The organism is Amycolatopsis sp. NPDC043889, assembly GCF_056435645.1.
On record NZ_JBWKEC010000025.1, the window covers coordinates 1 to 57,671 of the forward strand.

At 72.5% G+C, this 57,671-nt stretch carries 13 protein-coding genes (1 of these 13 running past the window's edge); 12 read left to right on the forward strand and 1 reads right to left on the reverse strand.

Annotated features, from left to right (window positions below):
- Positions 1 to 616 precede the first annotated feature (616 nt).
- From AC0685_RS32600 to gntA, 12 genes are all read left to right on the forward strand, one after another.
- Entirely contained in the window at positions 617 to 4,951 is a 4,335-nt protein-coding gene (locus AC0685_RS32600) for a type I polyketide synthase (RefSeq protein ID WP_478229011.1), read from the forward strand.
- A gap of 39 nt (positions 4,952 to 4,990) precedes the next feature.
- Positions 4,991 to 26,716, forward strand: a complete 21,726-nt coding sequence (locus tag AC0685_RS32605; RefSeq protein ID WP_478229012.1) for an SDR family NAD(P)-dependent oxidoreductase — start codon at positions 4,991 to 4,993, stop codon at positions 26,714 to 26,716.
- A gap of 33 nt (positions 26,717 to 26,749) precedes the next feature.
- Positions 26,750 to 37,771, forward strand: a complete 11,022-nt coding sequence (locus AC0685_RS32610; protein WP_478229013.1) for an SDR family NAD(P)-dependent oxidoreductase — start codon at positions 26,750 to 26,752, stop codon at positions 37,769 to 37,771.
- Between the two features lie 186 nt (positions 37,772 to 37,957).
- On the forward strand, positions 37,958 to 46,696 hold the full coding sequence (locus tag AC0685_RS32615) for a type I polyketide synthase (protein ID WP_478229014.1): 8,739 nt from the start codon (positions 37,958 to 37,960) through the stop codon (positions 46,694 to 46,696).
- A gap of 8 nt (positions 46,697 to 46,704) precedes the next feature.
- On the forward strand, positions 46,705 to 49,644 hold the full coding sequence (locus AC0685_RS32620) for a type I polyketide synthase (protein ID WP_478229015.1): 2,940 nt from the start codon (positions 46,705 to 46,707) through the stop codon (positions 49,642 to 49,644).
- Entirely contained in the window at positions 49,641 to 50,486 is an 846-nt protein-coding gene (locus AC0685_RS32625; protein ID WP_478229016.1) for a 3-hydroxyacyl-CoA dehydrogenase family protein, read from the forward strand. Before AC0685_RS32620 ends, AC0685_RS32625 begins: the two co-directional genes overlap by 4 nt.
- Before the next feature lie 129 nt (positions 50,487 to 50,615).
- Positions 50,616 to 50,867: an acyl carrier protein gene (locus tag AC0685_RS32630; RefSeq protein ID WP_007029786.1), complete on the forward strand. Its 252-nt coding sequence runs from the start codon at positions 50,616 to 50,618 to the stop codon at positions 50,865 to 50,867.
- A 13-nt stretch (positions 50,868 to 50,880) separates the two neighbouring features.
- Entirely contained in the window at positions 50,881 to 52,020 is a 1,140-nt protein-coding gene (locus AC0685_RS32635; RefSeq protein WP_478229017.1) for an acyl-CoA dehydrogenase family protein, read from the forward strand.
- Entirely contained in the window at positions 52,017 to 53,075 is a 1,059-nt protein-coding gene (locus AC0685_RS32640; protein WP_478229018.1) for an HAD-IIIC family phosphatase, read from the forward strand. The genes AC0685_RS32635 and AC0685_RS32640 overlap by 4 nt, the downstream gene beginning before the upstream one ends.
- On the forward strand, positions 53,072 to 53,818 hold the full coding sequence (locus tag AC0685_RS32645) for a thioesterase II family protein (RefSeq protein ID WP_478229019.1): 747 nt from the start codon (positions 53,072 to 53,074) through the stop codon (positions 53,816 to 53,818). Before AC0685_RS32640 ends, AC0685_RS32645 begins: the two co-directional genes overlap by 4 nt.
- Entirely contained in the window at positions 53,815 to 54,573 is a 759-nt protein-coding gene (locus AC0685_RS32650; protein ID WP_478229020.1) for a 4'-phosphopantetheinyl transferase family protein, read from the forward strand. Before AC0685_RS32645 ends, AC0685_RS32650 begins: the two co-directional genes overlap by 4 nt.
- The gene (gntA, locus tag AC0685_RS32655) at positions 54,570 to 55,274 is read left to right on the forward strand and encodes a guanitoxin biosynthesis heme-dependent pre-guanitoxin N-hydroxylase GntA (RefSeq protein WP_478229021.1); all 705 of its coding nucleotides are present in this window, start codon (positions 54,570 to 54,572) and stop codon (positions 55,272 to 55,274) included. The genes AC0685_RS32650 and gntA overlap by 4 nt, the downstream gene beginning before the upstream one ends.
- A gap of 75 nt (positions 55,275 to 55,349) precedes the next feature.
- Here gntA and AC0685_RS32660 read toward each other — a convergent pair whose 3' ends face one another.
- Positions 55,350 to 57,671 carry the 3' portion of a BTAD domain-containing putative transcriptional regulator gene (locus tag AC0685_RS32660; protein ID WP_478229022.1) on the reverse strand. The gene runs 51 nt beyond the window's last position, so only the last 2,322 of its 2,373 coding nucleotides appear in the window; its start codon lies beyond the right edge, outside the window; its stop codon occupies positions 55,350 to 55,352.

Here is a 57,671-nt window from a genome sequence, read left to right on the forward strand (position 1 = left end):
AACGCACCGGAAGCCGGGGGGGTGGGAAGCGAAGAGGGATGTCAGCGGGACGCCTCTTTCATTGGGAGGGGGGGGGGGGACGGGCGGGGGGGGTGGGGGGGGGGGGTTGGGGTGAAACCCCGACTCCCCACCCACGACCACCGCAGCTATCCGACTTTGCCGGGACCCTGACTTCGAGGTGGGAAGGAGGCCCTCACGGACCGCTGTCATGGTCGCGACGGGGGGCGAAGGGCGAGTTTCCTTTGCTGAGCCGAGGGAAGGGCGCCTTCACGCGCTCATTGTGACAGCTAAGGCTGCTGTGGCGATTGTGGTGATCGCAAGTCCGTGAAGGCCTCATTGAGGGACCCAGAGTCCCTCAATGAGGCCTTCACGGACTTTTGCGGTCAGGTACCAGGGACCACAGCGGTGATCGCTGAGGCTGACGCGGACGGGGTCACTGTGGCTTTCGCGAACCCGCCCCGCCCGTCAGGCCACCCGAGTACGAGCGCCGGCAGTGGGCCTCCGGTTACCGGGCAATGGGGCCGGGGTGGCGAACAGCGCCCGGGACGAGCGGCGCCCGCGCACAGGATGAGGCCATGCCCGAGCTGCGTCCGTCTCGTCCGGTCCGGAGAATCTGATGGCGACACCCGAAGAACTGGTGACCGCGCTGCGGGAGTCGGTCAAGGAGAACAGCAGGCTGGCCGCGCGCAACCGTGAACTCGCCGACGCGGCGAGGGAACCGGTCGCGATCATCGGCATGGGATGCCGCTACCCGGGCGGGGTCGATTCGCCCGAGGCGTTGTGGGATCTGGTGGCCGCCGGCCGCGACGCGGTTTCGGGGTTCCCCGCCGACCGCGGCTGGAATCTCGCCGAGCTGTTCCACCCCGACCCCGACCACCCCGGCACGTCGTACGCGCGTGAAGGCGGATTCCTCCACGAGGCCGCCGAATTCGACCCCGAGTTCTTCGGTATCTCGCCGCGCGAAGCGCTCGCGATGGATCCGCAGCAGCGGCTCCTGCTGCAGATCAGCTGGGAGGCGATCGAACGCGCCGGGCTCGACGCGTCGGCGTTGAAGGGCAGCGCGACCGGCGTGTTCGCCGGGATCATGTACCACGACTACGGAGCCGGCGTTTCCGAGCTGCCCGAAGGAGTCGAAGGCTTCCTCGGCACCGGCACCGCCGGCAGCGTGCTTTCCGGCCGCGTCGCCTACACGTTCGGCTTCGAGGGGCCGGCCGTGTCGGTCGACACGGCTTGCTCGTCGTCGCTCGTGGCCGTGCACCTGGCCGCGCAGGCGCTGCGGGCGGGGGAGTGTTCGCTCGCGCTGGCGGGCGGGGCGACGGTGATGGCGGTCCCGGACACGTTCGTCGAGTTCTCCCGCCAGCGCGGGCTGGCCCCGGACGGGCGCTGCAAGTCGTTCGGTGCGGGCGCCGACGGCACCGGGTGGGGCGAGGGCGCCGGAGTCCTGCTGCTGGAGAAGCTGTGCGACGCCGTCCGCAACGGACATCGGGTGCTGGCCGTCGTGCAGGGTTCCGCGGTCAACTCCGACGGCGCGTCGAACGGGCTCACCGCGCCCAACGGACCGTCGCAGCAACGCGTGATCCGCGCCGCGCTGGCGAGCGCGCGGCTGTCCACTTCGGACATCGACGTCATCGAGGCGCACGGCACGGGCACGAGGCTCGGCGATCCGATCGAGGCGGACACCCTGCTCGCCACGTACGGCCAGGACCGGGAAAACCCGCTGTGGCTCGGGTCGGTCAAGTCGAACATCGGGCACACGCAGGCCGCCGCCGGGGTCGCCGGGATCATCAAGATGGTCGAGGCGCTCCGCCGCGGCGAGCTGCCGCGCACCCTGCACGCCGACGAGCCGTCCCCGCACGTGGCCTGGGATTCCGGCGCGGTCGAGCTGCTCACCGAGCACCGGCCCTGGCCCGAGACCGGCCGCCCGCGCGCGGCGGCGGTGTCGTCGTTCGGGATCAGCGGCACCAACTCGCACGTCATCCTCCGCCAGGCGCCGGAGCCTGCCCCCGCCGAAACCGCGGCGGGGCGAGCCCGGGTCCCGTGGGTGCTGTCCGCGCGTACCGAAGCCGCGCTGCCCGAACTGGCGGACCGGTTGCTCCAGACCGGCGGAGACCCCGCGGACATCGCCTGGTCACTGGCCACCGGCCGGACGCCGCTGCCGTATCGCGCGGTCGTCACCGGCGCCGACGAAGACGAACTCCGTGCCGGCCTCGGCGCCCTGGCCCGCGGTGAGTCCGCGCCCGGCGTCGTCACCGGCCGAGCGGGCAGCGGCAAACTGGCCTTCCTCTGCACCGGGCAGGGCTCGCAGCGGCTCGCGATGGGCGCCGGGCTCGCCGCGGCCTTCCCCGTGTTCGCCGAGACCTTCGAACGCGTCGCGGACCGGCTCGACGCGCACACCGGCTTCAAGCTCGCCGAAGTCCTCGCCAGCGAAGACCAGACCAGGATCGACCGGACCGACGTCGCGCAGCCCGCGTTGTTCGCTTTCGAGGTCGCGATGGCCGAGCTCGTGCGGTCCTGGGGGGTGGAACCGGACTTCCTGCTCGGGCACTCGATCGGCGAGCTCGCCGCGGCGTACCTCGCCGGGGTGTGGTCGCTCGAGGACGCCGCCCGGCTGGTCGCCGCTCGCGGCAGGCTGATGCAGGCGCAGCCCGAGGGCGGCGCGATGGTCGCGTTGCAGGCCACCGAAGCGGAACTCGACCTGCCCGACGGCGTGAGCATCGCCGCGATCAACGGTCCTTCGTCCCTGGTTCTCTCCGGTGAGGAGAAGGCGGTCACCGCGGTGGTCGAGGCTTTCCCCGACCGCCGCTCCAAACGGCTCTCGGTGAGCCACGCCTTCCACTCCGCGATGATGGACGGGATGCTCGACGACTTCCGCGAGGTCGCCGAGAGCGTGACGTACGCCGAGCCGCGGATCCCGATCGTCTCCGGTGACGTCCGCGACCCGGAGTACTGGGTGCGGCAGGTGCGCGAACCCGTCCGGTTCGCCGACGGCGTCGCGAGCCTGCATGCACGCGGTGTCCGGCGCTTCGTCGAGATCGGGCCGGACGCCTCCCTGACCGCGCTCGGCGCCGACTGCGTCAGCGACGGTGTCTTCATCGCCACGCAACGGAAAGATCGTGACGAAGCCGCCGCCGCGGACCTGGCGCGAGGAAAGCTCTTCACCGCCGGGGTGCGGCTCGACTGGGCCCGGATCTTCGACGGTACCGGTGCCACCCGTGTCGACTTGCCGACGTATCCCTTCCGGCGGGACCACTTCTGGCTCGCCGCCGAGCGGACCGCACCTCCGGCCCGGCGGTACGAAGTCGTCTGGCGCCCGATGGAGCCGGTGACGACGCGGGAAGCCTGGACCGTTTACGCCCCCGAACGCACCGCATGGGCGGAAGCCGCGGCGCAGGCGCTCGATGCGCCGCTGGTGACTGAAGTCCCGGAGACCGGCCCGGTCCTCGCGTTCCCGGCGGACGGTGCCGCACTCGCCGCTCTCCTGCGGGAAACCCCGGCGAAAGTGTGGTGTGCCACCAGCGATCCCGGCGTCGCCGCGGTCGCGCGGGTCGCGGCGATCGAGCAGCCCCGCCGCTGGGGTGGTTGCGTGAACTTGCCCGAGCAGACGGACGAGGCCGCCCGGCTGCGCGACGTGCTCGGTGGCCCCGAGGACGAGGTCGCGATCCGCGCCGACGGGATCTTCGCCCGCCGGTTCGTCCCCGCCGCCCCCGCGTCCGGTGCGCCGTGGACCACCTCCGGAACCGCGCTGATCACCGGTGGCACCGGGGCCTTGGGCGCGCTCGTGGCCGAACGCCTGATCCGCGCCGGGACGGAACACGTCGTGCTTCTCTCACGTCGTGGCGAGGACGCGCCGGGTGCGGCGGGACTGCGCGAACGGCTGGAAGGTCTCGGCGCCCGCGTCGGCATCCACGCCTGCGACGCCGCCGACCGGGACGCACTGTCCACAGTGGTCACGAGCCTGACCGATCTCCGCGTGGTCGTGCACACGGCCGGAGTCCTCGACGACGCCCTGCTGGACGACGCCACCGCGGAGCGGTTCGAGGCCGTCGCCCGGCCGAAGGTGACCGCCGCGCGGCATCTGCGGGAGCTGACGAAGGACCTCGACGCGCTGGTCCTGTTCTCGTCCGTCGCCGGGGTGCTCGGCAACGGCGGCCAGGCCGCCTACGCCGCCGCGAACGCGGAACTCGACGCGCTCGCGACGCGATGGCGGGCCGAGGGCGTCAAGGCGGTGTCGATCGCCTGGGGCCCGTGGGCCGAGGGTGGTATGGCCGAGGCGGTCGACGACGCCGTCCGCCGCAAGGGGTTGCGCCCGATGACCCCCGAGTCCGCGGCGGAGGAGTTCGTCCGGGCGATCGCCGCCGGCGACACCTGTGTCACCGTCGCCGACTTCGACTGGCCGTCGTTCTTCGAGGACTTCCGCGCCGCGCCGATGCTCGCCGAGCTGCCGCGACCGGAAACCGCGGCCGCGGAAGCGCCGGTGGCGGATCTGCGGTCGCGGCTGAGCGGCCTGATCGAACCCGAACAGCGACGGCTGTTGCTGAAGGTCGCCCGCGAGACCGTGGCCAAGGTGCTCGGCCATCCGGACACGTCGGCGATCGGCCCGGACCGCGCGTTCACCGAACTCGGTTTCGACTCGCTCACCGCGGTCGAACTGCGCAACCGGCTCGACGCCGCGACCGGCCTCGCCGTGCCCGCGACGCTCGTCTTCGACCATCCGACCCCGCAGGCCCTCGCCGCCTACCTCTGGCAGGAGCTCGCCGGGACGGACGACGACGTGGAGGGCCTGCTCGACGGACTGGAAGCCGCGTTGAGCCGCCTCGACCCGGGCGGCGACGAGCACGCGAAAGCAGGCGCCCGCCTGCGGAAACTCGCCGAGAGCCTCGACGGCCCCGGCTTCACGCCGTCTTCGGACGACGAACTCTTCGCCTTCATTGACCGGCAACTCGGCGCTTGAGCCGGGTGCACGCGACCTCGACCGATGAGTGGGGACACCGTGGGTGAGAACGACATGCTTCGCGACTACCTGACGCGAGTCACCGGCGAACTGCAGCGCACGCGCGGCAGGCTGGCCGCGCTGGAGGACCGCGCCGCCGAACCGATCGCGATCGTCGGCATGGGCTGCCGGTTCCCCGGCGGCGTCCGCACGCCGGAGCGGTTCTGGGAACTGCTGACCGCCGGGGAGCACGGGATCACCGGGTTCCCCGAAGACCGCGGCTGGGACGTCGGCGCGCTCGTCGACCCGGACCCGGACCACCTGGGCACCAGCTACGTCGACCGAGGCGGATTCGTCGAGGGCGCCGGGGAATTCGATCCCGAGTTCTTCGGGATCTCGCCGCGTGAGGCCGTCTCGATGGATCCGCAGCAGCGGCTCCTGCTGGAGACGTCGTGGGAGGCGCTGGAACGCGGCGGGATCGACCCCACCTCGTTGTCCGGCAGCCGCGCGGGCGTCTTCGTCGGCACCAACGGCCAGGACTACGGCCGTGATCTGCCCAAGGGCGTCGAAGGCGTCGAGGGCTACCTCGGCACCGGTATCTCCGGCAGCGTCCTTTCCGGACGGATCTCCTACGTGCTCGGGCTCGAAGGCCCGTCGGTCACCGTCGACACGGCGTGCTCGGCGTCGCTGGTCACGCTGCACCTCGCCGTCCGGGCGCTGCGCGCGGGGGAGTGCGACCTCGCGCTGTCCGGCGGTGCCACCGTGATGGCGAGCCCGGACGCGTTCATCGAGTTCTCCCGTCAGCGCGGTCTCGCCCGCGATGGCCTGGTCAAGGCGTTCGCCGCCGGGGCCGACGGCACCGCGTGGGGTGAGGGTGCCGGCATGATCGTGCTGGAGAGACTTTCCGACGCCCGGCGCAACGGCCACCCGGTCCTGGCCGTCGTGCGCGGTTCGGCGGTCAACCAGGACGGGGCGTCCAACGGTCTCACCGCGCCGAACGGGCCGTCACAGCAGCGTGTCATCCGTCAGGCGCTGGCCGACGCTCGACTGTCCACAAAGGACGTGGACGTCGTCGAGGCGCATGGCACCGGTACGACGCTGGGCGACCCGATCGAGGTCCAGGCCCTGCAAGCCACCTACGGCCGCGACCGCGGTGAACGTGGTCCGCTGCTGCTCGGTTCGGTGAAGACGAACATCGGGCACACCCAGGCCGCGGCGGGGGTCGCCGGGATCATCAAGATGGTCCTGGCCCTGCGCAACGGAATCCTCCCCGCGAGCCTTCACGTCGACGCGCCGAGCCCGCAGGTCGACTGGTCGCCGGGAACGATCGAGCTGCTGACCTCCGCCCGGCCCTGGCCGGCGGGGGAGACCCGCCGGGCGGGTGTCTCGTCGTTCGGGATCAGCGGCACCAACTCCCACGTCCTGCTGGAGCAGGCACCCGAGGCCGAAGAGTCCACAGTGGACTCTGTCGTCCCGCCGGTGGTGCCGTGGGTGCTGTCCGGCCGGACTCCGGCGGCGCTGCGCGCCCAGGCCCGCGCGCTGCTGGACGTCGAGGGCGACCCGGCGGACATCGGCTGGTCGCTGGCCGCGACCCGGCCTACCTTCGAACACCGCGCCGTCGTCACCGGCCGGGACGAGGAGACGTTGCGCGCCGGTCTGACGGCGATCGCCGAAGGAGAGCCGGGCGCCGGTGAAGCGACCGACGGCGGTCTCGCGGTCTGCTTCACCGGGCAGGGTTCGCAGCGGCTCGGCATGGGCCGCGAGCTGTACGAGGCGTACCCGGTGTTCGCCGCCGCGTTCGACCAGGTCTGCGAGCTGCTGCCGGGCGTGCGCGAGATCGTCTTCGGTGACGACGCCGACGCCCTGAACGACACCGCGAACGCCCAGCCCGCGCTGTTCGCGCTGGAGGTCGCGCTCTACCGGCTGGTCGAATCCTGGGGAGTGGTCCCGGACTTCCTGATCGGGCATTCCGTCGGCGACTTCGCCGCCGCGCACGTCGCGGGTGTCTGGTCGCTGGAGGACGCGGCCGCGCTGATCGCCGCGCGTGGCCGCTTGATGGGCGCCTTGCCGCGTGGCGGCGCGATGTGCGCGATCGAGGCGACCGAGGACGAGGTCCGTGCCGCACTGGTCGCGGGAGCGGATGTCGCGGCCGTCAACGGACCGCGCGCGATCGTCGTCTCCGGTACCGAGGACGCCGTGCGGACCGTCGCGGCGGTGTTCGCCGGGCAGGGCCGCCGGACCAAGCAGCTCGCGGTGTCCCACGCGTTCCACTCGGCGCAGATGGACGGCATGCTCGACGACTTCGCCGCCGTCGCCCGCCGAGTCACCTACAAGACACCGAAGATCGCGCTGATCGCGGGTGTCACCGGCCGCATCGCCGACACCGCGGAAATCCTCGACCCGGCCTACTGGGTGCGGCACGTGCGCGAAGCCGTCCGATTCGCGGACGGGATCGGCGCGCTGGCCGACGCGGGCGTCACCCGCTTCCTCGAACTGGGTCCGGACGGCATCCTTTCGGCCGCGGGTCAGGAAAGCGCCGAGGGCCTGTTCGTGCCTGTGCTGCGCCGCGATCGGCCCGAACCCGAGACCTTCGTCGCCGCGCTGGCCGCCGTGCACGTCCATGGCGGAAAGGTCCGCTGGGCCGCCGCTTTCGACGGCGCGCGCCCGGTCGAACTCCCCACCTACCCGTTCCAGCGCGAGTTCTACTGGCTTCCCGCGACGCATACCGCCGGTGACGCGGCCGGTCTCGGCCTCGGCTCGCTCGACCACCCGCTGCTCGGCGCGGCCGTTTCCGTCGCCGACGCGGGCGGGTTCCTGTTCACCGGCAGCCTGTCGCTGCGGACGCATCCGTGGCTGGCCGACCACGTGGTGCACGGCCAGGTCGTCGTGCCGGGCACCGCGCTGGTCGAGCTCGCCGTACGCGCCGCCGACGAAACCGGCTTGGTGGTACTGGAAGAACTGACCCTGCAAACCCCGTTGGTGCTCCCGGAAAGCGGCGCGGTCCAGGTGCAGCTGTGGGCGGGGACGCCGGAGGAGTCCGGGCACCGCCCGCTCACCGTGCATTCGCGCCCGCACGGCGCGGGGGAGTGGACCCTGCACGCGACGGGCGCGCTCGCCCCGGCCGCTTCCACGCCGGACTGGGAGCTGACCGAGTGGCCGCCGCCCGGTGCCGAAGCCGTGTCCCTCGAAGGCCGCTACGCCGAACTGGCCGCGGCCGGCCTGGAGTACGGCGAGATCTTCCGGGGATTGCGTTCCTTGTGGCGCGACGGCGAGCACACCTACGCCGAGGTCTCGCTTCCCGAGGCCGCCCGGGACCAGGCGGGCCGGTTCGGTCTGCACCCGGCGCTGCTGGACGCGGCGCTGCACGCTCTCGCCGAGGGTGACGGCCCCGCTCGCCTGCCGTTCGCGTGGAGCGACGTCGTCCTGCACGCCTCCGGCGCGGCGGAACTGCGTGTCCGGCTCACCCCTTCCGGCGCCGACGCGGTCAGCCTGCGCGTGGCCGACGGGACCGGTGCGCCGGTCGCCACCGTCGGTTCGCTGGTCGTCCGCCCGGTTTCGGCGGGACAGCTGCGCCCGGCGACCACTCGCGACGGTCTGTACGAGCTGGCCTGGCGCCCGATCGCCACACCGGAAACCGAAGCGCCGAGCTGGGCGCACTTCGCCGACGTCGGTGGCGAGGCTCCTGAGGTCGTCGTGTATCGCGCCGAGGGTGACGACGTGCACGCCGTCACCGGTGCCACGCTGGACGTGCTCCGGACCTTCCTCGCCGAAGACCGCTTCGCCGCCTCGAAACTCCTTGTCCACACTGGACGGTCCGATGTGGACCCGGTGGCCGCCGCGGTATGGGGTCTGGTGCGTAGCGCGCAGTCCGAGCATCCGGACCGGTTCCTGCTCGCTGACGCCGGCGAGCTGACCGACGCCGTACTGTCCTCCGGTGAGCCGCAGATCGCCGTCCGCGACGGCGAACTCCGCGTGCCGCGTCTCGTCACGCCCGAGTCGACCGGCCGTCTGCTCCCACCGCCTGGAAACTGGCGGCTCGGCCTGTCCGGCAAGGGCACCTTCGACCACCTCACCCTGGAGCCGCTGCCCGACGAACCGCTCGGCCCGCAGGGGGTCCGGGTCTCCGTCCGCGCCGCCGGGCTCAACTTCCGCGACGTGCTCAACGCGCTCGGCATGTATCCCGGCGAGGCCGGACTGCTCGGCAGCGAATTCGCCGGGACCGTCATCGAGGTCGGCGCCGACGTCACCGACCTTGGCCCCGGCGACGAGGTGATGGGCCTCGTCTCCGGCGGCGCCGGCCCGGTCGCGGTCGCCGAACGGCCGATGATCACCCGCAAACCCGCGGACTGGACCTACGAGCAGGCCGCTTCGACACCGCTGGTGTTCCTCACCGCTTATTACGCGTTGGTCGACCTGGCCGATCTGCGGCCGGGCGAGTCGATCCTGATCCACGCCGCCGCCGGCGGTGTCGGAATGGCGGCGACCCAGCTCGCGCGCCACCTGGGCGCGGAGGTCTACGGCACCGCCAGCGAGAGCAAGCAGTACGTGCTGCGCGACGCCGGACTCGACGACGCGCACATCGCTTCGAGTCGCACGCTCGACTTCGAGCAGCGGTTCAGCGGCATCGACGTGGTGCTGAACGCGCTCGCGGGGGACTTCGTCGACGCCTCGATCCGCACGATGGCGCCGGGCGGCCGGTTCCTGGAGATGGGCAAGACCGACATCCGCGAGCCGGAAGGTGTTCACTACCAGGCTTTCGACCTGATCGACGCCGGACCGGAGCGGACCGCGCGGATGTGGGACGCGCTGACCGCCCTGTTCGACTCGGGCGCGCTCGTCCCGCTGCCGACCCGGACGTGGGACGTCCGCGAGGCCAGGGAAGCGTTCCGGTTCCTCAGCCAGGCCAAGCACATCGGCAAGGTCGCGCTCACCATGCCGCGGGCGCTCGACCCGGGCCGGACGGTGCTGATCACCGGCGGCACGGGCGGTCTCGGCGCCCTGATCGCCCGCCATCTCGTGACCGCGCACGGCGTCCGGAAGCTTCTGCTCACCAGCCGGCGCGGCCTGGACGCGCCGGGCGCGCGGGAACTGGTCGGCGAACTCCGCGAACTCGACGCCGAAGTCGACGTCGTCGCTTGTGACGTCTCCGATCGCGAGGCCGTGGTGGCGCTGCTGGACGGCGTCGACCTGACCGGTGTCGTCCACGCCGCCGGTGTCCTGGACGACGGCACCATCGACGCGCTCACCCGGGAGCGGCTCGACTTCGTGCTCGGACCGAAGGCCGACGCGGCCCGGCATCTGCACGAACTCTCCGGCGATCCGGAGCTGTTCGTCACCTTCTCTTCGGCGGCCGGTGTGCTCGGCGCGCCGGGACAGGGCAACTACGCGGCGGCCAACGGCTACCTCGACGGCCTCGCCGCGCACCGCCGTTCGCTCGGTCTCGCCGGGCAGTCACTGGCCTGGGGACCGTGGGCCGCGGGCATGGCGGAGACCCTCGGCGAGGCCCATCTGGCGCGACTGCGTGCCGGGGGAACTCCCGCGCTCGCCGTCGAGGACGGCCTCGCGCTGTTCGACGCCGCCATCGCCGCCGGGGCGCCGCTGGCGATCCCGGTCCAACTGGACCTGCCGGTGCTCGCCGCGTCCGGACCGCTCCCGCCGCTGCTCGGCGCGCTGGTCAAACCCGGCCGCCGGACCGCGAAATCGGGCGGTGGACAGGATTCCTCGCTGGCCAGGCGGCTCGCCGGGCTGACCGAGGCCGACCAGGACCGCGAACTGCTGGACCTCGTCCGCACTCAGGTCGCACTGGTGCTCGGGCACGTCACCGCCGCCACCGTCGAACCCGGCCGCGGCTTCATGGACCTCGGTTTCGACTCGCTGACCGCGGTCGAGCTGCGCAACCGGCTCGGCTCCGTGACCGGGCTGCGGCTGCCGTCGACGGTGATCTTCGACCACCCGACCCCGGTCGCGCTCGCCGGTTACGTGCGTTCCGAACTGCTCGGCGACCTCGCCGCCGGACCGCGCACCCGTGCCCGTGTCACCGACGACGGCGAACCGATCGCGATCGTCGCGACCAGCTGCCGGTTCCCCGGTGGCGTGAACACGCCGGAAGACCTGTGGCGTCTCGTGGCCGAGGGCCGCGAAGGGCTCACGGAGTTCCCCACCGACCGCGGCTGGGACCTGGCGGCGCTGTTCGACACGACGCCGGGCAAGCAGGGCGTGTCGAACACCCGCACGGGTGGATTCCTGCCCGACGCGGGCGACTTCGACCCGGAGTTCTTCGGCATCTCGCCCCGCGAAGCCCTCGCCATGGACCCGCAGCAGCGGCTGCTGCTGGAGATCGCGTGGGAGGCCTTCGAACGCGCGGGCATCCCGCCGGGCACCCTGCGCGGCAGCGACACCGGCGTCTTCACCGGCGCGATCTACCACGAATACGCCTCCCGGCTGACGAAGATCCCGGAGGAGGTCGAAGGCTTCCTCGGCACCGGGACGTCCGGCGCGATGATGTCCGGCCGCGTCTCCTACACCTTCGGGTTCGAGGGGCCCGCCGTGTCGGTGGACACGGCGTGCTCGTCGTCGCTGGTCGCGATGCATCTGGCGAGCCAGGCACTGCGGTCGGGGGAGTGCTCGCTCGCGCTGGCGGGCGGGGTCACGGTGATGGCCAACCCCGACCCGTTCGTCGACTTCAGCAAGCAGAACGCGATGGCGGTCGACGGCCGCTGCAAGGCCTTCGCCAACGGTGCCGACGGCGTCAGCTGGGGTGAGGGTGCCGGATTCGTCCTGCTGGAGAAGCTGTCCGACGCGCGCCGCAACGGCCACCCGGTTCTCGCGCTGCTCAAGGGCTCCGCGGTCAACCAGGACGGCGCGTCCAGCGGTCTCACCGCACCGAACGGGCCTTCGCAGCAACGCGTGATCCGCCAGGCGCTCGCCAACGCTGGACTGTCCACTTCGGACGTCGACGTCGTCGAGGCGCACGGCACCGGGACCAGGCTGGGTGACCCGATCGAAGCCCAGGCGCTGCTCGCCACCTACGGCCAGGATCGCGAAGAGCCGTTGCTGCTCGGCTCGGTGAAGTCGAACTTCGGGCACACGCAGGCCGCGGCAGGCGTGGCCGGGGTGATCAAGATGGTCGAGGCGATGCGGCACGGCGTCGTCCCCGCGACACTGCACGTCGACGCGCCCTCGGCCCAGGTCGACTGGGACACCGGCGCGATCCGTGTGGCGACCGAGTCCGCGGGCTGGCCGGAGACCGGCCGTCCGCGCCGGGCGGGGGTGTCCTCGTTCGGGTTCAGCGGGACCAACGCGCACGTCGTGCTCGAACACGTTCCCGCGCCGGAGACCGACGAGCCGGCCGTCCGGCCCGCGATGCTGCCCTGGGTCCTTTCCGGGCGTTCCGAGGAAGCCCTGCGGGCGCAGGCCGCGCGGCTCGCGGATCTGACCGCCGACCCGCTCGACGTCGCCTGGACGCTCGCCACCGCCCGCACCGCGCACGAACGTCGCGCGGTCGTCGTCGGGGCAGACCCGTCGGTGCTGCGCGCCGGGCTGGCCGCGTTCGCCGACACTGGCCGGGCCGCCAACGTCGTTTCCGGTCGTGCGGTCACCGGCAGGCTCGCCGTCCTGTTCACCGGCCAGGGTTCCCAGCGCATCGGTATGGGCCAAGGCCTTTACGAGACCTTCCCCGCGTTCGCGGCGGCCTACGACGAGGTCGCCGCGCTGCTCCCGCTCGACGGCGACATCGACCGCACCGGAACCGCGCAGCCCGCGATCTTCGCGCTCGAAGTGGCGCTGTTCCGGCTCTTCGAGTCCTGGGGCGTCACCCCGGACTTGCTGGCCGGGCATTCGATCGGCGAGATCGCGGCGGCGCACGTCGCCGGGGTGTTCTCGCTGGAGGACGCGGCGAAGCTCGTCGAAGCGCGGGGCCGGTTGATGGAGGCGCTGCCCGAGGGGGGCGCGATGGTCGCGGTGCAGGCGTCCGAGGACGAGGTGCGCGAGTACCTGACCGACGAGGTCTGTCTGGCGGCGGTGAACGGGCCGCAGGCGATCGTACTGTCCGGTGTGGACGGTCTGGTCCGCGAGGTCGCCGCCCGGTTCGCGAAGGAAGGCCGCCGTACCAAGCATCTCGTGGTGTCGCACGCGTTCCATTCGGCGCTCATGGAGCCGATGCTGGCGGAGTTCGCCGAAGTCGCCGAGTCCCTGGAGTACCACGAGCCGCGGATCCCGATCGTGTCCACGGTGACCGCATCGGCGGAGCTGACCGACCCAGGCTACTGGGTCCGGCATGTGCGAGAGACCGTGCGGTTCGCCGACGCTCTCGCGGCGTTGACCGCCGAGGGCGCCACGACGTTCCTCGAACTCGGCCCCGACGCCGTGCTCAGCGCGCTGGTCGACGGCGGGGTGCCCGCCCTGCGCAAGGACTCCGACGAGGCCCGGACCGCGATGACCGCGCTGGGCGCCGTGCACGCCGCGGGTGCTCCCGTCGACTGGGACCGCTTCTTCGACGGCAGCGGCGCGCGGCCGTCGAACCTGCCCACGTATCCGTTCCAGCGCCGCCGCTTCTGGCTGCTGGCCCCGCCGGGCTCCGGCGACGCCACCGCGCTCGGCCTCGGCGCGCTCGACCATCCGCTGCTCGGCGCCGCCGTCGCGCTGCCCGAACGCGGCGGGCTCGTGCTCACCGGACGGCTGTCGCTCGACGAACAGCCGTGGCTGGCCGGGCACCGCGTCCGCGACGCCGTTCTGTTGCCCGGTACCGCGTTCGCCGAGTTGGCCGTGCGGGCGGGGGACGAGGTCGGCTGCGGCACCGTCGAAGAACTGACGCTGCAGGCACCGCTCGTGCTCACCTCGGCCCCGGTGCAGCTGCGAGTGTCCCTTTCGGACGGTGAGGACCGCCGGACACTGGCGGTGCACTCCCGCATCGAGGACGGCGAATGGACGTTGCACGCCACCGGCTCGCTGATCACGGCCGCCGACGAACCCGCCGGGACGACGGAATGGCCACCGTCCGGCGCGGAACCCGTTGACCTGGAAGGCTTCTATTCCACGCTCGCCGAGGCCGGGCTCACCTACGGGGACCCGTTCCGCGGGCTGCGCGCCGCCTGGCGCCAGGGCGACGAGGTCTTCGCCGAGGTCGCGCTGCCCGAGGGCACCGACGTCCGCGGGTTCGGGCTGCATCCGGCCCTGCTCGACGCCGTCCTGCACGCCGTCGGCCTGACCGGCGGCCCGGCACGGCTGCCGTTCTCCTGGGCCGGTCTGGCGTTGCACGCCACCGGCGCCGGCACCCTGCGGGCCCGGCTCGCCCCGGCCGGTCAGGACGCGGTCTCCTTGCGGGTCACCGATGGCACGGGTGCTCCGGTGCTCTCGGTCGCGTCACTGAGCCTGCGCCCGGTCGGCGACGGGCCGCTGCCCAGTGCCGCCTCCGACGCGCTGTTCGGTATCGACTGGATTCCCGTCGCACTGCCTTCGCAGGCAGAAGACGTCGCCGTGTACGAAGCCGAATCGGTCGAGGCCGCTCTCGAGGCGTTGCAGACCGCTGAAGGCCGGCTCGTCGTGCACCTCACCGGTGACAGCCCGGAGCACGCCGCCGTCGCCGGGCTGGTACGCAGCGCGCAGGCCGAGTACCCGGACCGGTTCGTCCTGGTCCACGGCACCGGCGATGCCCGGATCGCGGCCGCCACCGGTGAGCCCGAAGTCGCGTTCACCGACGACGGCCCGCGCGTGCCCCGCCTGACACGGGCCCGCGCCACCGCCGATCCTGACTGGACCCTCGATGGCACCGTGCTGGTCACCGGCGGTACCGGTGGGCTCGGCGCGCACGTCGCCCGGCGGCTCGTCGAGCGGCACGGCGTCCGGCATCTGCTGCTGGCCGGACGCCGGGGCGCGGACGCTCCCGGCGCCGAAACCCTGCGGGAAGACCTCACCGCGCTCGGCGCTGAGGTGACGATCGCCGCCTGCGATGTCGCCGACCGGTCTCAGCTGGAGTCCGTGCTCGCGCTCGCCGAGCCGCCGCTCAGCGGTGTGGTGCACGCGGCGGGCGTCCTCGACGACGGTGTCCTCACCGCGATGACACCCGAGCGGCTCGCCGCCGTGGCGGGACCGAAGGCCGACGCCGCGCGGCATCTGCACGAATTGACCACGGACCTGAAGCTGTTCGTCACGTTCTCCTCGATCGCCGGCGCCCTCGGCGCTCCCGGCCAGGCGAACTACGCGGCCGCCAACGGCTATCTCGACGGGCTCGCCACCTTCCGGCGCGCCCAGGACCTTCCCGGCACGTCGATCGCCTACGGCCTCTGGGAAACCGGCATGGGCGAGGGTCGCGGTGGCGCGGCACTGCCCGTCGAAGCCGGGCTGGAGCTGTTCGATCTGCTGGCCTTCGGCGACAACCCGCGCCCGGTCGCGACCAAGCTCGATCTGGCCGCGCTGCGGGCGGAGACCGAGGTACCGCATGTGCTCCGGAGCCTGGTGCGGCCACGACGCCGCCGGGCGGCGGAGGAAGCGGAAGCCACGGGGCTGCGCCAGCGTCTCGCCGGTGTGCCCGCGGGCGAGCGCACGCGGCTGCTGACCGAGCTGGTCCGCACCGAAGCCGCGCACGTCCTCAGCCACACCGGCCCGGACGCCGTCGAAGCCGACCGCGCCTTCGGTGACCTCGGCTTCGACTCGCTCACCGCGGTCGAGTTCCGCAACCGGCTCGGCACGGTCACCGGACTGCGGCTCCCGGCGACGCTGACCTTCGACCACCCGACCCCGGTGGCGCTGGCCGAATTCCTGCTCGCCGAACTGCTCGACGAACCCGCCGAGGCGACCCCGGTCTTCACCGCCGTCCGCGCCGACGGCGACCCGATCGTCATCGTCGGCATGGCCTGCCGTTACCCGGGTGGGGTGACGTCGCCCGAAGAACTGTGGGACCTCGTCGCCGGCGGCCGTGACGGCGTGACCCGGTTCCCCGAGGACCGCGGCTGGGACGTCGACGGCATCTACGACCCCGACCCCGACCAGCCGGGCAAGACCTACACCCGCGAGGGCGGATTCCTGCACGACGCGGGCGACTTCGATCCGGAGTTCTTCGGGATCTCGCCCCGGGAAGCGCTCGCGATGGACCCGCAGCAGCGCCTGCTGCTCGAAGTCGCGTGGGAGGCGCTGGAACGCTCCGGCACCGATCCGACGTCGCTCAAGGGCAGCCCGACCGGCGTGTTCGCCGGCGTCATGTACCACGACTACGGCACCCGGCTCGGCGACGACGTTCCCGACGACGTCGAGGGCTTCCTCGGCACCGGTACCTCGGGCTCCGTGCTGTCCGGCCGCGTCGCCTACACCCTCGGCCTGGAAGGACCGGCGGTCTCGGTCGACACCGCGTGCTCCTCGTCGCTGGTCGCCCTGCACTGGGCGACCCAGGCGCTCAAGTCGGGGGAATGCTCGCTGGCGCTCGCCGGTGGTGTCACGGTGATGGCGACGCCCGAGACCTTCATCGGGTTCTCGCGTCAGCGCGGCCTCGCCGCCGACGGCCGCTGCAAGTCCTTCTCGGCCGACGCCGACGGCACCGGCTGGGCCGAAGGCGCCGGGATGCTCGTGCTGGAACGGCTTTCCGACGCGCGCCGCAACGGACACCGCGTGCTCGCGGTCGTCAAGGGCTCGGCGGTCAACTCCGATGGCGCGTCCAACGGTCTCACCGCCCCGAACGGTCCTTCGCAGCAGCGAGTGATCCGCCAGGCGCTGGCCGCCGCCGGTGTCCCGTCGTCCACTGTGGACGCCGTCGAGGCACACGGCACCGGCACGACGCTGGGCGACCCGATCGAGGCTCAGGCGCTCTTGGCCACGTACGGCCGCGAGCGTGACGGTGAACCGCTGTACCTCGGCTCGGTGAAGTCCAACTTCGGCCACACGCAGGCCGCGGCGGGCGTCGCCGGGATCATCAAGATGGTCCAGGCGATGCGCCACGGTGTCCTGCCGCCGACGCTGCACCTGGGCGAGGCGACGCCGCATGTCGACTGGGAAGCCGGTGACGTCGAGCTGCTCGCGGAAGGCCGGGAGTGGCCGGAGACCGGGCGGCCGCGGCGGTCCGCCGTGTCGTCCTTCGGGATCAGCGGGACCAACGCGCACGTCATCCTCGAACAGCCTCCGGCCGAAACGCCTGCCCCGCGCGAGGTCGTGGCTCCCGCGCTCGTGCCGTGGGTGCTCTCCGGCCGCGCCGAGAACACCTTGCGCGAGCAGGCCGGGCGCCTGCTCGACCGTGACGGCGAGCCGGTCGACGTCGGCCTGGCGCTCGCCACGACCCGCACCGCGCACGAACGCCGCGCGGTCGTGCTCGGCGCCACGGACGCGGATCTCCGCACCGGCCTCGCAGCGCTGGCCGAAGGCGCGGCCACACCGTCCGTCGTCGCCGGGCGCGTACTGCCTGGGCGGACGGCGTTCCTGTTCACCGGTCAGGGATCGCAGCGTCTCGGTATGGGCGAAGGGCTTTACGCCGCCTTCCCCGCGTTCGCCGCCGCGTACGACGAGGTCGCCGCGCTGCTCCCGGTCGGCGGTGACCTGAGCCGCACCGGTGCCGCGCAACCCGCGATCTTCGCGCTGGAGGTCGCGCTGTACCGGCTCGCCGAGTCCTGGGGCATCACGCCCGACTTCGTGGCCGGGCATTCGATCGGCGAGATCGCGGCCGCGCATGTGGCGGGCGTGCTTTCGCTGGAGGACGCGGCCAAGCTCGTCGAGGCGCGCGGACGGTTGATGGAGGCGCTGCCCGAGGGCGGCGCGATGGTCGCGGTCCAGGCGAGTGAGAACGAGGTGCGCGAGCACCTGACGCCGAAGGTGTCGCTGGCCGCCGTCAACGGCCCCGACGCGGTCGTGCTTTCGGGTGCCGCGTCGCCGACACTCAAACTGGCCAAGAAGTTCGAGAAGCTCGGCCGCCGCACGAAGCGGCTGGACGTCTCGCACGCCTTCCACTCGGCACTGATGGAGCCGATGCTCGACGAGTTCGCCGCCGTGGTGCGGGAACTCGACTTCTCCGCCCCGGTGATCCCTTTCGTGTCCACAGTGGACGGCGAACCTGCGGCACGGGTCACCGAGCCGGAGTACTGGGTCGAACACGTCCGTGCCACCGTCCGGTTCTCGGACGGTCTCGCGTGGCTGCGGGAGGCCGGGGTGACCAGGTTCCTCGAAGTCGGCCCGGCCGCCGTGCTGACCGCGCTCGCGGACGACGGCCCGGACACCTTCGCGGCTTCGTTCCTGCGCGCCGACCGTGACGAGGCGGAGACCGCGCTCACCACGGTGTCCGCCGCGTACACCCGCGGTGTCCCCGTCGACTGGGCCGCGGTGTTCCGCCCGACCGGTGCCCGTGCCGTCGACCTGCCGACGTCGGTGTTCGACCGCCGCCGGTTCTGGCTCGCCGCCGGAAGCGGCACGGGTGACGTCACCACGGCCGGGCTCCAGGCCGCCGGGCATCCACTGCTGGGTGCCGCCGTGCCGTTCGCCGACGGCGACGGCTGGGTCCTCACCGGACGGCTTTCGGTCGCCACGCATCCGTGGCTGGCCGGGCACGCCGCGTTCGGCGAAGTGCTCGTCCCCGGTACCGGGCTGCTCGAACTCGCGGTCCGCGCCGGTGACGAAGCCGGCTGCGGAGGCGTGGAGGAACTGACCCTGGCCGCGCCGCTGGTGCTGCCGCCGCATGGCGCGCTGGACGTCCAGGTGCTCGTCGGTGCGGCGGGCACGGGCGGTCGCCGCCCGGTTTCGGTGCACTCCCGTGCCCCGCAAGGGGAGTGGACCGAGCACGCCACCGGCACCCTCGCTCCCGGGGCGGCCGCCGCGCCGTCCGGCCTCACCGAGTGGCCGCCCGCCGCCGAGCCGATCTCCCTCGACGGGCTTTACGCGGACATGGCGGCGGCGGGGCTCGACTACGGCCCGCCCTTCCGCGGGCTGACCGCCGCCTGGCGCGACGGTGACACCGTGTTCGCCGAGGTCGAACTGCCCGAGGGAACCGAAGTCGACGGCTTCGGCCTGCACCCGGCACTGCTCGACGCCGCGCTGCACACTCTGGGGCTCACGCCGGGGGAGGGCACCCGCCTGCCGTTCCTGTTCGGCGACGTCACCCTGCACGCCACCGGCGCCACCGCGTTGCGCGTCCGGGTCACGCCCGCCGGCTCCGGATTCTCCTTGCTGGCCACCGACACCACCGGTGCGCCCGTCGCCACGATCGGCACGGTCGCGGTCCGGGCCGCGGAGGCACCGAGGCAGCGCGGCACGGACTCGCTGTACGAGTTGACCTGGGTCGAGGTCCCCGCCGACGGCGAGACCGGCGAAGACGTCCAGGTCTTCACCGCGCCGGACGGTGATCCGCGTGCCGCGCTGGCCGCGACCCTGGCCGCGATCCAGGAATTCCTCGCCGACGGTGGAACACGCCTCGTGGTGTGCACCGGCGACACCCCGGCGGGAGCCGCCGTCCGCGGTCTCGTCCGCACCGCCGCGTCGGAGCACCCGGACCGGTTCGTCGTCCTCGAAGGGGATGACGTCGCGAAGGCGCTGGCCACAGGCGAACCGCAGGTCCGCGTCCGCGACGGCGTCGTGGAAGTACCGAGGCTCGCCCGTGCCACGGCGGGAGAACCCGCGATCTGGGGCGAGGGCACGGTTCTCATCACCGGCGGGACCGGCGGTGTAGGCGCCGCGATCGCCCGGCACCTGGCGCCACAGGTCACCAGGCTGGTGCTCACCAGCCGCCGCGGCCTCGACGCTCCCGGCGCCGCGGAACTGGCGGAAGAACTCGGCGCCGACGTCGTCGCCTGCGACGTCACCGACCGCGACGCGCTCGCCGCGCTGCTCGACGGGATCGACGACCTCACCGGCATCGTGCACGCCGCCGGTGTACTCGACGACGGCGTCGTCACCGAGCTGACCCCGGAGCGCTTCGACACCGTGCTGCGGCCCAAGGCCGAGGCGGCGCTCGCGCTCCACGACCTCACCCTCGGCAGGCCGTTGACCCAGTTCGTCCTGGTGTCCTCGGTTTCCGGGATCCTCGGTGGTCCGGGGCAGGCCAGCTACGCCGCCGCCAACGCCCTGCTCGACGACCTCGCGCGCCGCCGTCACGCGGAAGGCCTGCCCGCTCGTTCGCTGGCGTACGGCCTGTGGGCAGGCGGCATGGGCGGTCAGTCCGATGTGGACCGTCTGGCCCGCGCCGGCTTCGGCGCGCTGACCGACGAAGAAGGCCTGGCGCTGTTCGATGCCGCGCTGGCCGCCTCGACGCCGGTCCCGGTTCCGGTCAAGCTCGACCTGGCGACGTTGCGCACGCTGGCCCGCACGAGTGAGCCCGCCCCCGCGCTGCGTGGTCTGGTCCGGGTGCCGAAGCGGAGGGGCGCGGCCAACGCCGCGGCCGCCGCCGGGCTGACCGCCACACTGAGCCGCCTCGCCCCCGCCGACCAGCTCTCGCATCTGGTCGACCTCGTCCGTGGCCACGTCGCCGACGTGCTCGGACACGGCACCGCGACGTCGGTCGAGGCCGGTCGCGCGTTCACCGAACTCGGCTTCGATTCGCTCACCGCCGTCGAACTGCGCAACCGGCTCGGTGAGGCGACCGGTCTGCGGCTGCCCGCGACGCTGGTGTTCGACCACCCGAACCCGACAGCGCTGGCCACCCATATCCGTACCGAGCTGGCCGGTGAAGAGTCCGCTGTGGACGCCGAGGCGGTCCGGGTCGCCGAGCCCGGCGAGCCCATCGCGATCGTCGCGATGAGCTGCCGGTTCCCGGGCGGCGTGAGCTCGCCGGAGGACCTGTGGCGCCTGGTCGCCGAGGGGACCGACGCGATCACGCCGTTCCCGTCCGACCGCGGCTGGGACCTCGACCGGCTCTACCACCCGGACCCCGACCACTCCGGCACCAGCTACGCCCGCGAGGGCGGCTTCCTGCACGACGCCGCCGACTTCGACGCCGAGTTCTTCGGTATCTCGCCACGGGAGGCGGTCACCGTCGACCCGCAGCAGCGGTTGCTGCTGGAGACCGCGCAGGAAGCGTTCGAGCGCGCCGGGATCGACCCCGTCTCGCTGCGCGGAAGCGCCACCGGTGTGTTCGCGGGCGTCATGTACGACGACTACGCCTCCCGGCTGGCCGCCACCCCGGACGGGATGGAAGGCCTGCTCGGGACCGGCAGCGCGAGCAGCGTGCTGACCGGCCGGGTCGCCTACACCTTCGGGCTCGAAGGCCCGGCGGTCTCGGTCGACACGGCGTGCTCGTCCTCGCTGGTCGCCCTGCACTGGGCGGCGCAGGCGCTGCGCTCGGGTGAATGCGGCCTGGCGCTGGTCGGCGGCGCGACCGTGATGGCCAGCCCTAACCCGTTCATCGAGTTCTCGCGTCAGCGCGGCCTGGCCGCGGACGGCCGCTGTAAGCCTTTCGCGGCCGCGGCCGACGGCACCGCCTGGGCCGAGGGCGCGGGTTTCCTGCTCCTGGAAAGGCTTTCCGACGCGCGCCGCAACGGACGTCGCGTGCTGGCGGTCGTGCGCGGCAGCGCGGTCAACCAGGACGGCGCGTCCAACGGCATGACCGCTCCCAACGGACCCTCGCAGCAGCGGGTGATCCGCCGCGCGCTGGCCGCGGCGGGCGTCGAGTCGTCCACTGTGGACGCTGTCGAGGCGCACGGCACCGGGACGGCGCTGGGCGATCCGATCGAGGCGCAGGCGCTGCTGGCCACCTACGGCCAGGACCGCGAAGAACCGCTGTGGCTGGGTTCGGTGAAGTCCAACATCGGGCACACGCAGGCCGCCGCCGGTCTCGCCGGGATCATCAAGATGGTCGAGGCGATGCGGCACGGCGTCCTGCCCGCCACCCTGCACGTCGACGAGCCGTCCCCGCACGTCGACTGGGAAGCGGGCGACGTCCGGCTGCTCACCGAGGCACGACCGTGGCCGGAGGCGGGCCGTCCCCGGCGCGCGGCGGTCTCGGCGTTCGGGATCAGCGGCACCAACGCGCACGTGATCCTGGAGCAGGTCCCCGAACCTTCGGTGCCCGCGCGGACCCCGGCATCGCCGTCGCTGCTGCCGTGGGTCCTCAGCGCCCGCACCGAAGACGCGCTGCGAGCGCAGGCCGGACGGCTGCTCGGCACCGTCGGATTCGCCGACCCGGTCGACATCGGTTACGCGCTGGCGACCACCCGGACCGTGTTCGAGCGGCGCGCGGTGCTCACCGGCGACGCCGACGCGCTGCGCACCGGGCTGGCCGCGCTCGCCGGCGGCCGGACCACGCCGGAGGTCGTCACCGGCCGTGCCACCGAAGGCAAACTCGCGCTGCTGTTCACCGGTCAGGGTTCCCAGCGGCTCGGCATGGGCCGAGGACTCTACGAGGCATTCCCGGTGTTCGCGGCAGCGTACGACGAGGTCGCCGCGCTGCTCCCGCTCGATGGTGATATCGACCGCACCGGTACCGCGCAGCCCGCGATCTTCGCCCTCGAAGTGGCGCTGTTCCGGCTCGTGGAGTCGTGGGGCATCCGGCCCGATTTCCTGGCCGGGCATTCGATCGGCGAGATCGCGGCCGCCCACGTGGCGGGAGTGCTTTCGCTGGAGGACGCGGCGAAACTCGTCGAGGCTCGCGGCCGGTTGATGGAGGCGCTGCCGGAAGGCGGCGCGATGGTCGCGGTCCAGGCGTCGGAGGACGAGGTGCGCGAGTACCTGTCCGACGAGGTCTGCCTGGCCGCGGTCAACGGGCCGCAGGCGATCGTTCTGTCCGGTGTGGACGGTCCGGTGCGCGCGGTCGCCGACAGGTTCGCGACGGAAGGCCGCCGCACCAAGGCACTGGTCGTCTCGCACGCGTTCCACTCCTCTCTGATGGAGCCGATGCTGGCGGAGTTCGCCGAAGTCGCCGCGTCCCTGGACTACCACGAACCGCGGATCCCGGTCGTCTCCACGGTCACCGAATCGGCGGAGTGGACCGACCCGGGTTACTGGGTCCGGCACGTCCGCGAACCTGTCCGCTTCGCCGACGGCGTCCGCGCGCTCGCCGAAGCGGGCGTCACCCGGTTCGCCGAACTGGGCCCGGACGGCGTGCTCTCCGCGATGGGTCTCGACAGCGCCCCCGACGCGATGTTCGTCCCGGTGCTGCGCAAGGATCGCGACGAACGGCAGACCGCCGCCCTCGCATTCAGCCGACTGATTGCGACGGGTGCCGAGGTCGACTGGACGGCGTTCTTCGACGGCACCGGCGCCCACGCCGTCCCGCTGCCCACGTACGCGTTCCAGCGCGAGCGGTTCTGGCTCGACCCGCCCGCCATCGCCGGTGACGCCGCCGGGCTGGGCTTGGCCGCGGCCGGGCATCCGCTGCTGGGGGCGACCGTGCCGACGGCGGGTGAGGACGGCCTGGTCGGGTACGGCAGGCTTTCCCGCGCGGCACAGCCGTGGCTGGCCGACCACGCGGTGCTCGGCACCGTGCTGGTCCCCGGCGCGGCACTGGTCGAACTCGCCGTCCGGGCGGGCGACGAACTCGGCTGCGCTCGCGTGGCCGAACTGACCATCGCCGCGCCGATGGTGCTGCCCGAGACCGGCGGGCTCGCCGTGCAGGTCGTGGTCGGGGCCGCGGACGACGACGGACGGCGTCCGGTGTCTATCCACTCCCGGCTCGACGAGGCTCCCTGGACCGAACACGCGACCGGCCTGCTCGCCCCCGGCGACGCTCATCCGGCGGCCAAGGACACCGCGTGGCCGCCCGCCGGAGCGCAAAGCCTCGACGTCACCGAGCTCTACCCGGGGCTCGCCGACGCGGGCCTGGAGTACGGGCCGGTGTTCCAGGGCCTCACCGCCGCCTGGCTCGTGGGTGACGAGGTCTGCGCAGACCTCGAACTGCCCGCGGTGGCGCATGCCGACGCCGGGAAGTTCTGCCTGCACCCGGCCCTGCTCGACGCCGCGCTGCACGCCATCGGCCTGCTGCCGGGGAACGCCGAGACCACCCGATTGCCGTTCCTCTGGCGTGACGTCGTCCTGCACGCGGCCGGCGCCACCGCCGCCCGGGTCCGGGTCGCCGCCTCCGGGACCGACTCGGTGCGGCTGGAGCTCATCGACGGCGCCGGAGCACCCGTGCTGACGGTGGGATCGTTGCTGCTGCGCGAGGTCACGGATCTCGGCCCGGCGACTTCGTCCACTTCGGACTCGCTGTTCCGGCTCGCCTGGTCGCAGGTCACGACCGGGTCCCCGGTCGCGCCGACGGAGCTGCTCTCGGCGGTGCCGGGAGCGGGCGAGACCCCGGCGGCCACCCACGCGCTTCTGCTGAGCACGCTGGCGAAGCTGCAGGAATGGCTGGCCGAGGAGAAGGACACCACCCTCGTGGTGCGCACCGAGAACGCGGTCGCAGTGTCCACTTCGGACACTGTCGACCCGGCTTCGGCCGCGGTGTGGGGTCTGGTCCGCAGCGCCCAGTCCGAGAATCCCGGCAGGCTGGTGCTGCTCGACGCGGCCGAGGCCGACGTCGACACCGCGCTGGCCGTGCTGGGCGACGAAACCCAGCTGGCCGTGCGGGACGGCGTCGTCCACGCCGCCCGGTTGCTGACCGCCGCGTCGTCGCCGGATCTCGTGCCGCCGTGGCACGAACCGGCCTGGCGCCTCGACAGCGTCGTCAAGGGCACCCTCGACAGGCTCTCCTTCGAGCCGTACCCCGATGTGCTCGAACCGTTGCTGCCGCGCGAGGTCCGGATCGCCACCCGGGCGGCCGGGACGAACTTCCGCGACGTGCTCAACGTGCTCGGCATGTACCCGGGCGACGCCGGTCGGATCGGTTACGAGGCCGCCGGTGTCGTCACCGACGTCGGCTCCGAGGTGACCGACCTCGTCCCGGGCGACCGCGTGATGGGCCTGGTGCACGGCGGGTTCGGCCCGCTCACCTTCGCCGACCGGGATCTGCTGGCCAAGATGCCCGAGGGCTGGACGTTCGAAGAGGCCGCGTCGGTCCCGCTGGTGTTCCTCACCGCTTACTACGCGCTCACCGACCTCGGCGGGCTGAAGAAGGGCGAGTCGGTGCTCATCCACGCCGCCGCCGGTGGCGTGGGGATGGCCGCCACGCAACTCGCCCGGCATCTCGGCGCCGAGGTGTTCGGCACCGCCAGCGAGGGCAAATGGGACGTCCTGCGCGCCGCCGGGCTCGCCGACGACCACATCGCGTCTTCGCGGACGCTCGACTTCGAGGAGCGGTTCCGCGAGACCACCGGCGGCAAGGGCGTGGACGTCGTCCTCAACGCGCTGACGGGCGACTTCATCGACGCGTCGATGCGCCTGTTACCGCGTGGTGGGCGGTTCGTGGAAATGGGGAAGACCGACGTCCGTCCGGACGGCGGCGCCGCGGGGCACCATCCCGGTGTGACTTACCAGGCGTTCGACGTGATCGACGCGGGCAACCGCCGGATCGCGCGGATATGGGAGGAGCTGATCGCCTTGTTCGACCAGGGCGCGCTCACCCCGCTGCCGATCCGAACCTGGGATCTGCGCCGGGCCCCGGAGGCGCTGCGCTTCCTGTCGCAGGCCAAGCACGTCGGCAAGGTCGTGCTGACCGTTCCGCGCCGCCCGATCGGTGGCACCGTGCTCGTCACCGGCGGCACCGGAGGTCTCGGCGCGGTGCTGGCCAGGCATCTGGTCATCCGGCACGACGTCAAGGATCTGGTGCTCACCAGCCGCCGCGGCCCGGACGCGCCTGGCGCGGCCGACCTGGCGGCGGAACTGACCGGGCTGGGCGCGACCGTGCGGATCGAGGCGTGCGACGCCGCCGACCGCGCCGCGCTCGCCGCGGTCCTGGACCGGACCCCGGGGCTGAGCGGGGTGGTGCACGCGGCCGGTGTCCTCGACGACGGCCTGCTCACCGCGCTCACCCCCGAGCGGCTGGAGAAGGTGCTGCGGCCCAAGGTGGACGCGGCGTGGAACCTGCACGAGCTGACCCACGGCCACGACCTGACGATGTTCGTCCTGTTCTCTTCGGCCGCCGGGGTGCTCGGCGCGCCGGGGCAGGCGAACTACGCCGCGGCGAACACCTTCCTCGACGGGCTCGCGCAGCACCGGCGTGGTCTCGGCCTGCCCGCGACCTCGCTCGCCTTCGGTCTCTGGGCCGACGGCATGGGTGACTCCGCCGACGCGGACCGCATGGGCCGCGACGGGGTCGGCAGTTTCGTTCCCGCCGAGGGACTGGAGCTGTTCGACCTGGCCACCGGCCTGGCGGAACCGGTCTCGGTGCCGGTGAAATTGGACGTCGCCGGGCTCCGCGCGATGACCGGACCGGTGCCGCCGCTGCTGCGCGGTCTCGTGCGCGGCTCGGTGCGGCGTGCCGCACCGGTGGACGCGGCGGCGCAGGCCGACGGGCTCAAGCGGCGGCTCGCCGGGCTGTCGCAGGCGGACGCCGAACTGGTGCTGCTCGGGGTGGTGCGCGGCCAGGCCGCGGCCGCACTCGGGCACGACGGCGCGGACTCGATCGAGCCGGGCCGGGCGTTCACCGAACTGGGCTTCGACTCGCTGACCGCGGTCGAGCTGCGCAACGGGCTCGACGCGGCCACCGGGCTGCGCCTACCCGCGACGCTGATCTTCGACTACCCGACCCCGGACGACCTCGCCAAGTTCCTGCAGTCCGAGATAGACGCCGCGGCCCCGGCCGCGGAAACCGGGCTGGCCTCGGGAATCGACCGGCTCGCCGCCGAACTGTCCACTGCGGACCTGGCGAGCGCGGACGGTGCCGAGGTCGAGGCGAAGCTGCGGAACCTGGTGTCCCTGTGGCAGGACCGGACGCGGCCGTCGTCCGGCGGCGACGCGGATCTGGAAGTGGACACCATCGACGACATGTTCGCCCTGCTGGACAACGAACTCTGACCCCGGCCCGCCGCCGCGAGGAGGACCACCGTCATGACGACCGACGAGCGGACGCTCGACTACCTCAAGCGACTGACCGCCGAACTGCGCGAGACGCGGCGCCGGCTGCGAGAGGCCGAGGAAAGCGGTTCGGAACCGCTGGCCGTGATCGGCATGGCCTGCCGCTTCCCGGGCGGGGTCACCTCGCCGGAAGGACTGTGGGACCTCGTCGACGGCGGCGGGGACGGGATGACGGGATTCCCGGCGAACCGGGGCTGGGACACCGACGGGCTCTATCACCCGGACCCGGAACACCGGGGCACCAGCTACAGCGACCAGGGCGGATTCCTGCACGACGCCGGGGAATTCGACGCGGGCTTCTTCGGGATCTCGCCGCGGGAAGCGCTCGCGATGGACCCGCAGCAGCGGTTGCTGCTGGAGGTCACCTGGGAGACCTTCGAACGGGCCGGGCTGGACACGGCGGCGCTGAAGGGCAGCGCCACCGGGGTGTTCGCCGGCGCCATGCGCACCGAGTACGTCTCCGGATTCGACGGCGAATCCGAAGAGGTCGAAGGGTTTCTCGGCACCGGCTCGTCCAACAGTGTGCTGTCGGGCCGGCTGTCGTACACCCTCGGGCTGGAGGGCCCGGCGGTCACGATCGACACGGCGTGCTCGTCTTCGCTGGTGGCGGTCCACCTCGCGGCGCACGCGCTGCGGTCGGAGGAGTGCTCGCTCGCGCTGGCGGGCGGCGTCACGGTGATGGCCACGCCGGAGACGTTCGTCGAGTTCTCACGCCAGCGCGGGATGGCGCCGGACGGGCGCTGCAAGGCGTTCGCCGCCGGCGCGGACGGCACCGGCTGGGGCGAGGGCGCGGGCATGCTCCTGCTGGAGCGGCTGTCCGACGCGCGCCGCAACGGGCATCGGATCCTCGCCGTCCTCAGGGGAACGGCGGTCAACCAGGACGGCGCGTCCAACGGCCTGACCGCGCCCAACGGGCCGGCCCAGCAACGCGTCATCCGTGCCGCGCTGAAGAACGCCAAGCTGACCGCCGCCGACGTCGACGCCGTGGAGGCGCACGGCACCGGCACCACCCTCGGCGACCCGATCGAGGCGCAGGCACTGCTGGCCACCTATGGCCGTGAGCGGGAAACCCCACTGTGGCTCGGTTCGGTCAAGTCGAACATCGGGCACACGCAGGCCGCCGCCGGGGTCGCCGGGATCATCAAGATGGTCGAGGCCATGCGGCACGGCGTGCTGCCCCGCACCCTCCACGTCGACGAGCCTTCCCCGCACGTCGACTGGACGGCCGGAGCCGTCGAACTGCTCACCGAACCCCGGCCATGGGAGACCGGCGACCGCCCGCGCCGCGCCGGGGTGTCGTCCTTCGGCATGAGCGGCACCAACGCGCACGTCATCCTGGAGCAGGCCCCTTCGGCTGAGGACGCCGAGCCGGAGCGGACTCCGCCCGCCGTCCAGACGTGGCCCCTTTCGGCGCGCGGCCCCGCCGCGCTGAAAGCCGCCGCCGCACAACTTCTGTCTACAGTGGACACCTTCGATCCGCTCGATCTCGGCTGGTCGCTGGCCACCACGCGCACCGCGCTGGAGTCGCGCGCCGCGATCGTCGGCAGCACCCGGCAAGACCTCGCGGCGGGGCTGACCGCGCTCGCCGAGGGCGAGCCCGCACCCGGCGTCGTCACCGGCGAGCCGCTGCTCGGGCGCACCGCGTTCCTGTTCTCCGGCATGGGTTCCCAGCGTTGCGGCATGGGCCGCGAGCTGTACGACACCTTCCCCGCCTACCGCGCCGCCTTCGACGAGACGTGCGCCGCCCTCGACCCGCACCTCGACCGCCCGCTGGCAGGCGTCGTCTTCGGCGACGACCAGAAGCTGCTCGACCGGATGACCTTCGCGCAGCCCGCGATGTTCGCCGTGCAGGTCGCGCTCTTCCGGCTGCTGGAGTCGTGGGGCGTGCACCCGGACTACGTCGTCGGCCATTCCGCCGGTGAGCTGGCCGCGGCCCATGTCGCCGGGGTCTGGGACCTGGCCGGTGCCGCGCGGATGATCACCGCGCGCGGACGCCTGATGGAGGCCCAGCCGCCGGGCGGCGCGATGATCGGCGTCCAGGCCACCGAGGAGGAGGTCGCCGCCGAACTGACCGACGGTCTCGCCATCGGCGCGCTCAACGCCCCCGACTCGGTCGTCGTCTCCGGGGAGGAAGCCGCCGCCGAGGCCCTCGCCGCGAAATTCGCCGAACGCGGCCGGAAGATCAAGCGGCTCAACATCTCTCACGCGTCGCACTCGGCGCGGATGGACGGCATGCTCGCCGAATTCGGCGCCATCGCCGCGGAGATCCCGCACGGGACGCCGTCGATCCCGGTGGTGTCCAACGTGACCGGCCGTCTCGCCGGTCCCGGCGAGGTCACCGTGCCCGGCTACTGGCCGCGGCATGTCCGGCAGCCGGTGCGGTTCGCCGACGGCGTCGGATTCCTGCGCGGCGAAGGGGTTTCCCGGTTCGTCGAGATCGGCCCGGACGCGGTGCTGGCGGGGATGGCCGCTCGGACGTTGCCGCCCGAAGGCACCCTCGTCGTCCCGGTGCTGCGCAAGGACCGCGCCGAAGCCCAGACGGCGATGACCGTGCTCGCCGAACTGCACGTCCGCGGCGCCCGCGTCGACTGGACCGCGTGCTACGAGGGCACCGGGGCCCGCACGGTCGATCTGCCCACGTACCCGTTCCAGCGCGAGAACTACTGGCTGCGCGGCGGCCGCGGCGCGGGCGACCCGGGCGGGCTCGGCCTGGCCGACGCCGCTCACCCGCTGCTCGGCGCGGCCGTTCCGCTCGCCGACGGCGCCGGGGTCGTGCTGACCGGCCGGATCTCGCCGTCCACCCATCCCTGGCTTTCCGATCACGCGGTCGCGGGCACCGTCATCGTGCCGGGTACGGCCCTGGTCGAGCTCGCGCTACGAGCCGGGGACGAAGCCGGCTGCGCGCACCTGGAAGAACTCACCCTGCGCGAGCCGATGGTCCTGGCGGGTCCGCTGGACGTCCAGGTCGTCCTGGCCGGGCCGGACGAAAGCGGCCGTCGCGCCGTCGCCGTGTACTCGCGCGCCGGGGAAGGCGCTTGGACGTTGCACGGTTCGGGAACCCTGGCGCCGCAGGCTCCGGCCGCCGGTTTCGACCTCGCCGAGTGGCCGCCCCGTGACGCCGTCTCGATCGACGTCGCCGACGTCTACCCGGTGTTCGCCGCCGCCGGACTGGAATACGGCCCGGCCTTCCAGGGACTCAAGGCCGCTTGGCGGCTGGACGAGGAGATCTTCGCCGAGACCGCGCTGCCGGAAGACACCGCGAAGGCCGACGTCGAGCGCTTCGGTCTCCACCCCGCGCTCCTGGACGCCGGTCTGCACACGATCGGTCTGCTGGCCGGGGAACCGGGCGGCGCCAAGCTGCCGTTCCACTGGCAGGACGTCACCCTGCACGCCACCGGCGCGTCCGCGCTGCGGCTGAAGCTCACGCCGGGACCGTCCGGCGCCGTCACCCTGCGCGCCGCCGACGGAACGGGAACACCGGTCGTCACCATCGGCTCCCTGACTCTGCGCGAACTCGCCCCCGTCACCTCGGCGGCCCCCGGTCTCGACTCGCTGTTCCGCCTCGACTGGACGCCACTGCCCACCCCCGCCGAACCGGCGCCGGTCGAGTGGGCCTATCACGGGCGGGTCGGCGGCGGCGCCGTTCCGCCGGTGGTCGTGCTCCCGGTGTTCACCGACCCGGCGGGTGCCCGCATCGCCACCCGTGAGGTCCTCGCCGTCCTGCAGCAGTTCTCCGCCGAAGATCGCTTCGCCGACGCGAAACTCGTCCTCATCACCTGCGCCGCCATCGGCCCTGGCCGGGTCGATCCGGCCGCCGCCGCGGTCTGGGGCCTCGGCCGCTCGGCGCAGAGCGAACTCCCCGGCCGGGTCGTCCTCGTCGACACCGAGACCGGCGATCTGACCGAAACCGAACTCACCGCCGCGCTGGCGACCGGCGAACCCCAGCTGACCTTGCGCGACGGTGTGTTCGCCGCGCTTCGGCTCGGCTCGGTCCCCGGCGCCGACGAGCTCAGCCCGCCCGCCGAACCCGCCTGGCGCCTCGGCATGGCGGCTCGCGGAACGCTGGAGGAACTGCGGCTCGAACCCTGCCCTCAGGCCCTCGAACCCCTGAAACCCGGGCATATCCGGGTCGCCGTCGCCGCCGCGGGTCTCAACTTCCGCGACGCGCTCAACGTCCTCGGCATGTTCGAAGGCGAGCCCGGGCCGCTCGGCAACGAGATCGCCGGTGTGGTCACCGAGGTCGGGTCCGAAGTGGACGATCTGGTGCCCGGCGACCGCGTGATGGGTGTCGCGATCGGCGGCATCGGCTCCATCACCACCGCGCAGCGCTCGATGTGCGCTCGCATTCCCGAGAACTGGACGGACGAGGAAGCCGCGTCCGTGCCGCTGGTGTTCCTCACCGCCTACTTCGGTCTCAAGGAACTCGCCGGACTGAAGGCGGGGGAGTCCGTCCTGGTCCACGCGGGCGCCGGTGGCGTCGGTATGGCGGCGATCCAGATCGCCCGCCATCTCGGCGCCGAGGTCTACAGCACCGCCAGCCCGGCTAAGCAGCACGTGCTGCGCGAAGCCGGGCTGGACGACGGCCACATCGCGAACTCCCGCACCCTCGACTTCGAACAGCACTTCCTCGCCACCAGCGAAGGCCGCGGGGTCGACGTCGTCCTCGACGCGCTCACCGGTGACTTCGTCGACGCCTCCCTTCGGCTGCTGCCGCGTGGCGGCCGGTTCCTGGAGATGGGCAAGGCCGGACTGCGTGACCCCGGCGAGGTCGCCGCGCGGCACCCCGGTGTGCACTACCGGCCCTACGACCTCATCGAAGCCGGCCCCGGGCAGTTCTCCCGCATGTGGGCCGAAGTGCTGGAGTTGTTCGCGAGTGGTGTGCTGAAGCCGTTGCCGTGTCACGTTTGGGACGTCCGCCGGGCGCCGGAGGCGTTCCGGCTGCTCAGTCAGGCCAAGCACATCGGCAAGGTCGTGCTGACCATCCCTCGCGGGCCGGAGCCCGGCGGCACTGTCCTGATCACCGGCGGCACCGGCGGTCTCGGCGCCCTGCTCGCCAAACATCTGATCGCCGAGTACGGCGTCCGGCATCTGCTCCTGACCAGCCGCCGCGGCCCGGACGCCCCAGGCGCGGCTGAGCTGTCCGAAGAGCTGACCGCGCTGGGCGCGACCGTCACCATCGCCGCGTGCGACAGCGCGGACCGCGAAGCCGTCGCCGCGCTGCTCGCTTCGATCCCGGCGGAGCACCCGCTGACCGCCGTCGTCCACGCGGCCGGTGTCCTCGACGACGCCCCGATCGACGCGCTGAATCCCGAACGCCTCGACCGCGTCCTCGCCCCGAAGGCCGACGCGGCCTGGCATCTGCACGAGCTGACCGCGGATCTGCCGCTGCGCTGGTTCGTCCAGTTCTCCTCCGCCGCCGGTGTGCTCGGCAACCCCGGCCAGGGCAACTACGCCGCCGCCAACGCCTTCCTCGACGGCCTCGCCACCCGCCGTCGCGCCGAAGGCCTGGCCGCGCAGTCCGTCGCGTGGGGCCTGTGGTCCGGCGGGATGAAAGGCGAACTCGGCGACGCGGGCGAAGAACGTATGCGCCGCAGCGGTTTCCCGCCAATCGATCCCGAAGAGGGCTTGGCGATGTTCGACCGCGCGGTCGGCCTCGACCACGCCGTCCTGCTCGGCCTCAAGTTCGACCGCGCGACCGTCCGCGGCAGCGACGCCCCGATCTCCCCGCTGATCCGCGCGCTCGTCGGCGGTTCCGGCCGTGCCAAGGCGAAGACCGCCACCGCCGAGCAGGCGGGCGAACTGCGGCGCAAGCTCGCCGGGCTGTCCGCGCCGGACCGGGACGAACTCCTGCTGGACCTGGTGCGCCGTGAGGTCGCGCTGGTCCTCGGGCACGCCGACGCGGCCGGGATCGCCGCGACCCGCGCGTTCAACGAAATCGGCTTCGACTCGCTCACCGCGGTCGAACTGCGCAACCGTCTCGGCGCCGCCACCGGTCTCCGGCTGCCCGCGACGCTCGTCTTCGACCACCCGACGCCCGACGCGCTGAAGATCTTCCTGCGTGGCGAACTCGTCGGGGACGAGACGCCGGCCCGGGTCGTGGTCACCCCCGCCACGACCGGGGCCGGTATCCACGACGATCCGGTCGTCATCGTCGGCATGGGCTGCCGGTACCCGGGCGAGGTCACCTCACCCGCCGAGCTCTGGCAGCTGGTCGCCGAGGGCCGCGACGGTGTCGGGGACTTCCCGGCCGACCGCGACTGGCCGCTGGACTCGCTGTTCCATCCGGACCCCGATCACCGCGGCACCACCTACGCGTCCGAGGGCGCCTTTCTGTACAACGCGGGCGATTTCGACGCCGAGTTCTTCGGGATCTCACCGCGGGAAGCGCTGGCGATGGATCCGCAGCAGCGCCAGGTACTCGAGACCGCGTGGGAGGCGCTGGAGGGGGCGGGCATCGATCCGGCTTCCCTGCGCGGCACCAGCACCGGTGTCTTCGCGGGTGCCCTGTCCAACGACTACATCTCGCGGCTGAGCGCGATTCCCGAGCAGGTCGAGGGTTTCCTGGGCACCGCTTCCTTCAGCAGTGTCGTCTCCGGACGCGTCGCCTACTCGCTGGGTCTGGAAGGCCCGGCCGTCTCCGTCGACACCGCTTGCTCGTCTTCGCTGGTCGCCGTGCACCTGGCCGCGCAGTCGCTGCGGTCGGGGGAGTGCACGCTGGCACTGGCGGGCGGCGTCAACGTGATGGCCTCGCCCGACATGTTCGTCGAGTTCTCGCGGCAGCGCGGGCTGGCGCCCGACGGCCGCTGCAAGCCGTTCGCCGGGGCCGCCGACGGCACCAACTGGGCCGAAGGCGTCGGGATCCTGGTACTGGAACGCCTTTCCGACGCCCGCCGCAACGGGCACCGCGTCCTCGCGGTCGTCAAGGGTTCCGCGGTCAACCAGGATGGCGCGTCCAACGGGCTCACCGCCCCCAACGGACCTTCGCAGCAGCGCGTGATCCGGTCGGCGCTGGCGAACGCCGGGGTCGAGGCGTCCACTGTGGACGTCGTCGAGGCGCACGGCACGGGCACTCCGCTTGGCGACCCGATCGAAGCGCAGGCGCTGCTCGCGACCTACGGCCAGGACCGCGAGCGGCCGCTGTTGCTCGGTTCGGTCAAGTCCAACATCGGCCACACGCAGGCCGCCGCCGGGGTCGCCGGGATCATCAAGATGGTCGAGGCGATGAACCACGGGATCGTCCCGGCGAGCCTGCACGTGGACGAGCCGACGCCGCACGTCGATTGGACGGCCGGGGACATCGCGCTGCTCACCGAGCGGACGCCGTGGCCGGAGACCGGCGGCCCGCGTCGCGCCGGGGTGTCGTCGTTCGGCATCAGCGGCACCAACGCCCACGTCGTCCTCGAACAGGCCCCGGCCGAACCCGAGCCCGAGTCTTCGGGAACGCTGCCCGTTCTGCCGTTGGTGCTTTCCGGACGTACTCCGGCGGCATTGGCGGCGCAGGCTTTCCGATTGTCCACAGTGGACGCCACTGTTGATGTCGGCTACTCGCTCGCCACCACTCGCACCCAGCACCAGTACCGCGCGGTCGTCGTCGGCGAGGCCGGCGCGGGGTTGAGGGCGCTGGCTTCGGGCGGATCCGCTCAGGGCGTCGTCACCGGTGAACCCGCGTCCGGCCGCCTGGCCTTCCTGTTCACCGGTCAAGGCTCGCAGCGACTGGGCATGGGGCAGGGACTCTACGAAGCCTTCCCCGCCTTCGCCGAGGCTTACGACGAGATCGCGGCGTTGCTCCCGCTCGACGGTGATCTGAGCCGGACCGGGACCGCCCAGCCCGCGATCTTCGCCCTGGAGGTCGCGCTCCACCGGCTCTTCGAGTCGTGGGGCGTGCGCCCGGCTTTCGTCGCCGGGCACTCGATCGGCGAGATCGCCGCCGCCCACGTCGCGGGCGTGTTCTCGCTGGAAGACGCGGCGAAGCTGATCGAAGCGCGAGGCAGGCTGATGGAAGCGCTGCCCGAAGGCGGCGCGATGGTCGCCGTGCAGGCCACCGAGGCCGAGGTCGCCGAGTTCGGCGTGGCCGTCGCGGCGGTCAACGGCCCGGACGCCGTCGTGCTCTCGGGCGCGGAGGGGCCGGTGCTGGCGGCCGCGTCGGCGCTGGAGGCCCGCGGCCGCAAGGTGAAGCGGCTCGACGTCTCCCACGCGTTCCACTCGCCGCTCATGGACCCGATGCTCGACGACTTCGCGGAAGTCGCGCGGAGCCTGATCTATACCGAGCCGTCGATCCCGGTCGTCTCGGCGGTCACCGGCGCCGTCGCCACCGAGCTGACCGACCCCGCGTACTGGGTGCGGCATGTGCGGGAGCCGGTCCGGTTCGCCGACGCGCTGAACACGCTCGTGGCCGAGAACGTGACCACCTACCTCGAAATCGGTCCGGCGGCGGTGCTTTCCGCACTGGCCGCGGGATCCGGCGAGGCGACCCCCGCCCTGCGCGACGACAAGGACGAGCCGGCGACGGCGGTCACCGCGCTGGCCAGTCTGCACGTCCGGGGGATCGACGTCGACTGGGCTACGTTCTTCGCCCCCGCGAAACCGCGGGTCGTCGACCTGCCGACCTACGCCTTCCAGCACGAGCGGTACTGGCTGCGCGAACCCGCCGTGGCGCGCATCGCCGGCGGCCTGCGCCACCCGGTGCTGGCGAACGCCGTGACGTCGGCGGACGACGGCTCGGTCCTGTGCACCGGCTTCCTCCCCGCCGACGCCTCGGACACCCTGCTGGTCGAACTGGCGATCCGCGCCGGTGACGAGGCCGGCGCGGGCACGCTGGCGGAGTTCGCGGTCGAGGCACCGCTGACCGGGGACCGCGAGGTCCAGGTCGCCGTCGGTACCGAGAGCGACGGCCGCCGCCCGGTCTCGATCCACACCCGCGCCGGGCAAGGCTGGCAGCGGCACGGAACCGGATTCCTGGTCACCACACCGGCTCCGGCCCCGTCGGACCCGGCCGGACCGCCGACCGAGCTGACCCTGCCGGACGACGGCGCGCAGCTGTACGGCCTGCACCCGAGCCTGCTCGACCCGGTCCTGGCCGGACACGGCTGGCCGATCGCCTGGCGGAACGTGACCCTGCACGCCACCGGCGCCACGACCGTCCGGGCGCACCTGAGCCCGGCGGGGGAGCTGGCGGTGTTCGACCTCGCGGGAGCCCCGGTGCTGTCCGCCGAGGTGACCTTCGGGGAGCGCCCGGCCGTGGTGACCGCACCGAGCGAGTCGCTGCACCGGATCGTCTGGTCGCCCGTACCGGCGGGCGACGGCGAAGTGTCCTGGGTCCGCCGCGAAGACGTCGGCGCCGAGCTGCCCGACGCGGTGGTCCTGGAACTCGCCGAACCGGCGGGTGATGTGGCCGACGCGGCACGGTCGGCCACGGCGACCGTGCTCGCCGCGCTCCAGGACCCGGCGTACACCGGAACCCGGCTGGTCGTCCTGACCGCCGGTGCCGTCGCATTGTCCGAAGAGGACGGTGCGGATCCGGCGGCCGCCGCGGTCTGGGGTCTGGTGCGCGCGGCACAGTCGGAGAACCCCGGCCGGTTCGTCCTCGTCGACGGCGACGGTGACACCACGCTCCTCGGCAAGGCGCTTGCCACCGGCGAAGACCAACTGTTGGTGCGAGAAGGCAAGTTGTACGCGCCGAAGCTCTCGCTGGTGCATGCTCACACCACCGAGACTCCGGTGTTGGCCGGGGGAGCGGTGCTCGTCACCGGCGGCACCGGTGGGCTCGGTGCCCAGCTCGCGCGGCACCTGGTGCGGGCGCACGGCGTCACGGAACTGGTGCTCACCAGCCGCCGCGGTCCCGACGCCCCGGGCGCGACCGAGTTGTCCGGCGAGTTGACGGCTCTCGGCGCGGAGGTCCGCGTCGAAGCGTGCGACGTCGCCGACCGCGCCGCCGTCGAACGCCTCCTGGCCGGGATCCCCCGGCTGAACGGGGTCGTGCACGCGGCGGGCGTCCTCGACGACGGTCTCGTCGGCGCGCTCACCCCGGATCGGCTCGCCGGCGTATTCGGTCCCAAGGCCGCCGCCGCTTGGCACCTGCACGAGCTGACCAAGGGCCACGAACTCGCGGCGTTCGTCCTGTTCTCCTCGGCCGCCGGGGTCTTCGGGAACGCGGGGCAGGGCAACTACGCCGCCGCCAACGCCTTCCTCGACGGTCTCGCCGTGCACCGCCGGGCGCTCGGCCTGCCCGCCCGCTCGCTGGCCTGGGGCCGCTGGGCGGACGGCATGGGCGGCGCCCTCGGCACTCAGGCCGGGCAACGCTTGAGCCGCAACGGTTTCCCCGCGTTGGGCACAGAGGAAGGGCTGGCGTTGTTCGACGCCGCACTGGCCGCGGACGTGGTCGCCTCGGTCCCGGTGAAGCTCGACAAGGCCGGTCTCGCCGACGCCGCCGCGGCCGGGCAGCTTCCGCCGGTCCTGCGCGATCTGGTGCCCGCGGTCCGGCGTACCGCCGCGGCTGCCGACGCCGGCGCCCTGCGGGTCAAGCTCGCCGGGCTGGCCGAAGCGGAGCAGGAACGCGCGTTGCTCGACCTGGTGCGCGGGCAGGCCGCGGCCGTGCTCGGGCACGCCGGGGCGGCCGCGATCGCCCCCGGCCGCGGCTTCCTCGACCTCGGGTTCGACTCGCTCACCGCCGTCGAGTTCCGGACCGCGCTGGCCGCCGCGACCGGCCTCACCCTGCCCACGACGGTCGTCTTCGACTACCCGGCGCCGGACGCGCTGGCGAAGTACCTCCAGACCGAACTCGCCCCCGAGACCGGCGCGGCCGCCGCGGTGACCGAACAGATCACCCGGCTCGAAGCCCTGCTCGACGGCGCCGACCCCGGCGACGCGGAGATCGACGGGCGGCTGAAGCGGCTGCTGTCTGCGTGGGCGGCGAAGAAGCCCGCCCACGCAGACCTCGACGCCGCTTCACCGGACGACCTCCTCGCGCTGATCGACGACGAATTCGGCCCGCGCTGAGCCCACCATCCATTCAGGAGCCAGCCGGCGGAGCTGACACATCACTCGGAAAGGTGACCAGACGCGTGAACCCGCGACCTCGATCGACGTCGGCAGGGCGCTGTCCGGTCGTCCGTGGCACGAGCGAGGGAAAGGCGCCCTGCCGCCGCGATAGCGAGTTCACTACAGACATTGAGGAGCCGTGACATGCCTTCGGAAGAGCAGTACGTCGACTACCTCAAGCGGATGGCGGCCGACCTGCGGGAGAGCCGCCGCGAGCTGGCGGACGCGCGGGAGAAGGAGACCGAGCCCATCGCGATCGTCGCGATGAGCTGCCGGTTCCCCGGCGGTGTCCGCACCCCGGAACAGTTGTGGGAGCTGGTCGACGGCGGTGGTGACGCGATCTCGCCGTTCCCGGCCGACCGCGGTTGGGACACCGACGCGATCCACGATCCCGACCCGTCCATGCCAGGCACCAGTTACGTCCGTGAGGGCGGATTCCTGCACGACGCCGCGGAATTCGACAACGAGCTGTTCGGCATCTCGCCGCGGGAGGCCGAGGCGACCGACCCGCAGCAGCGTCTGCTGCTGGAGACGGCGTGGGAAGCCGTCGAGCGGGCCGGGATCGACCCGCTTTCGCTCAAGGGCAGCGCCACCGGGGTGTTCGCCGGGGTCGGGTTCACCGACTACGCGTCACGGCTGACCGCGTTACCCGAAGAGCACGAGGGCTACCTCGGCATCGGCACTTCCGGCAGCGTCGTGTCGGGCCGCGTCTCCTACGCGCTCGGCCTCGAAGGGCCGTCGGTGTCGATCGACACGGCATGCTCGTCGTCGCTGGTCGCGGTCCACCTCGCGGCCCGCGCGCTGCGGTCGGGGGAGTGCACGCTGGCGCTGGCCGGCGGTGTCACGGTGATGGCGACGCCGGGTGCGTTCGTCGAGTTCTCGCGGCAGCGGGGGCTCGCACCGGACGGCCGCTGCAAGCCGTTCGCGGCCGCCGCCGACGGCACCAACTGGGCCGAGGGCGCCGGGATGCTGGTGCTGGAGCGGCTGTCCGACGCGCGCCGCAACGGCCATCCGGTCCTCGCGCTCGTCCGCGGCAGCGCGGTCAACTCCGACGGCGCCTCCAGCGGCCTGACCGCTCCGAACGGGCCGTCGCAGCAACGCGTGATCCGCGCCGCGCTCGCGAACGCCGGAATCGAAGCGTCCACTGTGGACGTCGTGGAGGCACACGGCACCGGGACCGCGCTGGGTGACCCGATCGAGGCACAGGCGCTGCTGGCCACCTACGGCAAGGACCGCGAAACCCCGCTGTGGCTGGGCTCGGTGAAGTCCAACATCGGCCACACCCAGGCCGCCGCCGGTCTCGCCGGCATCGTCAAACTGGTCGAGGCGATGCGCCACGCCAAGCTGCCCGCCACCCTGCACGTCGACGCGCCGTCCCCGCACGTCGACTGGTCCGCCGGTGCCGTGGAACTGCTCGACACGGCCCGGCCGTGGACCGCGACGGACCGGCCGCGCCGCGCGGGCGTGTCGTCGTTCGGCATCAGCGGCACCAACGCGCACGTCATCCTGGAGCAGCCGGCCGAAGACGCCGCCGAGGAGCGCGAGATCGTGGCGCCGCCGGTGGTTCCGTACGTGCTGTCCGGCGCCTCGCCCGCCGCCGTCCGTGCGCAGGCCGCCGCCCTGTTGTCCACTGTGGACGAATCCGGCGCCGAACCGGTCGACGTCGCGTTCTCGCTGGCCACCACCCGCGCCACCATGGAGCACCGCGCCGTCGTCACCGGTGCCGACCGCGCCGAGCTGGCTGCCGGTCTCCGCGCCCTCGCGGGCGGCGAAGCGGGCACGGTCACCGGCAGCGACACCGCGGGACGGCTGGCCGTGCTGTTCACCGGCCAGGGTTCACAGCGGCTCGGCATGGGCCGCCGTCTCCACGAGTGTTTCCCGGTGTTCGCCGAGGCCTTCGACGAGGCCTGCGCACACCTGCCCGGAGTCCGTGACGTCGTTTTCGGCACCGACGCGGCGCGCCTGGACCGCACCGAATTCGCCCAGCCCGCCCTGTTCGCGTTCGAGGTCGCCCTCTTCCGGCTCGTCGCGTCCTGGGGTGTCACGCCCGACTTCCTCGCCGGGCACTCGGTCGGGGAGATCGCGGCCGCCCATGTCGCCGGCGTGTTCTCGCTGGAGGACGCGGCTCGCCTGGTCGCTGCTCGCGGCCGGTTGATGCAGGCATTGCCCGAGGGCGGCGCGATGATCGCGCTGGAGGCGACCGAGGACGAGGTCCGACCGTACCTGTCGGCCGACGTCGCCCTCGCGGCGGTCAACGGCCCGCGCGCGGTCGTCCTGTCCGGCGCCGAGGCGGCGACCACCGCCGTCGCGGAACGCTTCCCCGGCCGCCGCACGACGCGGCTTTCGGTGTCCCACGCCTTCCACTCGGCGCTGATGGAGCCGATGCTCGCCGACTTCGCCGCCGTCGCACGGACCCTGACCTTCCGCGAACCCACGATCCCGGTCGTCTCGACACTGACCGGCGACCTCGCCGACCGGCTCACGGACCCGGCGTACTGGGCCGAGCACGTCCGCGGGACCGTCCGATTCGCCGACGCGGTGGAAACCCTGCACGGCGAAGGCGTCACGACCTTTCTCGAACTCGGCCCGGACGCCGCGCTCACCCCGATGGGCCGGTCGGTCCGCCCTGAAGGCGTTGTGTTCGCCACGGCCCAGCGCAAGGACCGCGACCAGGCCGCCACGCTCGTCACCGCGCTGGGCCTGATCCACGCCAACGGCGCCCGTGTCGACTGGGCCGCCTACCTCGGCGGCAGTGGCGCGCGGGTCGTCACCCTGCCGACCTATCCGTTCCAGCGCAAGCGTTTCTGGCTGGAGAACCCGGGCACGCTGCTCACCGCCGCTGAGGACGGCCGGTTCTGGTCGGTCGTCGAATCGGGCGACGTCGGCGAGTTCGCCGCCGAGCTGAAGCTGTCCGACATCGAGGCGCCGCTCGGCACGGTCCTGCCCGCGTTGTCGCGTTACCGCCGCGCCCGGTCGCTGTCGGCCGAAGCGGCTTCGCTGGCCTACCACGTTCGCTGGCAGCCCTTCACCCCCGCGACGACCACGGCCACGGCCACCGGCCGCTGGCTGCTCGTCACCTCCGCCCAGGAACATCCGTGGATCGAGACCGCCGCCGAAGCCCTGTCCGATGCCGAGGTGCGGCGGCTCGTCGTCGAGCAGCCCGATCGCGTGGACCTGCCGGACGAGACCTTCGACGGCATCCTGTCCCTGCTGGCCCTCGACGAGACCGAGACAGACGGGCTGTCGTTCGGCGCCGAGGCCACGATGACCCTGGTGCGGGAGCTGACCGCCCGCGACCCGCAAGGTCCACTGTGGACGCTCACCCGGGGCGCGGTCTCGACCGGCGCCCACGACGCGCCGGATTCGCCCGCCCAGGCCCAGCTGTGGGGCTTCGGCCGCGCGGCCGCGCTGGAGAACCCGCAGGCGTGGGGCGGCCTCGTCGACGTCCCGGCCGAGGCGGGGGAGCGGACCGTCGCCTTGCTGCGCGGCGTCCTCACCGGCCCTCGCGGCGAGGACCAGGTCGCCGTCCGGGCCGCTGGCGCCTTCGGCAGGCGGCTCGCTCACGCCGAGCCCGCCGAGCCCCAGCGGTCCTGGCAGCCGCGCGGCACCGTGCTCGTCACGGGCGGAACCGGCGGACTCGGCGGCATCGTCGCCCGCTGGCTGGTCGACCACGGCGCCGAACACGTCGTTCTCGTTTCCCGCCAGGGAGAAGACGCTCCCGGCGCGGCGGAACTGGCCGGGGATCGCGTCACCATCGCCGCGTGTGACGTCGCCGACCGCGACGCCCTCGCAGCCGTCGTCGAGCCGATCCGCGACGATCTCCGCGCGGTCTTCCACCTCGCCGGCGTGCTCGAACTCGGCCTCATCGAGTCGATGGACCGCACGCGCTACGCCGACGTCCTCCGCCCGAAGGTCGCCGGAACACGCAACCTCGAAGAGCTGACCGAGGGACTCGACCTAGACGCCTTCGTCCTGTTCTCCTCGATCGCCGCCTCCATCGGCAACGCGGTCCAAAGTGCCTACGGGGCGGCGAACGCGCATCTCGAAGCGGTCGCGCAGCGCCGCCGGGCGCACGGGCTCCCCGCGACGTCGATCGCGTGGGGCCGCTGGGGCGAGGTCGGCATGGGTGTCGGCGCGGACCTCGACGAACTGCTCAGTGGTCTCGGCGTCCCGGCCATGGCCCCGGAGACCGGCCTGGTCGCGCTCGGGCAGGCACTGGACCGGGACGAGACCGCGCTGACCGTCGCCGAACTGACCTGGGAGAAGTTCGCCCCGCCGTTCGCCGCGCTGCGGCCGAGCCCGCTGCTGGCCGACCTGCCCGAGGTCGTCGCCATCGCCGAGGCCGAAGCCGCGCGCGCCGAGGAAGGCGCCGAAGCCGCCGACGCGTGGCGAGCCCGGCTCGCCGGACTGCCCGAGGCCGAACGCGAACGCGTGCTCACCGAACTGGTCCTGACCCACACGGCCGCCGTCCTCGGGCACACCGACGGTGTCCCGGCCGGGCAGCAGTTCACGAAACTGGGCATCGATTCGCTTACCGCCATCGAGTTGCGCGGCCGGATCAACTCCGAGACCGGGCTGGCGCTCCCGCCGACGATGGTGTTCGACCACGCCACCCCGGCCGCGCTCGCCGCGCATCTGCTGGCCGCGCTCACCCCCGTGGCCCAGGAGTCGCGGACCGTGGTCACCGGGCCGGCCGCCGCGGGCCAGGACGTCGCCGTCGTCGGTCTGTCCTGCCGCTTCGCCGGTGGCAGCGACACCCCGGAGAAGTTCTGGGAGAACCTCGTCCAGGGCAAGGATCTGGTCCGCGAGGTGCCGCCGGATCGCTGGAATGCCGCCGACTACTACGACCCCGACCGCACCGCGCCGGGCAAGGCGTACACGCAGCAGGGTGCGTTCGTCGACGACATCGCGGGCTGGGACGCGGCGTTCTTCGGCCTCTCACCGCAGGAAGCGCGGCGGCTCGACCCGACCTTCCGCCTGCTCATGGAACTGGTGTGGGAAGGCATCGAAGACGCCGGGCTCACCGCCGACGAACTGCGCGGCAGCCGCACCGGCGTGTTCGCCGGGCTGATCGACACCATGCAGTACAGCATGCGGCAGCTCGAAGCCGACGGCATGGACGCGGCCGACGACCCCTACTTCGGGCTCGGCAGCTCGCTTTCCGCCGCCGCCGGCCGCATCGCGCATCTGCTCGACCTTCGCGGGCCTTGTCTGACCGTCGACACCGCCTGCTCGTCGGCGCTGAGCGCGGCGCACCTGGCCGTGCAGAGCCTCCGCCGCGGCGAATGCGACATCGCGATCGTCGGCGCGGCCTCGGCGATGATCAACCCGGACGTGTTCATCCAGTCCTGCAAGATGAGCATGCTGGCCGCCGACGGCCGCACCAAGACCTTCGACGAGAGCGCCGACGGCTACGTCATCGGTGAGGGCGGCGGCGTCGTGGTGCTCCGCCGGGCGGGCGAGGTCGGCCCGGGCAGGCGGACCCGCGCGGTCATCCGCGGCACCGCGACCAACCAGGACGGCCGCAGCAACGGGCTCACCGCGCCCAACCGCGCGGCGCAGAACGCGGTCATCCGCGCGGCGCTCGCCGACGCCGGGGTCACCCCCGACGAGGTCGGCTACGTCGAGGCACACGGCTCCGGCACACAACTCGGCGACGCGATCGAGTTCACCGCCCTCGGTGAGATCTTCGGCGAGCGGAACGCGCCCGAACCGCTCTACGTCGGCGCCGTCAAGACGAACGTCGGCCACACGCTCGCCGCGGCGGGGATGGCCGGGCTGATCAAGACCGTGCTGTCGCTGGAACACGGCACCCTGCCGGGCAACCTGCACCTGAGCACGCCGAACTCGGTGGTCACCGTGGACGGCACGGTCCGCCCGGTTCCCGAGGCGCGTCCCTTCCCGGCCAACGCCGACGGGGTGCTGCGCGCGGGCGTCAGCTCGTTCGGCTGGTCCGGCTCCAATGTCCACTTCGTCCTCGATCAGGCGGCGCCCGCTCCGATGCCCGCGCCGGGCCCGGAATGGCAACTGCTCACGGTGTCCGGGCAGAGCGAAGCCGGGCTGTGCGCGAACGCCGAGGCTCTGGCCGACCACCTGACCGAAGACCTCGAACTCGCCGACGTCGCCTTCACGACTCAGGCCGGGCGTAGCGCACTGCCGGTCCGCAAGGCGGTGCTGGTGCGCGACCACGCCGACGCCGTCACGGCACTGCGCGCGGTCACCGGCGGCACGGCCGTCACCGACAAGCGGCGCTTCGGTCTCCTGCTGCCCGGCACCCGCCGCGCCTGGCAGGGCACGACCGACGAGCTGTACCGCACGGAACTCGCGTTCCGCGCCGCGATCGACGAATGCGCCGCCCTGCTGGACGGCCGGGCCGACCTCCTCGGCGCGCTCTACGGCACGGCCGAGGCCGACGAACGAGCCGTGGTCTTCGCCGTCGAGTACGCCTTCTGCCGGCTGCTGACCGCATGGGGCCTCGAACCGGCCGTGGTGCTCGGACGCGGGACCGGCGAATGCGTCGCCGCCGTCGCGGGCGGGTTGTTCGGGCTCGCCGAAGGCCTCGAACTCGCGCTCGGCGGGCCGGTCCCACGAGTGGGAACGCCCACGGCGCCGGTGATCTCGCCCCGCACCGGCACGGTGCTCACCGCCGCCGAGGCCGCGGACCCGGCCCACTGGCGGATCGCGGACGACCGCTTCGAAGACGGCCTGCTGGCACTGGCGAAATACGCCGGAGTCCTCGTCGAGGCGGGTCTCGGCGACGACGGCGCCGAGGCGGCCGGACGCTATCTGCCGCAGACGCCGGTGGTCTCGCTGCTGCCGGAGCCGGTGGCCGGTGCCGGACGGCGTGCCTGGCTGACCGCGCTCGGCGCGCTGTGGGAGCACGGCGTCGAGATCGGCTGGGCGGACGGTGCGGGACCGGACCGCCGGTTCGTTTCGCTGCCCGGCTACCGCTTCCAGCGCACCCGCTACTGGCCGGAGGTCGCCTCGCGCGGCTCGGGTTGGTCGCTCAACCAGATGTCCGCCGCCGAGCCGGAGACGCCCGTTCGCGCCGGTCTGGCCGCGCACACTCCGACGTGGCACCGGGACACCACTCGCCGAGTCCCCGCGACGCCGGGGGACCTGGTCCTGTTCGCCGAGCCGGGTGCCTTCGCCGACGACTTCGCGGCCGCCGCGGAAGCCGCCGGGCACCGCGTCACGGTCGCCTCCGAGATGGACCGCCAGGTGCTCGCCGGGGACGGCCCGCTGCGGATCGTGCACGCCTACGGCCTCACCACGAGCGATCTCGAGTCCGGCTTCTACAGTCTCCTGGAGCTCGGCAAGGCGATCGGTGCCGAATGTGCGGGCCGCCGCGTCGACCTGCTCGCCCTGGGCCGCAACGGGTTCGACGTCCTCGGCGGCGACGCCACCGACGCCTTCGCCCCGACCATCGCCGCCACGGCCGACGCGATCGCCGCCGAGTACCCGCTGGTCCACGCGCAGTACGCGGACTTCGACCGCGCCGGGGGCAAGGTCGCCCAGGCCCTCCACGAGCTCGACCTCCTGGCTGCGTCCACTGTGGACACTGTCGACGGAGTCGCGGTCGCCGCCTGGCGCGGCGGGCGCCGCTGGCTGCGCGGCTTCGACGTCGTCGAGCTGCCCGAGGTCGACGACTCGCTGGCCTGGAAGCCCGGTGGGACCTACCTGATCACCGGCGGGCTCGGTGTCCTCGGCCTCGCGCTGGCGCGGCGGCTCGCGCCGCTGGGCGTGAACCTCGCGCTGGCCGGCCGGTCCGACCTGCCGCCGGAGGAGACCTGGGACGACTGGATCTCCGACCACGGCGTCGACGACCGCACGAGCGAAGTGCTGCTGGCGGTCCGGGATCTGCGCGCCCTCGGCGCCGACGTCCTGACCCTGCGCGCCGACGTCAGCGCCCCCGGCGAGGCCGCGGCGTTGCTGGCGGAGGTCCGCGGCTACTTCGGGTACCTCGACGGTGTGGTGCACGCGGCCGGGATCGCCGGTGGTGGCCTGCTGCAGAACAAGACGCGTGAGCAGGCGGCCGCGGTGCTGGCGCCGAAGGTCGACGGCACCCTCGCCCTGACCGAGGCGCTGCGCGTCGAACCGGTCGACCTGCTGGTCCTGTACTCCTCGACGGTGACGCTCACCGTCGGCGTCGGGGAGATCGACTACTCCGCCGCCAACGCCTTCCTCGACGGGGTCGCCTCGGCCTCGGCAGGAGGACGTGGTCCGGCCAAGCAGGTCGTGTCGGTCGCGTGGGGGCCCTGGCAGCTGGACGCCTGGACGGCGTCCGGGCTCTCGGGTTCCGCCGAAGCGCAGGAGGGCTCCCGCAAGTTCCGCGAGGAGTTCGGCATCGGCGCCGAAGAAGGCACCGAACTGCTCTCGCGGATCATCGTCTCCGGCGAGCCGCTGGTGACCGTGCTGCCGCTCCCGCTGGCCGACGTGCTGGCGGCGCTCGCCCGTATGGGTTCGGTCGACGCGCTGGTCGGCGCCGACGCCGCGATCCCCACCGGCGAGCGGTATCCGCGGCCCGATCTGCGCACCGCGTACGTCGCCCCGCGCACCCCGGCCGAAGAGCGGGTCGCCGCCGCCTGGTGCGACTGCCTCGGCCTGGAACAGGTCGGCGTGCACGACCCCTTCTTCGACCTCGGTGGTACTTCGCTGATCGGCCTGGTGCTGATCGGCCGCGTCGCCAAGGAGTTCGGCGTCGAACTGGCCCCGGCGAGCCTGTTCGAGAAACCGACCATCGCCGAGTTCGTCACGCTCCTCGGCGAACCCGGCGCGCCGCAGGTGGCCGCCGAGCCCACCGAAGACGTCTCCGCCCGCGGTGAGCGCCGCCGCGCCCGCACCGCGAAGCTCCGCAAGCGCCCGAGCCGGACCGGAAGGTGAACCACCCCATGACCACGCGAGAACGGGACACCGGCGACGACATCGCGATCGTCGGCATGGCCGGGAACTTCCCCGGCGCGCCCGACATCGGCAAGTTCTGGGCCGATCTGTGCGCCGGCCGCGACGGCATCACCCGGATGACCCGCGCCGAGCTGCTGGCCGCGGGTGTTCCCGCCGAAGTGGCCGACGATCCCGCGTTCGTCCCCGCGGCCGGGTTGCTGCCCGGTATCGACCGCTTCGACGCCGACTTCTTCGGCTACAGCCGCGCCGACGCCGAACTCCTCGACCCGCAGCACCGGCTGTTCCTCGAATGCGCGTGGCACGCGCTGGAGGACGCGGGTGTCGACCCGGACCGGATCGAAGGCCTCGCCGGGGTGTTCGCCGGCGGTGCCCCGAGTACGTACCTGCTGTCGAACCTGTTGTCCAACGACGTCACCGCGCTGACCGTCGGCCCGGATCAGCTGATCCTGCAGAACGAGAAGGATCTGCTCGCGTCCCGGCTGTCGTACGCGCTCGACCTGACCGGCCCGTCGGTCAGCGTGCAGAGCTGTAGTTCGACCGCTCTCGCCGCCGTCGCGCAGGGCTGTTCCAGCCTGCTCACCGGCGAATCCGACCTGGTCGTCTCCGGTTCGGTTTCCGTTGTGGTGCCTCAGGAACCGGGCTACCTCTACCGTGAGGGCAGCCGGTTCGCGCCCGACGGCATCAACCGGATCCTCGACGCGGGCGCCAACGGCAAGGTCCCCGGCAACGGTCTCGGCGTCGTCGTGCTGCGGCGGCTGGAGGACGCGCTGGCCGACGGCGACCGCGTCTACGCGGTGATCCGGGGCTGGGCCATCCACCACGAGGGCAACCGCGCGCGGCAGGGGTTCAATCTGCCGGGCGTTCCCGGCCAGGCCGCCGTCGTAGCGGAGGCGATGGCCGCCGCCGACGTCGAGCCCGACGAGATCGACCATATCGAAGTGTCCACTTTGGGCACCCCGTTCGGTGACGTCGCCGAGATCTCCGCACTGCAGAGGATCTTCGACGTCGATGGCGTCGAGCGGGTCACCCTCGGCTCGATCGACGCGAACCTCGGGCACATCAACCAGGCGGGCGGTGTCGCCCGGCTGATCAAGGCCGCGCTGGCGTTGCACCACGAGAAGCTGCCGCCCGCGGTCAACTTCGAGAAGCCCAACCCGCAGCTCGCCCGCAGCGGTGACAAACTCGTCGTGCAGAACGAACTGGGCGACTGGCCGCGCGGCGAGCGGCCCCGGCTGGCGGGCGTCAGTGCGTACGGCTTCGGCGGCACCGACGCCCACGTCGTCATCGAGGAAGCGCCGGAGGACTGCCCGGAGCGTCCGCCCGCGCGTCCGCACCAGCTGCTCGTGTGGTCCGCGCGGACCTCCGAAGCGGCGGACGCGATGACCGGCAGGCTCGCCGCCTCCAGTCCTGAGTGGACGGATTTGGCCGACGTCGCCTACACGTTGCACAACGGACGGAAGGCTTTCGAGCACCGGCGGATGACGGTCGTGTCCTCTGTGGACGAGGCGACCGGCGCACTCGCGTCCGAGACCCGCGTGGTCGCCGAAGCGGACTCGAAGCCGCGCAAGGCGGGCTTCCTGCTCGCCGGGGTCGGCGAGCAGTACCGCGGTATGGCGGGCGGGCTCTACGAGAGCGAGCCGGAGTTCAAAGCCGCTGTCGACGAATGCGCCGCGTTGTTCAAGGCGCATCTCGGCACTGACCCGACGACGAGCCTGCACGGCTCTCGCGGTTCCGACGGCGGCGACCTCGCCCGTCTGCTGGGCCGCGCGACCGACAGCGAGGACGCCGTTCCGTCGTTCACCCAGCCCGCAGTGTTCACCCTCGGCTACGCGCTCGGCCGCCTGCTGCGCGCCTGGGGAGTCCAGCCGTCCGTGCTCGCCGGGTACAGCGTCGGCGAGTTCGCCGCCGCCACCCTCGCGGGCGCGCTGACCCTGGAAGAGGCCACCGCGCTGGTCGCCACCCGCGCGAAGCTGATCGAGAAGCTGCCGGAAGGCGCGATGGCCGCGGTCCCGCTGGGGGCCGCCGAACTCACCGCGCTGGTGGGTGACGTGACGGCGTTCGGCGTCGACGTCGCCGCGGTGAACGGGCCGCGGATGATCGTGGTGTCCGGCGCCGGCGACGGCGTCGAAAAGCTGGCCGCCGCGCTCGCCGGACACGGCGTCCCGGCGCGGCCACTGCGCACCACGCACGCCTTCCACTCGCGGGCCCTGCGCCCGGCCGCCGCCGAACTGACGGCGTGGGCGCGGAAGAACCTCACGCCGCGCGAGCCGGAAGTGCCCTACCTGTCGAACGTCACCGGCGCGCCGATCACGCTCAAACAGCTGAAGGATCCCGGCTACTGGGCCGAGCACATGTGCCGTCCCGTGCGGTTCGCGGCGATGATCGAGCATCTTGCCAGTCTTTCCCCGGATACCGTGTTGCTGGAACTGGGAGCCGGGCAGTCGCTCGGCTCGATGTTCCGCGGTCACCCCGATTTCCCGCAGACCTCGTGGCCGCTGCTGGTTCCGACCCTGCCCGGCGAGGCCGACCCCCGCCAGGACACGGCCGTGCTCACCGAAGCGCTCGGCCGCGCCTGGCTTTCCGGGGCGGACATCGACTGGCGGGCCTATCACGACGGCCGCGACCCGCGGAAGACCACGTTGCCGGGTTATCCGTTCCAGCGCGACCGCTACTGGATCGAGCCGACCCGGGCCGCCGCCGACGTCGCGCTCGGCGCCCGGTCCGCCGAGACCCCGGTCTACCTGATCGAAGGCGAACTGGACGTCACCGCCCGCGACCTGGCCACCCGGCTGGGCGCCGAACTGGGCGCGACCGTCGTGTTCGCCGACCAGCACCCCGGCGGCGCCGACGCCGTCCGGGCCGCCCACGGCCGGCTCGACGGCGTGCTGGACCTGACCACGAGCAACGCAGCCAAGGAGGAACGATGACCCTCGTCGGAGTCGTCGGCGCCGGTGTGATGGGCACCGGGGTCGCGCAGAACCTCGCCACCAGCGAGCACGAGGTCGTGCTCATCGACGTCGACCCGGGCAAACTGGCCGACGCCCGCGACCGGATCGAACTCGAATGCCGGATGAGCCGCATGCTCGGCGGCCCCGAGATCGACGCGGCCGCCGTACTCGGCCGGATCACCTTCGGCACCGAGCTCACCCTGCTCGCCGAGGCCGAAGTGGTGATCGAGAACATCACCGAGAACTGGGACCTCAAGTCCCGCCTGTACCCGAAACTCGACGAGGCCTGCAAGGCCGACACCGTGTTCGTCGTCAACACCTCCGCCATCCCGATCACCAAGGTCGCGGCGCTCACCCGGCGCCAGGACAAGGTGATGGGGGTGCACTTCATGAACCCGGTGCCGATGAAGCCTTCGTGCGAGTTCATCCCCGGCTACCACACCAGTGAGTCCACAAAGGACATCGTGCGCGAGCTGCTGCTGTCGATGGGGAAGAAGCCGATCCCGGTCAACGACGCCTCCGGGTTCGTCTCCAACCGCGTGCTGATGCTCACCGTCAACGAGGCCGCTTTCCTGGTGCACGAAGGGGTCGCGGACGCGGAGACGGTCGACGAGGTGTTCCGCGGCTGCTTCGGGCACCCGATGGGCCCGCTGGAGACCGCCGACCTGATCGGCGTCGACACGATCCTCTACAGCGTCGAGGTCCTCTACGACGAGTTCAACGACAGCAAGTACCGCCCCTGCCCGCTGCTCAAGCAGATGACCGCGGCCGGGCTGCACGGGCGCAAGAGCGGCAAGGGTTTCTACAACTACAGCGGCTGAGCGGCGGCTGACGTGGGCCCGGCTGGTCGTGAGTGGCGATTCGGGTTAGAACCCGAATCGCCACTCACGACCACCTTGAGTCATCACGCCACCCACGCCTTACCCACCTACGCGAGAAAGGCATCCACCATGTCGCAGGACGTCCGCGGCGAGATCCGCGGCTTCATCGGCGCGAAGTTCCCCAGCCTGTCGTTCACCGACGAGCAGGACATCTTCGCGCTGGGTTTCGTGAACTCCCTGTTCGCGATGGAGCTGGTCATGTTCATCGAAAAGGCGTTCGCCACCCGGATCCCCAACGAGGAACTGAAGCTGGACAACTTCCGCACCGTCACGCGGATGACCGAGCTGGTCGAGCGGCGTACCGCCGCGGCCGCGCACTGAACGGGAGAACGACGTGAGGGCGAGGACACGGCCCGAAACGCCCGCGGTCGAGGTGATCGGGCGTTTCGTCGACGAGGAGGTCGGCCCGCACGCGGACGCGTGGGACCGGGCCGAGCACATCCCCCCGGAGGTGCTGAGGCGGGTGGGGGAGCTGGGACTGTGGGCCCCGTTCCTCCCCGTCGAAGCCGGCGGCGCCGGGCTGGACATGGTCACCCTCGGGCGGCTGCACGAGGAGGCGGGCCGCGGCTGTTCTTCGCTGCGGAGCCTGCTCACCGTGCACACGATGGTGACCGCGACGGTACAACGCTGGGGCGACGACGAGCAGCGCGAGCGCTGGCTGCCCGCCCTGTCCGACGGCGCGACGCTGGGCGCGTTCTGCCTGACCGAGCCGGATTTCAGCGGTAGCGACTCGACGGCCGCGGGCACCGTGGCCGTCGCCGAGAACGGCGTCTGGACTTTGCGGGGGCGCAAGACCTGGATCACCGGCGGCCAGGTCGCCGGGCTGTTGCTGGTGTTCGCCGGCACGGCCACCGGGATGAGCGCGTTCCTGGTGCCCTCGGATCATCCGGGGGTCCGGGTGACCCCGGTCCGGCACATGCTCGGCACCACGGCGAGCATGCTGGCGACCATCGAGTTCGACGACGTCCGGCTCGACCCGTCCGCGCTGGTCGGTCCGCCGGGCTGGGCCGCGGGCACGGTGATGACCGGCGCGCTCGACCTCGGGCGCTACAGCGTGGCGTGCGGTTCGGTCGGGATCGTGCGGGCGGCGCTCGCCGCGTCGGCCGCCTACACGTCGGCGCGTTCAGCGGGCGGCGGGCTGCTGCGGGAGCTGCCGCAGATCCGCGCCAAGATCAGCGAGATGGTCACCGCGCGCGACGCCGCGCGCCTGCTGTGCGAGAAGGCCGGGCGGCTCAAGGACGCGGGCGATCCGGCGACCATCATGGCGACCTGGGTGGCCAAGTACTTCGCGTCCACGGCCGCGGCCAAGGCGGCTTCGGACGCGGTCCAGATCCACGGCGCGAACGGCTGCGGCCCCGACTACCCGGTGGCGCGCCTGTACCGCGACGCGAAGGTCATGGAAATCATCGAGGGCAGCACCCAGATCCAGGAGCTGACCATCGCGGACGAGGCGTATCGGGAGGTGCCGGGATGATCAGAGACAGCACAGTGCTGGAGAAACCCAAGCGGGGCCGGATCAAATGCGTGGTGTGGGATCTCGACAACACGCTGTGGGACGGCACGCTGCTGGAAGACGGCGAGGTCACCGTACGGCCGGAGGTCGTGGCGGAGATCAAGCGGCTCGACGAACTGGGCATCCTGCATTCGGTGGCCAGCCGCAACGACCACGAAGCGGCGATGACGCGGCTGAAGGCGGCCGGGCTCGACGAGTACTTCCTGTACCCGCAGATCAGCTGGAACCCCAAATCCGGTTCCGTGGAAAGGATCGCGAAGTCGCTGAACATCGGTCTCGACACGATCGCGTTCGTCGACGACCAGCCGTTCGAATTGGCCGAGGTCGCGCACGCGCTGCCTTCGGTCAAGACCGTCGACGTGGCGAAGCTGGGGGAGGCACTGGCGTCGGAGGAGTTCCGGCCGAAGTTCGTCACCGACGAGTCGCGGGTGCGCCGCGAACTCTACCGCGCTGCCGCCGTGCGGGAGCAGGTCGAACAGGATCACGAGGGCACCAGCGAGGAGTTCTTGTCCACTTTGGACATGAAGTTCACGATCGCGCGTGCCCAGCGGGAGGACCTGCAGCGGGCCGAGGAACTGACCGTCCGCACCAACCAGCTCAACTCCACCGGCCGGACCTACTCCTACGACGAGCTGGACGAGCTGCGCACCTCGCCCGACCACGTCCTGCTCGTAGCCTCCCTTTCCGACAAGTACGGCGGCTACGGCAAGATCGGCCTGGCGCTGGCCGAACGCGGCGCGCCGGCCTGGCATCTGCGGATGATGCTGATGTCGTGCCGCGTGATGTCGCGCGGGGTCGGCACCGTGCTGCTCAACCACATCATGGGACTGGCGAAGGAGGACGGCGCGAAACTGCGCGCGGACTTCGTCGAGACCGGCCGTAACCGGGTCATGTACGTGACCTACGCGTTCGCGGGCTTCACCGAGATCTCGCGGGACGGCGACCGGCTCGTCCTGGAGTCCGATCTGAGCACGATCCAGCCACCGCCGCCCTATCTGACGATGGAGCTGCGATGACCGCTCCGAGCACGGCATGTCCCTGGCTGCCCGGCGGGATCCCGCCTGCCGAGGCGACGAAGCTGTTCTGTTTCCCGCACGCCGGAGCGAGCGCGGCGGTCTACCGGGAATGGGTCCTCGCGGCGGGCGAAAGGCTGGTCGTCCTGCCGGTCCAGCTGCCCGGCCGTGCCGAACGCGGTCGCGAGACACCGCACGAAGACGTCGAAAGCCTGGTCGAGGCGGCGATCGAGGGGCTCGGGGATGTGCTCACCGGTGACTTCGCGTTCTTCGGGCACAGTGTCGGCGCCCTGACCGCGTACCTGCTCACCCGCAGGCTCGCGGAGCGCGGGGCCACGCTGCCGAAGCATCTGTTCGTGTCAGGGCGGGCGGCCCCGCAGCTGCCCGACACCCGGCTCCAGCTGCGGGCTTTGCCCGACGAGCGGCTCGCCGCCGAACTGCACGCCCTCGGCGGCCTGCCGGACGTCCTGCGCCGCGAGCGCGAACTGCTGGCGATGTTCCTGCCGCTGATGCGGGCCGATCTGGCGGTCAACGAGACCTACCGCCATGTCCCGGGGGAGCCGTTGCCGGTGCCGCTGACCGTGTTCGGCGGCGATCGCGATCCGCGGGCCGATCTGGACGAACTGGCGGCGTGGCTCGAACTCGCCACCGACTCGACGATGGTGACCTACCCGGGCGGGCACTTCTACCTCGAGCAGCACGTGCCGGAACTGCTGGACGTGATCCACCGGAAGCTGGGCCGATGACCACGCAGTGGTTCTCGGCGTGGAAGCAGCCCTCGGGCGCGCTGGGTGAACGGCTCCGCCCCGGCCGGGACGCGCACGTGTGGCGGATCGCCCTCGCGCGGGTGCTCGCCCCGGGCTCGTCCGAGGCCTACGGTCTGCTCGGCGCGCTCTCCGAAGACGAGTTGCGCCGGGCCGCCGCCATCACGGTGGACGAGGAACGGGCCCGTTTCCTGGCCGCGCATGTCGCGCTGCGCGACATCCTCGCGTCCTACACGGGCATCCCGGCGTCCGAGCTGCGGTTCACCCGCGACGGCGACCGCCCGGCGCTGGCGGGCGTGACGGGGATCGAGTTCAGCCTGTCCCGGTCCGGCGCGCTGGCGCTGGTCGCGGTCGCGGCCGGGGTCCGGGTCGGCGTGGACGTCGAGGAGGTCCGGGAGGTCGACCACGACGGCCTGGCCGCGCGGACACTGCGCCCGGAAGAGGCCGCCGCCGTCCGCGAGCCGCTGACCTTCTTCCGGTACTGGACCTGCAAGGAGGCCTACCTCAAGGTCGACGGCACCGGACTGGCCGGACTGCCGGGACCTTCCTTCACCCTCACCGGCGGCGACGTCGCCCTCGAAGACCGTCCTGAATGGACGATCATGGAACTGGACGCCGGCGCCGGCAACGCGGCCGCGCTGGCCGTCCCGGCGCGCCCGGTCACCGTGCGTGCCTTCGACTGGTTTCCCGGCAGGCGGCGAACGGCCGGGGAGCACCGGAAAGGCGGAGTGAAATGAGCGACCCGAAAGCGGAGCTCGAAGCGTTCATCCAGACCACGGAGTTCAGCTGTCTCGGTGCTCGCGCGGCGTTGAAGAAGGGCTCGATCGTCCACGGCCACTACCCGGCGCTGGGCGATCCGGAGTCGGCGCGTGCCCACTACCGCGACATGCTCGGCTATGCCCGCGACATCCGGCCCACGTTGTCGGACAAGAGCTTCCGCACGTTCGTGGCCACCTTCGAGGCTCCCGGCGGTGTCCTCGACGAGGAGGAGTACGAACGCCTGCTGTGGCGCCACCTCCAGCTCATCCATGACATCGACAGCCGCACCTACGGCCTCGACGAAGGCGCCACCTCGGACCCCGACGAACCGAACTTCGGGTTCCACGTCGCCGGGCACTCGTTCTTCGTCGTCGGCATGCACCCGGGTTCGTCACGGGCGAGCCGCCGGTTCTCCCGGCCTGCGATCGCGTTCAACTCGCTGATGCAGTTCATGTTGCTGGGCGACAAGTTCTTCTCGATGCAGGACGCGATCCGCAAACGAGAGACGACCAACAACGGCTCGGTCAACCCGAGCTTCACCACCTACGAGTACCAGATGCCGTCCCGGCACTTCTCCGGACGGATGACCGAAGAGGACTGGAAGTGCCCGTTCACTTCGCGGCACGAGCCTTCTTCGGTCAAGTACACCTCGGACGTCATGCAGCGCCCCACCGGCTGATTCCCCGGTCCGTGAAGGCCTCCTTGCCTACCTTCAGGGTAGGCAAGGAGGCCTTCACTACGTTCAGGCCAGCCGTCAGGCGAGGGCTTCGACGCGGCGCGGGACCGGGCGCCGGAGCAGCGCGGTACGGGTCGCGCGCGGGATCCGCTGGTAGACCAGCTCCCGCAGGGTCGCACGGCGGAACGTGTAGCCGGCGTCGTCCTCCCGGCGCAACACCGCGAGGCTCGCGAGCCGGGACAGCGTCCCCTCGATCTCGGCGGTGTCGCGGCCGCAGACCGCGGCGACGTCTTCGGCGGTGAAGGCGTCCCCGGTGAGGCTGGCCGCCTTCAGCAGCGACTTCTCGGCGGCGGGCAGGTTGTCGAGCTGCGCGGCGAGCGTCCGGCGGACCAACGGCGGCGTCATCGCCTGGCCGAGTCCCGGAAACGGGGTGGTGCGGCCGTGTACCTCCTCGGCGTACGCGTGCGCGAACCTGGGGTTGCCGCCGATCCTGGCGATCAGCTCCTGCCTGCCGCGGATGAGCCGGGCGGTACCGGGCAGGAGCTTGTCGAGCAGCTGGCTGACGGCGTCGTCGGCCAGCGGGGCCAGCGTCACCGTCGTGCCGCATCGCTCGCCGTGTTCGGCTTCCAGCAGCCCGGGCCGTGCGGAGGCGACGATCAGGACCGGCAGTCCCGCACACGCTTCACCGAGCCGGTCGACGGAGTCGCGGGTCTCGGCGTCGGCGCGGTGCAGGTCATCGGCCAGCACCACCAGCGGCCCGTAGCAGGTCAGTTCGGTGGCAGCGGCCCGAAGCGCGGCATCGCCGCCCTCGGTGCGCAGCCGGGACGCGGTCTGGGGGAGCAGCCCGGGAACGACGGCGAACGCCTCGGCGACGTCGGCCCCGGCGTCCAGCACGCGGATGCGGGGCTGCTCGGCGAGGGTTTCGGCGAACTCGGCGAGGAGCCGTGTCTTGCCGATCCCGGGCTCGCCGAACACGGTCACCCGATGCGGGCGCCCGCCGCGCTCGACGAAACCGAGAAGGTGGTTCAGCAGATCGCGGTCGTGGTCACGGCCGACGAAGCCGCGGGGATCGGCGGGCTCGGCGATCGGATGTTGACGGGCCGAGACGGCGTGCCACCAGCCAGGCGAGTCTTCGGATGCTTCGTGCACCACGGCGGGCTCGGAGGCTTCGCGGACCGCGTCCGAGACGCGGATCCGGCCTTCGGGCGCGCGTAGCGCCGAGCGGACACAGCGGTCCAGGACGGGGCCTGCCACCTGTCCGGGGCCGGCGGCGGTGAACTCGACGAGAACGTCCCCGCTGTCGACACCGATCTGGGTCGCGATCCCGGCGGTGGCCAGGCGGTCGAGGATCCGCAACGCCGTCCGGGTCGCGTGGACGGCGTCGTCGTCACCGGTCCGGGGGAGACCGAACAGAGCCAGCACCACCGGCCCTGACTCGCCGGGAAGATGCGCGCCCGCGGCGATGGCCTCCTCCTCGACGACGGTCCGCAACCGCGCCTGCGCCTCCACGGCCTCTTCGGGATCGTCGTCCGGCGTGGCGAGCGCGACCCCGACCGCGACGACCGGCTTCCGCTCGCTCTCGACGGGCTCCGTGCGGGGCAAGGCGATCACCGGTGCGGGCGTGAACGGCAGTGGCTCGGCCACCGGGGCGGGCTCGGGTTCGGGACGCGGCGCCGGATCCGGCCGCCGGGTGAGCAGGGTTTCGTCGTGCTGGAGGATCGCGCGTTCCAGCTCGCGCAACTCCTTGCCCGGTTCCAGGCCGAGCCCTTCGGCGAGGCTGGCGCGCGTCGCGCGGTAGACCTCGAGCGCGTCCACGTGACGGCCGCAGCGGTAGAGCGCGGTCATCAGCTGGGCGTTGAGCCGCTCGCGGTTCGGGTTGGCCTCCGCCAGCCCGCGCAGATCGGTGAGCACCTCGTGGTGGTGTCCGCGGTCCAGCTCCAAGCCGAAAAGGTCCTCGTGGACGGCGATCCGCTGGTCCTCCAGCGCGACCAGCTCGGGCCACACCACACCGGTCTCGGTGAGGTCGGCGAGCACCGGGCCACGCCACAGCGAGAGCGCGTCACGATAAGCCGACACGGCCTGCTCGACATTCCCGGCCGCCTGCGCCGTCCGCCCTTCGGCGGCGAGCCGCCGGAACCGGGCGGCGTCGACCTGCTCGCTGTCGACGCGCAGCAGGTAACCGGGCGCGTGCGTGAGCAGCATCGCCTGCTCGGTGGCGCCGGTGCGCTGGGCCAGCGTCGAGCGCAGCCCCGAAACGGCGTTCTGCACCATCTTGCGCGCGGTGGCGGGGATCTCGTCCGCCCAGATCGCCTGCAGCAACGTGCTGGTGGCGATGACCTCGTTGTGCCGCAACAGCAGATAGGCGAGCACGGCTCGCTGGGTCGCCCCGCGCAACACGAC

Coding starts and splice junctions, on each gene's coding strand:
- AC0685_RS32645 (WP_478229019.1), top strand. CDS start 53,072: ATGACCGCTCCGAGCACGGCATGTCCCTGGCTGCCCGGCGGGATCCCG.
- AC0685_RS32630 (WP_007029786.1), top strand. CDS start 50,616: ATGTCGCAGGACGTCCGCGGCGAGATCCGCGGCTTCATCGGCGCGAAG.
- AC0685_RS32640 (WP_478229018.1), top strand. CDS start 52,017: ATGATCAGAGACAGCACAGTGCTGGAGAAACCCAAGCGGGGCCGGATC.
- AC0685_RS32610 (WP_478229013.1), top strand. CDS start 26,750: ATGACGACCGACGAGCGGACGCTCGACTACCTCAAGCGACTGACCGCC.
- AC0685_RS32625 (WP_478229016.1), top strand. CDS start 49,641: ATGACCCTCGTCGGAGTCGTCGGCGCCGGTGTGATGGGCACCGGGGTC.
- AC0685_RS32650 (WP_478229020.1), top strand. CDS start 53,815: ATGACCACGCAGTGGTTCTCGGCGTGGAAGCAGCCCTCGGGCGCGCTG.
- gntA (WP_478229021.1), top strand. CDS start 54,570: ATGAGCGACCCGAAAGCGGAGCTCGAAGCGTTCATCCAGACCACGGAG.
- AC0685_RS32615 (WP_478229014.1), top strand. CDS start 37,958: ATGCCTTCGGAAGAGCAGTACGTCGACTACCTCAAGCGGATGGCGGCC.
- AC0685_RS32620 (WP_478229015.1), top strand. CDS start 46,705: ATGACCACGCGAGAACGGGACACCGGCGACGACATCGCGATCGTCGGC.
- AC0685_RS32600 (WP_478229011.1), top strand. CDS start 617: ATGGCGACACCCGAAGAACTGGTGACCGCGCTGCGGGAGTCGGTCAAG.